General features: G+C 61.0%; 55 protein-coding genes. 25 read left to right on the top strand and 30 right to left on the bottom strand.

Annotation, left to right across the window (positions count from 1 at the left end):
- Positions 1-161 precede the first annotated feature (161 nt).
- The 5 genes from ACIQY3_RS02845 to ACIQY3_RS02825 form a co-directional block, all read right to left on the bottom strand.
- Entirely contained in the window at positions 162-1,100 is a 939-nt protein-coding gene (locus ACIQY3_RS02845; protein ID WP_403017039.1) for a quinoprotein relay system zinc metallohydrolase 1, read from the bottom strand.
- A gap of 16 nt (positions 1,101-1,116) precedes the next feature.
- Positions 1,117-1,878 (bottom strand): quinoprotein dehydrogenase-associated SoxYZ-like carrier, encoded by a 762-nt coding sequence (locus ACIQY3_RS02840; RefSeq protein ID WP_403017037.1) that lies wholly within the window; start codon positions 1,876-1,878, stop codon positions 1,117-1,119.
- Positions 1,878-2,753, bottom strand: a complete 876-nt coding sequence (locus ACIQY3_RS02835; protein ID WP_265044968.1) for an ABC transporter substrate-binding protein — start codon at positions 2,751-2,753, stop codon at positions 1,878-1,880. The genes ACIQY3_RS02840 and ACIQY3_RS02835 overlap by 1 nt, the downstream gene beginning before the upstream one ends.
- 3 nt (positions 2,754-2,756) lie before the next feature.
- Positions 2,757-3,218 (bottom strand): cytochrome c-550 PedF, encoded by a 462-nt coding sequence (gene pedF / locus ACIQY3_RS02830; RefSeq protein WP_403017035.1) that lies wholly within the window; start codon positions 3,216-3,218, stop codon positions 2,757-2,759.
- Positions 3,219-3,403: 185 nt separating this feature from the next.
- Complete coding sequence (locus tag ACIQY3_RS02825; protein WP_403017033.1) at positions 3,404-3,526, bottom strand: hypothetical protein; 123 nt, start codon at positions 3,524-3,526, stop codon at positions 3,404-3,406.
- Positions 3,527-3,683: 157 nt separating this feature from the next.
- Here ACIQY3_RS02825 and ACIQY3_RS02820 point away from each other — a divergent pair, with 157 nt between their 5' ends.
- The 6 genes from ACIQY3_RS02820 to ACIQY3_RS02795 all read left to right on the top strand — a co-directional run bounded on the left by ACIQY3_RS02820 (position 3,684) and on the right by ACIQY3_RS02795 (position 8,893).
- Complete coding sequence (locus tag ACIQY3_RS02820; protein ID WP_403017031.1) at positions 3,684-4,868, top strand: ABC transporter substrate-binding protein; 1,185 nt, start codon at positions 3,684-3,686, stop codon at positions 4,866-4,868.
- 41 nt (positions 4,869-4,909) lie between these two features.
- Positions 4,910-5,869, top strand: a complete 960-nt coding sequence (locus ACIQY3_RS02815; RefSeq protein ID WP_403017029.1) for a YVTN family beta-propeller repeat protein — start codon at positions 4,910-4,912, stop codon at positions 5,867-5,869.
- A complete protein-coding gene (locus tag ACIQY3_RS02810; RefSeq protein ID WP_403017027.1) occupies positions 5,866-6,597 on the top strand; it encodes an ABC transporter ATP-binding protein in 732 nt (243 codons plus the stop codon). Before ACIQY3_RS02815 ends, ACIQY3_RS02810 begins: the two co-directional genes overlap by 4 nt.
- Positions 6,594-7,385 carry an ABC transporter permease gene (locus tag ACIQY3_RS02805; protein WP_403017025.1) on the top strand — a complete coding sequence of 264 codons (792 nt, stop codon included), beginning with the start codon at positions 6,594-6,596 and terminating at the stop codon, positions 7,383-7,385. The genes ACIQY3_RS02810 and ACIQY3_RS02805 overlap by 4 nt, the downstream gene beginning before the upstream one ends.
- A gap of 227 nt (positions 7,386-7,612) precedes the next feature.
- Entirely contained in the window at positions 7,613-8,170 is a 558-nt protein-coding gene (locus tag ACIQY3_RS02800; protein WP_403017023.1) for a PQQ-dependent catabolism-associated CXXCW motif protein, read from the top strand.
- Positions 8,171-8,227: 57 nt separating this feature from the next.
- Positions 8,228-8,893 carry a response regulator transcription factor gene (locus ACIQY3_RS02795; RefSeq protein WP_054047333.1) on the top strand — a complete coding sequence of 222 codons (666 nt, stop codon included), beginning with the start codon at positions 8,228-8,230 and terminating at the stop codon, positions 8,891-8,893.
- Positions 8,894-9,039: 146 nt separating this feature from the next.
- On the opposite strand, the gene nahK is transcribed toward ACIQY3_RS02795, so the two are convergent.
- The 6 genes from nahK to ACIQY3_RS02765 all read right to left on the bottom strand — a co-directional run bounded on the left by nahK (position 9,040) and on the right by ACIQY3_RS02765 (position 17,024).
- On the bottom strand, positions 9,040-11,634 hold the full coding sequence (gene nahK / locus ACIQY3_RS02790) for a hybrid sensor histidine kinase/response regulator NahK/ErcS' (RefSeq protein WP_403017021.1): 2,595 nt from the start codon (positions 11,632-11,634) through the stop codon (positions 9,040-9,042).
- Positions 11,603-12,766 carry a nitric oxide-sensing protein NosP gene (gene nosP / locus ACIQY3_RS02785; RefSeq protein ID WP_290027385.1) on the bottom strand — a complete coding sequence of 388 codons (1,164 nt, stop codon included), beginning with the start codon at positions 12,764-12,766 and terminating at the stop codon, positions 11,603-11,605. The genes nahK and nosP overlap by 32 nt, the downstream gene beginning before the upstream one ends.
- Positions 12,767-13,025: 259 nt before the next feature.
- The gene (locus ACIQY3_RS02780) at positions 13,026-14,210 is read right to left on the bottom strand and encodes a porin (RefSeq protein ID WP_403017019.1); all 1,185 of its coding nucleotides are present in this window, start codon (positions 14,208-14,210) and stop codon (positions 13,026-13,028) included.
- Between the two features lie 209 nt (positions 14,211-14,419).
- Positions 14,420-15,226, bottom strand: coding sequence for a sulfite exporter TauE/SafE family protein (locus ACIQY3_RS02775; protein ID WP_403017017.1), 807 nt, complete (start codon positions 15,224-15,226; stop codon positions 14,420-14,422).
- A 9-nt stretch (positions 15,227-15,235) separates the two neighbouring features.
- Positions 15,236-16,480 carry an FAD/NAD(P)-binding oxidoreductase gene (locus tag ACIQY3_RS02770; protein WP_403017015.1) on the bottom strand — a complete coding sequence of 415 codons (1,245 nt, stop codon included), beginning with the start codon at positions 16,478-16,480 and terminating at the stop codon, positions 15,236-15,238.
- Between the two features lie 208 nt (positions 16,481-16,688).
- Positions 16,689-17,024, bottom strand: coding sequence for an ArsR/SmtB family transcription factor (locus ACIQY3_RS02765; RefSeq protein WP_403017013.1), 336 nt, complete (start codon positions 17,022-17,024; stop codon positions 16,689-16,691).
- Between the two features lie 104 nt (positions 17,025-17,128).
- Between ACIQY3_RS02765 and ACIQY3_RS02760 the strand changes: the two genes are divergently transcribed.
- The gene (locus tag ACIQY3_RS02760) at positions 17,129-17,992 is read left to right on the top strand and encodes an MBL fold metallo-hydrolase (protein ID WP_403017011.1); all 864 of its coding nucleotides are present in this window, start codon (positions 17,129-17,131) and stop codon (positions 17,990-17,992) included.
- Positions 17,993-18,097: 105 nt separating this feature from the next.
- Here ACIQY3_RS02760 and bkdR read toward each other — a convergent pair whose 3' ends face one another.
- A complete protein-coding gene (bkdR, locus tag ACIQY3_RS02755; RefSeq protein ID WP_092269679.1) occupies positions 18,098-18,586 on the bottom strand; it encodes a Bkd operon transcriptional regulator BkdR in 489 nt (162 codons plus the stop codon).
- Between the two features lie 186 nt (positions 18,587-18,772).
- On the opposite strand from bkdR, the gene ACIQY3_RS02750 reads away from it, so the two are divergent.
- From ACIQY3_RS02750 to ACIQY3_RS02730, 5 genes are all read left to right on the top strand, one after another.
- Positions 18,773-20,008, top strand: a complete 1,236-nt coding sequence (locus ACIQY3_RS02750; protein WP_403017009.1) for a 3-methyl-2-oxobutanoate dehydrogenase (2-methylpropanoyl-transferring) subunit alpha — start codon at positions 18,773-18,775, stop codon at positions 20,006-20,008.
- A 1-nt stretch (position 20,009) separates the two neighbouring features.
- Positions 20,010-21,068, top strand: a complete 1,059-nt coding sequence (locus ACIQY3_RS02745) for an alpha-ketoacid dehydrogenase subunit beta (protein WP_054054417.1) — start codon at positions 20,010-20,012, stop codon at positions 21,066-21,068.
- The gene (locus ACIQY3_RS02740) at positions 21,069-22,346 is read left to right on the top strand and encodes a dihydrolipoamide acetyltransferase family protein (RefSeq protein WP_403017007.1); all 1,278 of its coding nucleotides are present in this window, start codon (positions 21,069-21,071) and stop codon (positions 22,344-22,346) included. It abuts the gene before it with no gap.
- A 3-nt stretch (positions 22,347-22,349) separates the two neighbouring features.
- On the top strand, positions 22,350-23,732 hold the full coding sequence (gene lpdA / locus ACIQY3_RS02735; protein WP_403017004.1) for a dihydrolipoyl dehydrogenase: 1,383 nt from the start codon (positions 22,350-22,352) through the stop codon (positions 23,730-23,732).
- A 251-nt stretch (positions 23,733-23,983) separates the two neighbouring features.
- Entirely contained in the window at positions 23,984-25,003 is a 1,020-nt protein-coding gene (locus ACIQY3_RS02730) for a branched-chain amino acid aminotransferase (protein WP_054615175.1), read from the top strand.
- Between the two features lie 200 nt (positions 25,004-25,203).
- Here the strand turns inward: ACIQY3_RS02730 and ACIQY3_RS02725 are convergent, their stop codons facing one another.
- A complete protein-coding gene (locus ACIQY3_RS02725) occupies positions 25,204-26,046 on the bottom strand; it encodes a TIGR03915 family putative DNA repair protein (RefSeq protein ID WP_403017001.1) in 843 nt (280 codons plus the stop codon).
- Positions 26,043-27,263 (bottom strand): putative DNA modification/repair radical SAM protein, encoded by a 1,221-nt coding sequence (locus ACIQY3_RS02720; protein WP_403016999.1) that lies wholly within the window; start codon positions 27,261-27,263, stop codon positions 26,043-26,045. The genes ACIQY3_RS02725 and ACIQY3_RS02720 overlap by 4 nt, the downstream gene beginning before the upstream one ends.
- Before the next feature lie 158 nt (positions 27,264-27,421).
- Between ACIQY3_RS02720 and ACIQY3_RS02715 the strand changes: the two genes are divergently transcribed.
- Positions 27,422-27,763 (top strand): hypothetical protein, encoded by a 342-nt coding sequence (locus ACIQY3_RS02715; protein ID WP_403016997.1) that lies wholly within the window; start codon positions 27,422-27,424, stop codon positions 27,761-27,763.
- Here the strand turns inward: ACIQY3_RS02715 and ACIQY3_RS02710 are convergent.
- Positions 27,709-28,467 carry an ArsR/SmtB family transcription factor gene (locus ACIQY3_RS02710; protein ID WP_403016995.1) on the bottom strand — a complete coding sequence of 253 codons (759 nt, stop codon included), beginning with the start codon at positions 28,465-28,467 and terminating at the stop codon, positions 27,709-27,711. The genes ACIQY3_RS02715 and ACIQY3_RS02710 overlap by 55 nt on opposite strands.
- A gap of 82 nt (positions 28,468-28,549) precedes the next feature.
- On the opposite strand from ACIQY3_RS02710, the gene ACIQY3_RS02705 reads away from it, so the two are divergent.
- A complete protein-coding gene (locus ACIQY3_RS02705; protein ID WP_403016993.1) occupies positions 28,550-29,662 on the top strand; it encodes a cytochrome P450 in 1,113 nt (370 codons plus the stop codon).
- A 313-nt stretch (positions 29,663-29,975) separates the two neighbouring features.
- Positions 29,976-30,116 carry a hypothetical protein gene (locus ACIQY3_RS02700; RefSeq protein ID WP_403016991.1) on the top strand — a complete coding sequence of 47 codons (141 nt, stop codon included), beginning with the start codon at positions 29,976-29,978 and terminating at the stop codon, positions 30,114-30,116.
- Between the two features lie 140 nt (positions 30,117-30,256).
- Here ACIQY3_RS02700 and ACIQY3_RS02695 read toward each other — a convergent pair whose 3' ends face one another.
- A complete protein-coding gene (locus ACIQY3_RS02695) occupies positions 30,257-30,595 on the bottom strand; it encodes an FKBP-type peptidyl-prolyl cis-trans isomerase (protein ID WP_403016989.1) in 339 nt (112 codons plus the stop codon).
- A 173-nt stretch (positions 30,596-30,768) separates the two neighbouring features.
- On the opposite strand from ACIQY3_RS02695, the gene ACIQY3_RS02690 reads away from it, so the two are divergent.
- The gene (locus ACIQY3_RS02690; protein ID WP_403016988.1) at positions 30,769-31,842 is read left to right on the top strand and encodes a diguanylate cyclase domain-containing protein; all 1,074 of its coding nucleotides are present in this window, start codon (positions 30,769-30,771) and stop codon (positions 31,840-31,842) included.
- A gap of 28 nt (positions 31,843-31,870) precedes the next feature.
- On the opposite strand, the gene ACIQY3_RS02685 is transcribed toward ACIQY3_RS02690, so the two are convergent.
- Complete coding sequence (locus tag ACIQY3_RS02685; protein ID WP_403016986.1) at positions 31,871-32,179, bottom strand: RcnB family protein; 309 nt, start codon at positions 32,177-32,179, stop codon at positions 31,871-31,873.
- A gap of 150 nt (positions 32,180-32,329) precedes the next feature.
- On the opposite strand from ACIQY3_RS02685, the gene ACIQY3_RS02680 reads away from it, so the two are divergent.
- The 3 genes from ACIQY3_RS02680 (at position 32,330) to ACIQY3_RS02670 (ending at position 35,313) form a co-directional block, all read left to right on the top strand.
- On the top strand, positions 32,330-32,935 hold the full coding sequence (locus ACIQY3_RS02680; protein ID WP_403016984.1) for a DJ-1/PfpI family protein: 606 nt from the start codon (positions 32,330-32,332) through the stop codon (positions 32,933-32,935).
- Between the two features lie 287 nt (positions 32,936-33,222).
- On the top strand, positions 33,223-34,515 hold the full coding sequence (locus tag ACIQY3_RS02675; protein ID WP_403016982.1) for an MFS transporter: 1,293 nt from the start codon (positions 33,223-33,225) through the stop codon (positions 34,513-34,515).
- Positions 34,516-34,542: 27 nt separating this feature from the next.
- On the top strand, positions 34,543-35,313 hold the full coding sequence (locus ACIQY3_RS02670) for a substrate-binding domain-containing protein (protein ID WP_403016980.1): 771 nt from the start codon (positions 34,543-34,545) through the stop codon (positions 35,311-35,313).
- Here ACIQY3_RS02670 and ACIQY3_RS02665 read toward each other — a convergent pair.
- The gene (locus tag ACIQY3_RS02665; protein WP_403016978.1) at positions 35,303-36,217 is read right to left on the bottom strand and encodes a LysR family transcriptional regulator; all 915 of its coding nucleotides are present in this window, start codon (positions 36,215-36,217) and stop codon (positions 35,303-35,305) included. The two genes, ACIQY3_RS02670 and ACIQY3_RS02665, sit on opposite strands and share 11 nt — an antisense overlap.
- Before the next feature lie 271 nt (positions 36,218-36,488).
- Between ACIQY3_RS02665 and ACIQY3_RS02660 the strand changes: the two genes are divergently transcribed.
- Positions 36,489-38,300 carry a monovalent cation:proton antiporter-2 (CPA2) family protein gene (locus ACIQY3_RS02660; RefSeq protein WP_403016976.1) on the top strand — a complete coding sequence of 604 codons (1,812 nt, stop codon included), beginning with the start codon at positions 36,489-36,491 and terminating at the stop codon, positions 38,298-38,300.
- 188 nt (positions 38,301-38,488) lie between these two features.
- Here ACIQY3_RS02660 and hcnC read toward each other — a convergent pair whose 3' ends face one another.
- From hcnC to ACIQY3_RS02630, 6 genes are all read right to left on the bottom strand, one after another.
- A complete protein-coding gene (gene hcnC / locus ACIQY3_RS02655) occupies positions 38,489-39,748 on the bottom strand; it encodes a cyanide-forming glycine dehydrogenase subunit HcnC (protein WP_403016974.1) in 1,260 nt (419 codons plus the stop codon).
- On the bottom strand, positions 39,741-41,150 hold the full coding sequence (gene hcnB / locus ACIQY3_RS02650) for a cyanide-forming glycine dehydrogenase subunit HcnB (protein WP_403016972.1): 1,410 nt from the start codon (positions 41,148-41,150) through the stop codon (positions 39,741-39,743). The genes hcnC and hcnB overlap by 8 nt, the downstream gene beginning before the upstream one ends.
- Positions 41,147-41,461 carry a cyanide-forming glycine dehydrogenase subunit HcnA gene (hcnA, locus tag ACIQY3_RS02645; RefSeq protein WP_403016970.1) on the bottom strand — a complete coding sequence of 105 codons (315 nt, stop codon included), beginning with the start codon at positions 41,459-41,461 and terminating at the stop codon, positions 41,147-41,149. The genes hcnB and hcnA overlap by 4 nt, the downstream gene beginning before the upstream one ends.
- A gap of 243 nt (positions 41,462-41,704) precedes the next feature.
- Complete coding sequence (locus ACIQY3_RS02640; RefSeq protein WP_403016968.1) at positions 41,705-42,244, bottom strand: hypothetical protein; 540 nt, start codon at positions 42,242-42,244, stop codon at positions 41,705-41,707.
- Between the two features lie 301 nt (positions 42,245-42,545).
- On the bottom strand, positions 42,546-43,487 hold the full coding sequence (locus ACIQY3_RS02635; RefSeq protein ID WP_403016965.1) for a hypothetical protein: 942 nt from the start codon (positions 43,485-43,487) through the stop codon (positions 42,546-42,548).
- A gap of 199 nt (positions 43,488-43,686) precedes the next feature.
- Positions 43,687-43,989 (bottom strand): hypothetical protein, encoded by a 303-nt coding sequence (locus ACIQY3_RS02630; RefSeq protein ID WP_403017638.1) that lies wholly within the window; start codon positions 43,987-43,989, stop codon positions 43,687-43,689.
- A gap of 200 nt (positions 43,990-44,189) precedes the next feature.
- Between ACIQY3_RS02630 and ACIQY3_RS02625 the strand changes: the two genes are divergently transcribed.
- Positions 44,190-44,873 carry a response regulator transcription factor gene (locus ACIQY3_RS02625; RefSeq protein ID WP_054054468.1) on the top strand — a complete coding sequence of 228 codons (684 nt, stop codon included), beginning with the start codon at positions 44,190-44,192 and terminating at the stop codon, positions 44,871-44,873.
- Complete coding sequence (locus ACIQY3_RS02620) at positions 44,851-46,245, top strand: sensor histidine kinase (protein ID WP_403016961.1); 1,395 nt, start codon at positions 44,851-44,853, stop codon at positions 46,243-46,245. Before ACIQY3_RS02625 ends, ACIQY3_RS02620 begins: the two co-directional genes overlap by 23 nt.
- Before the next feature lie 397 nt (positions 46,246-46,642).
- Here the strand turns inward: ACIQY3_RS02620 and ACIQY3_RS02615 are convergent, their stop codons facing one another.
- From ACIQY3_RS02615 to ACIQY3_RS02605, 3 genes are read right to left on the bottom strand one after another with little or no spacing between them, the layout of a single operon-like run.
- Positions 46,643-47,053, bottom strand: coding sequence for an SRPBCC family protein (locus tag ACIQY3_RS02615; RefSeq protein ID WP_403016959.1), 411 nt, complete (start codon positions 47,051-47,053; stop codon positions 46,643-46,645).
- A 27-nt stretch (positions 47,054-47,080) separates the two neighbouring features.
- Positions 47,081-47,878: an SDR family NAD(P)-dependent oxidoreductase gene (locus tag ACIQY3_RS02610; RefSeq protein WP_403016957.1), complete on the bottom strand. Its 798-nt coding sequence runs from the start codon at positions 47,876-47,878 to the stop codon at positions 47,081-47,083.
- Between the two features lie 2 nt (positions 47,879-47,880).
- The gene (locus tag ACIQY3_RS02605) at positions 47,881-48,897 is read right to left on the bottom strand and encodes an aldo/keto reductase (RefSeq protein ID WP_403016955.1); all 1,017 of its coding nucleotides are present in this window, start codon (positions 48,895-48,897) and stop codon (positions 47,881-47,883) included.
- A gap of 117 nt (positions 48,898-49,014) precedes the next feature.
- On the opposite strand from ACIQY3_RS02605, the gene ACIQY3_RS02600 reads away from it, so the two are divergent.
- Positions 49,015-49,977 carry a LysR substrate-binding domain-containing protein gene (locus tag ACIQY3_RS02600; RefSeq protein ID WP_403016953.1) on the top strand — a complete coding sequence of 321 codons (963 nt, stop codon included), beginning with the start codon at positions 49,015-49,017 and terminating at the stop codon, positions 49,975-49,977.
- 175 nt (positions 49,978-50,152) lie between these two features.
- Here ACIQY3_RS02600 and ACIQY3_RS02595 read toward each other — a convergent pair whose 3' ends face one another.
- From ACIQY3_RS02595 to ACIQY3_RS02585, 3 genes are all read right to left on the bottom strand, one after another.
- On the bottom strand, positions 50,153-51,259 hold the full coding sequence (locus tag ACIQY3_RS02595; protein WP_403016951.1) for an NAD(P)/FAD-dependent oxidoreductase: 1,107 nt from the start codon (positions 51,257-51,259) through the stop codon (positions 50,153-50,155).
- A 16-nt stretch (positions 51,260-51,275) separates the two neighbouring features.
- Positions 51,276-52,580: an MFS transporter gene (locus tag ACIQY3_RS02590; RefSeq protein ID WP_403016949.1), complete on the bottom strand. Its 1,305-nt coding sequence runs from the start codon at positions 52,578-52,580 to the stop codon at positions 51,276-51,278.
- Positions 52,581-52,851: 271 nt separating this feature from the next.
- Positions 52,852-53,634, bottom strand: a complete 783-nt coding sequence (locus ACIQY3_RS02585) for an SDR family oxidoreductase (RefSeq protein ID WP_403016947.1) — start codon at positions 53,632-53,634, stop codon at positions 52,852-52,854.
- A gap of 155 nt (positions 53,635-53,789) precedes the next feature.
- Here ACIQY3_RS02585 and ACIQY3_RS02580 point away from each other — a divergent pair, with 155 nt between their 5' ends.
- Both ACIQY3_RS02580 and ACIQY3_RS02575 read left to right on the top strand, forming a co-directional pair.
- On the top strand, positions 53,790-54,956 hold the full coding sequence (locus ACIQY3_RS02580; protein WP_403016945.1) for an iron-containing alcohol dehydrogenase: 1,167 nt from the start codon (positions 53,790-53,792) through the stop codon (positions 54,954-54,956).
- Between the two features lie 13 nt (positions 54,957-54,969).
- Positions 54,970-55,284, top strand: a complete 315-nt coding sequence (locus ACIQY3_RS02575; RefSeq protein ID WP_054615203.1) for an NIPSNAP family protein — start codon at positions 54,970-54,972, stop codon at positions 55,282-55,284.
- The last annotated feature ends 113 nt before the right edge of the window (positions 55,285-55,397 follow it).

Below are 55,397 nucleotides of genomic sequence, written 5' to 3'. Positions count from 1 at the left end.
TTGAGATTGCTAGTTCCTTAGTACCGGGTCGATGTAGCGATCGCCATGAAACCCCTGTGGGAGCGGGCTTGCTCGCGAAGGCGGTGTGTCAGATGACAGTGATGTTGCCTGACACACCGCCTTCGCGAGCAAGCCCGCTCCCACAGGAGTTCTGTGTTGGGTCATTGGGTCGCGGTGGAATCGATGCGGGTCATTTGTGCGCGTTCGTAACGCGGGTACAGATGGCTGACACTGCGGATTAATTCATACCGACTCAGGCTGATCCCACCAAAACGCTCCGGTATAGGGCTGCGGATCATCTCCGTCATGTCGCTGCCATTCGCGGCACCGTCGCGCAGGAGTTGATCGAGCCAGGTCAGGTAGTCGCGCATCTGTTCGAAGGGTTTGGCATCCGTGGCCACCGGCCCGTGGCCCGGCACCACCAGCGTCCAGGGCAAGCCTTGCAGGGTGGCGATGTCCGCCAGCCACACCGCCAGCCCCGGGCTGTTCGGGGTGGTCAGGGCCCGTTGATAAAACACCAGGTCGCCGGCAAACAGCACGCCGGTGTGCTGGTCGAGAATAGCCAGATCCGCCCCCGTATGCCCACCCAGGCTTAGCAGGCGCAAATCGTGGTTCCCAAAACTGCGTACGCCGGGTGTCAGCGTCTCGCTGGGCAACACCACTTCGGTGCCGCGCATCCAGTCGCCCACCAGGCGATACATGTTCTCGGCCATGGCATCGCCCTGCTGATGCAACAGCTCGGTGGTGCCGGCCAGCGCACCAATCGGTACGTCGGTGAACGCCTGATTACCCAGTGCATGATCGGGGTGGTGATGGGTCAGCAGCACCTCAATCACCGGCTTATCAGTGACCGCCGAAATCGCCTTGCGCAGCGCTTCGCCGTAGCGTTTCGACGGTCCGGTGTCGATCACCACTACCCCGCGCTCGGTGACGATGAACCCGGTGTTGACGATGTTGCCGCCGTTGGCCTTGGCGAAATTGTCGGTACTGCCTTCCAGCAACCAGGTGTCGGCGGCGATCAGCCGAGGCTTGAGCGAGTATTCAAGCTCCGCCACGGCCGGCAGGCTCAAACCGATGAACAACAGCAGCATCCAACGCATGACGCGCTCCTTTGGGTCAGGGTATCGCCGCATCGAATTGATTGCCGCTGTTGTCGCGCAGCAAAAGGCGCGTCTGCCCTGGCCCTTCGATGTCGAAGGTCAGGTTGGGGTTTTCACTGACGGCGGGAAACAGTTCCAGGCGCGCCAGCAGTTGATCATTCTGATCCCGCAGTTCGGCGTGGTTGATAAAGAATTCCGGGATGCCGCTGACCATGCCGTTGTCCATCGGGTGCGCCACCTGCAAGCGCACGCGGCTGAATTCGCCACGGGGATAACGCCCGCCGAGCACTTCGCCGATGTGTTCTTCCCAACCCGGCTGGGTGCGCACCACGCTCGGTGCGGTGCAACCGCCGCCCGCCGCATCGATCAGGGTCGAACCGACATGCCACACCCCATCGCGAGTCAGCACCGCTGCGCGCAATGGCGTGGCCTGCTCGATGCGGATGCGGATCGACAGCCACGGCAACACCCGGTCCAGCGGTTGGAAATCGACGATTTTCGGCAGCGGGTTGAGTTCGGCCCAGGCGAGGATTTTCACCACCTCACCCTTGAACGCCCGCGCGTCGATTTCCAGCGGCACCTGGCGCGCGTCTTCGGCGAACGGCGGCGCCAGCAGCTTGACCCGCTCATCGAACACAAACGGTGCGTCGCCGAGCATTTGCCTGTGATAGAACGCCCACATCACCGACGGCACCGGATCTTTACCCGGATCGATCTCCACCGCGTGGGCGGCCATCGGCAGCCAACAGGCCAGCAGGCAACTCGCTCGCCAGTTCACTATTGATACATCTCCGGCACTTCGTATTGCAGGCCGTAACCGGCGTAAATCGCTTGCACTTTGCCCTCGCGGATCAACGCTTCGAGCGCCTCTTCCACTGCGTACGACAACTGCCGGTTGCTTTCATGCACCGCCATACCGATTTCCCAGCGTTGCTTGCCCATGTTCGGGTAGGCGTTTTCCGCCAGCGCCACTTGCGGGTCGTGGGCTTCATGCACTTGCCAATCGACTTCGCCGCGCATCGCCATCACCGCATCGACTTCACCGGCCTTCATCGCCGCAAAGGCCTGGGGCACGCCGGGATAGTGGTGGGTTTTGGCGGCGAGCATGCCGTTGAACACCGAGGTCAGGTAGAACGACGGTACGCTGTCGACTTCGACGCCAATCGGGTGCTGCTCAAACACCGCAACGCTGCCCACCGAGTCCAGGCGACGGCGGTCAAACGCGACTTGCCATTGCTCGTTCTGGTACGGGCCGAACATCACCACGTGATCGTTTTCCAGTTCACCGAGTTCGTTGCGCTTTTGTGAGTAATCGCGGTCGTAGGGCACGCGCATCATCAGGTCGGCCAGTTGCTGATTGTGCAATTGGCTGCTGCGCCAGATGTAATCCCGCAGGTCGTCGTCGAGCTTCTCCCCGGCCGGCGCCCAGATCAGTTTCAACTTAACGCCCAGCGCGGTGGCCAAGGCTTGCGCCAGATCGACATCAACGCCCCGAGCCTGACCGGCATCCTCGAAACTGTAGGGGGCGAAATCCTTGTAGACCGCGACTTTCAGTTCCCCGGCGGCGATCATTTGGTCATAGGTACGGACCTGCGCCTGCGCCACCTGGCAGCACAGCAACACAGCACTGATCAACACAGCGAGCAGGCGCATGGATTACTCCTCGACGTGCACGCTATCCAGGTAAGTACGCACCGCCCACAGGGCTTCCTGACTCAGGTAATCGGCCATCTTCGGCATGTAGACCCGGCCATCGCGCACCGCGCCGTGACGCACCCGTTCGACGAACCATTCATCACCGGCGTCGCCGACATCGAGCATGCGCAAGTCGGGGGCGATGCCGCCGGACTTGGCTTCCAGGCCATGGCAGGCCGCGCAGTTCTGGTTGTAGGCCGACGAGCCGATTTCCACCGCTTTATCGTGTTGCGGCGAGGTGCGATACGGGTTGACTGACGCCCAGCCATCGCCGTCCACCGGCACGCCGGCATCCTTGATCGGAGTCAGGCCCGGGGTTTCCACCGCTTGCGGCACCACGTTGCCATGGGCCCAGACCGGACCTGCGTTGATAAAACCGGCCAGCAGTCCGGCAACAAGCAAGGCGTTGCGTTTTGTTGTCATTGTTATGCCCTCAGGGTTGCACGCAAAACCTCTTGGAAGAGGCTATGGCACCCATCTTAGGAAGCGCTTCGCCGCAACCCCATGCTGCTTTGGTGGCCGCCGCCCAGTACCTTGGTAGTAGGGCTTGTGGCGCGTCGAGGCCTGGACCAGGGCGCAAAAACCACCGCGCCGCCGGGCCACAACGCCTAGTGTCCGGGTGTCGTAGGCATCACCTGCACCAGCGCGGGTCGTGGGCCATGAAGTTTGTCGACACCGATCAATGTCAGGATCAGCAACAACGGCAGGAGCAGCGCCTTGAGAATTCGCATGGTCGATCTCCTCTTCAGTGATGACCGTTCAAACCCATGCTAAAACCGCGCCGCAACGGATGGCTTACTACCTTGGTACTGCCTTAGCGGTACTTTCTGCATATTTCTTCTACTCCGCAGGCTTCCTATGCTGGCGCTACCCGTCATGGAGAGCCCTATGCGCCAGCTTGCCCCTTACGCCTTGATCTACCTGCTGGCGATTGCCTGCGCCGCCGCACTGGCGACCCAGAGTCAGGCTGCGGATGCGCCGTTGCAGGTGCAGATCGGCTACCTGGGCTATCGCCCGGATCCGGGGCCGCTGCTGTCGAATGTGATTCCCGAACCCGCCGATGCCGGGCTGCGCGGCGCCGAACTGGCGATCACCGACAGCAACAGCACCGGACGTTTTCTCAACCACAGCTACAGCCTGGTCAGCACCAGCGCCGAGACCCCGGATGCGCTGATCGAAGCGGCGAAAGCCCAGTACGATCAAGGCCTGCGCCTGTTTGTGGTGAACGCACCGGTGGAAACCCTGCGTCGGCTCAGCGCGGTGCTGACCGACAGTTTGCTGTTCAACGCTGGCAGCCCGGATGACAGCCTGCGCACCACCGACTGTTTGCCGAACGTGCTGCACAGCCTGCCGAGCCGGGCGATGCTCGCCGATGCGCTGGCGCAATTCCTGGTGGTGCGCAAATGGCAGCGGGCGCTGCTGATCGTCGGCCCGACCCCGGACGATCAAGCCTACGCCGCCGCCCTGCGCCGCGCCGCCAAACGCTTCGGCCTGAAACTGGTGGCGGAAAAAGCCTGGAGCTTCGACAACGATCAACGCCGCAGCGCCCAGGCCGACATGCCGCTGTTCACCCAGACCGCCGAGTACGACGTGGTGCTGGTGGCGGACGAGCGCGGCGACTTCGGCGAATACGTGCCTTACCAGACCTGGTACCCGCGTCCGGTCGCCGGCACTCAAGGTTTGACCCCGGTGGGCTGGCACAAGACCGTGGAAACCTACGGCGCTGCGCAACTGCAAAAACGCTTCGAAGCCATGGCCGGGCGCTGGATGAATGACCGGGATTTCGCCGCGTGGATGGCGGTGCGCAGCGTTGCCAGCGCCGTGAGCAAATTGCGCCAGGTCGATCCGATGGCGATCCGGGCGCTGGAGATCAGCGATCAATTGCCGCTGGACGGTTTCAAGGGCCGCAAGCTCAGTTATCGCCCATGGAACGGTCAGTTGCGCCAACCGATTCCCATCGTGCAACCGCGAGCGCTGGTCAGCACCTCGCCCCAGGACGGTTTCCTGCACCCGTTCAACGAAATGGACAGCCTAGGCTACGACAAGCCCGAAGTGACCTGCCGCTTTCCCTGATCCGACGTTCCACAAAAACCACAACAAAAAAGGAATCCGCCATGCGCCGTACCCTGCTCTCATGCGCCCTGCTGCTTGCCGCCGGGCACGCCGTGGCCAGCACTGCCTGGGTCTCCAACGAAAAAGACAACAGCCTGAGCCTGATCGACATGCAGACTTTGCAAGTTACCGACACCCTGCCCGTCGGCCAGCGCCCGCGCGGTCTGTTGCTGTCCCACGACAGCAAGTTGCTGTACATCTGCGCCAGTGATTCGGACCGGGTCCAGGTGATGGACGTGGCCACGCGCAAGATCATCAAGGAGTTGCCGTCGGGCAAAGACCCCGAGCAATTCGCCCTGCATCCCAACAACCGTTGGCTCTACGTCTCCAACGAAGACGATGCGCTGGTGACGGTGATCGACACCGAAACCTCCAAGGTGCTGAGCCAGATCAACGTCGGCGTCGAACCCGAAGGCATGGCCGTCAGCCCCGACGGCAAGTGGGCAGTGAACACCAGCGAAACCACGAACATGCTGCACTGGATCGACACCGGCACCCAGACGTTGGCCGATAGCACCTTGGTGGATCAGCGGCCGCGCTTCGTCGAGTTTTCGCCGGACGGCTCGCAGCTGTGGGCCTCGGCGGAAATCGGCGGCACCGTGACGATTCTCGACGTGGCGACGCGCAAGGTCCTCAAGACCGTGAACTTCCAGATCAAAGGCGTGCACCCGGACAAGGTGCAGCCCGTGGGGATCAAGCTCAGCGCCGACGGCAAGTACGGCTTTGTCGCCCTTGGCCCGGCGAACCATGTGGCGGTGGTGGATGCCAAGACCTTCGAAGTACTGGATTACCTGCTGGTCGGCCGGCGTGTCTGGCAGATGTCGTTCACCCCGGACCAGAAGCAATTGCTCGCCACCAACGGCGTCAGCGGCGATGTGTCGGTGATTGATGTCGACAGCCTCAAGGTCAGCAAATCGATCAAGGTCGGGCGCTATCCGTGGGGCGTGGTGGTGACCCCATGAACGCCCTGGAAGTCAGCGAGTTGAGTTTCGCTTATGGCGCGAAAGAGGCGCTGCGCCAGGTGAGTTTCAGCCTGGTGGCGGGACGGTTTGCGGCGTTGCTGGGGCCGAACGGTGCGGGTAAATCGACGCTGATTGCCCTGCTGACTCGGCTCTACGATGTGCAGCGTGGCGATATCCGGGTCGGCGGCTGCTCGTTGCGCGATGCCCCGCGTCCGGCGCTCAAGCAGTTGGGCGTGGTGTTTCAACAAAGCACGCTGGACCTGGACCTCAGTGTCGAGCAAAACCTGCGTTACCACGCCGCGCTGCACGGCATGTCCCGGCGCCAGACCGGCCTGCGGGTCGACGCCGAACTGGCCCGCCAGGCCTTGACCGAACGCCGTCGCGAAAAAGTCCGCGAACTGAATGGCGGCCACCGGCGCCGGGTAGAAATCGCCCGGGCGTTGCTGCACGAGCCGCGTTTGTTGCTGCTGGATGAAGCCAGCGTCGGCCTCGACCCGGCCAGTCGCCTGGCGCTCAATCAACACATCCGCAGCCTGTGCCGCGAGCAAGGCATCAGCGTGCTCTGGACCACGCATTTGCTGGATGAAGTGCAGGCCAGCGACGACTTGCTGATCCTGCATCAAGGCCGGCTGGTCGCCAGCGGCCAAGCCGACGCCCTGAGCCTGGAACACGGCGGCGACCTCGGTTCTGCCTTCGCCCGACTGACCACCGCAGGAGCCGCCCGATGAATGCGTATTGGCAGTGTTTCAGCGGCATCGTGTTGCGTGAATGGCTGCGTTTTGTGTTGCAACGCACGCGGTTTCTCAGTGCTTTGGTACGGCCATTGTTGTGGCTGCTGGTGTTCGCCGCCGGGTTTCGCGCCGCGCTGGGTATCGCGATCATCGAGCCTTACGACACCTACATTCCGTACGAGGTGTACATCATTCCGGGACTGGCCTGCATGATCCTGCTGTTCAACGGCATGCAGGGTTCGCTGTCGATGGTCTACGACCGGGAAATGGGCAGCATGCGCGTGCTGCTCACCAGTCCCCTGCCCCGGATTTTCCTGCTGTGCAGCAAGTTGTTGGCGACTTCGCTGATTTCGCTGTTGCAGGTGTATGCCTTCCTGGGGATTGCCTGGGTCTACGGCGTGCAGCCGCCGGCCATGGGTTTGCTGATCGCGTTGCCGGCGTTGCTGCTGGTGGCGTTGATGCTTAGCGCGCTGGGGTTGCTGCTGTCGAATGCAATCCGCCAGTTGGAGAACTTTGCCGGGGTGATGAATTTCGTGATCTTCCCGTTGTTTTTCCTGTCGTCGGCGCTGTATCCGCTGTGGAAAATGCGCGAGTCGAGTGAGTGGTTGTATTGGCTGTGTGCGTTGAATCCGTTTACCCACGCGGTGGAGTTGGTGCGGTTTGCGCTGTATGAACGGTTTAATCCGCTGGCACTGGCGGTGTGCCTGGGCTTGACGCTGGTTTTCGTGCTGCTCGCCGTGCTCACCTTCAACCCGCAGCACGCCGCTTTGCGCAAAGCCACCTGACCACACAAATCCCCCTGTGGGAGCGGGCTTGCTCGCGAATGCGGTGTGTCAGTTGACATCAATGCTGACTGATACACCGCATTCGCGAGCAAGCCCGCTCCCACAATTAGATCTCCATCAAATTTGGGGAAATTACTACTTTAGTACTGCTTTACCTGTCTATCGTCGCATTCCCTTCGCACCGGGACTGGCATGTAATGGGTTCATAACTATAAGGATTGAACCCCATGCCGCGTGCCCGACGTCGTCTGCTACGCCCTTGCCTCGCTGCCCTGTCGCTCAGCCTGTTGCTGAGCACCGCGCAGGCCGAAACCCCGCTGTTTTCCGCTGACGGCTACCGCATCGGCCTGTACCGCAGCCCGACGCCCAATCAGCTGCAAGGCGCGACCATCCTCGACACCCCCGCCCTGCAAACCCTGCTCAACCAGACCCCGCGCCCGGTGCTGATCGACGTCTACCGCCGCCAGTGGCTGCAAGGACGGTTCATCGAAGACCAGCCCCACGAAAACCTGCCCGGCAGCCATTGGCTGGCCAATACCGGCGACGGTGATCTGACGCCCGACTGGCAGGCGTACTTTGCGCGTAATCTGGACACACTCACCGACGGCGACCGCCAGCAACCGCTGGTCTTCTACTGCCGCTCCGATTGCTGGTTGAGCTGGAACGCGGTAAAACGCGCCACCGCCATGGGCTATAAGTCAGTGTATTGGTATCGCGATGGCCTGGATGCCTGGCAAGCGGCGAACCTGCCCGTTGCGCCGGCCCAGCCCGAGCCCTTCCCCTGACCTGGATACTTGCGTGTTGTTGCCCCACCCAAAATCACAATAATGAGGTGAAAGGCTATGTACAAAATTCTGATTGCCGATGATCACCCGCTGTTTCGCGAAGCCATTCATAACGTCATCAGCGACGGTTTCCCCGGCAGCGACGTGATGGAAACCGCCGACCTGGACAGCGCCCTGCTGCTGACCCAGGAACACGATGACCTGGACTTGATCCTGCTGGACCTGAACATGCCCGGCATGCACGGCCTCAACGGCCTGATCAACCTGCGCAACGAGGCGCCGACGATTCCGGTGGTGATCGTCTCCGCCGAACAGGACAAACAGATCGTGCTGCAAGCCATCACCTATGGGGCGGTGGGTTTCATCACCAAATCCTCGCCACGCCTGCAAATGACCGAGGCGATCCAGCAGATCCTCAACGGCAATGTGTACCTGCCGCCGGACATCATCCGCACGCAAAAACCCGGCACCCATCGCCGTATGAACGACAACCCGAGCTTCCCGCCGGAACTGCTCCAGGCCCTGACCCGCAAGCAGTTGTTGGTGCTGGAACGCATGACCAAGGGCGAGTCGAACAAACAGATCGCCTACACCCTGGAAATCGCCGAAACCACGGTCAAGGCGCATGTGTCGGCGATCTTGCGCAAACTCAATGTGCACAACCGGGTGCAGGCGATCTTGAGTGCCGGGGACATAGATTTCGGGTCTTATCTGCGGCGTTGAAGTTTGTCTGGAAGACCGCGTCGAGCCCTTCGCGAGCAAGCCCGCTCCCACATTTGATCTTCAGTAAACACAGAGTTTGTGTACAACGCAGATCCAATGTGGGAGCGGGCTTGCTCGCGAAGAGGCCGGCACAGGCATCAGAAGTCTCAAGGTCTACCGAGCAGATGACTCATCGCCGTCTTGAGCTTCATCGGCCGCACCGGTTTATGCATCAAGGTGTGCCCCAACTCGCGAATCTGCAACTTCAGCTCATTGCTGTAATTGGCGGTGATCATCATCGCCGGGATGACTGACCCACGCCGGGCATTGATCCGGGCCACGGCATCGACGCCGTTCTGATCATCGTCCAGGTGATAGTCGGCGATCAGCAAGTCGGCCTCTTCGTGATAGTTGTCCACTTGCCGCGCCAAATCCTGCTCCGACAACGCCGTCACTACCAGACAGCCCCAACCTTCCAGCAACGTGCGCATCCCCGCGCAAATCGCCGCGTCGTTGTCCAGCACCCACACCCGCGCACCGCGCAGACGTTCAAGCATCGGCTCGCTCATCAGCAAACTCGGCAACGCCTTTGGTGCGGTGGCGCTGAGAGGCACTTCGACGGAAAACATCGAACCCTTGCCCGGCCACGAGCGCACGTGAATCCGGTGCCCGAGGATCCCGGCGATTTTCTCGACAATCGCCAAGCCCAGGCCCAAGCCGCGATCCTGATCCGGGCGCTGCACATCGCCACGCTTGAACTCCTGGAAAATCTCCTCCAGCCGGTTTTCGGCAATGCCCATGCCGCTGTCCCAGACTTCAATCGACAAGCGCTGATGATGGCGTCGGCAACCGAGCACCACGCGACCGCTGTAGGTGTAACGAATCGCGTTGCTCAGCAGATTGCGCAGGATCCGCGCCAGCAACTGAATGTCGCTGCGCACCAGCGCCGAACACGGGATGAAATGCAGTTCCAGCCCTTCGCTGCGGGCCACTTGGGTGTATTCGGCAGCGAGATTTTCCAGCAACTCGCTGAGGGCAAATGGCGCGATATCAGCCTTGATCACCCCGGCATCGAGTTTGGAAATGTCCACCAGGGTGCCCAGCAGGTTTTCCACGTCTTCCAGGGAATTGCTGACGTTGCGCACCAAAATCGCGTTGGCCACCGGCTCCCGACGTTCCAGCAAAGCACTGGTAAACAGCCGCGCGGCGTTGAGTGGTTGCAGCAGGTCGTGGCTGACGGCGGCGAGAAACTTGGTCTTCGACAGATTGGCCTGCTCGGCTTCAAGCTTGGCTTCGTGTAAGCGTGATTCGGCGCGACGACGCTCATCGATTTCGCGCAGCAGTTGATCGTTGAGGGTGGTCAGCTCCGTGGTGCGTTCGCGCACCCGCAGCTCAAGGTTTTGATAGGCCTGGTGCAGCGCTTCGGCGGTGCGGCGGCGTTCGGTGATGTCGCGGATCAACACGAAAATCCCCACCACTTCCCCGGTGGCCAGGCGATTGGGCACGTAGGAGCGCAGCATGTAGCGCTCCTGATTATTGATGTTGGTTTCGGCGAACTCGAAAGTCACGCTCTCACCGGCCAAGGCCCGGGCGACGTAGGCTTCCAGCCGCTGGTAATGCTGCTCGCTGTGCACCTCGCGCAGGCTCTGCCCGAGCATCACGCCCCGGGGCCAGCAGTACCATTCTTCGTAGACTTTATTGGTGAATTCGTAGACCAGATCGGCGTTCAGGTAGGCGATCAGCGCCGGCACGTGGTCGGTGATCAGGCGAATCCAGCGTTCGCTTTCGCTGAGCGCTTCGGCGTGTTGGTAGCGTTCGGTGATGTCGGTAAAGGTGTTGACGAAGCCGCCGGTGGGCAGTGGATGGGTGCGGATTTCCAGGACCCGTCCATCGTAGAGGCGCTGTTCGCATTCCTGCACCGGCCGCCCGTTGCTGTCGCGGCTGGCCGGGGTCAGCAGGTTCAGTTCGCTGTCGGCGATCACTTCGGCGAACGGTCGATGAGCCGCCACTGGCGCGAGGCCGCTGAGCTCCAGAAAGCGCCGGTTCCACAGTTCCAGGATGCCGTCGGCGTTGACCATCGCTACGTCCTGGGACAGGTTGTCCACCGCCCGTTGCAGCAAATGGGATTTCTGCGCCACCGCTTGCTCGCGGCGCACGGTTTCGCTGAGTTTGACGTCGGTGATGTCGGTGAACAGGATCACCCGCCCGCCTTCCTGGGTCGGTCGTTCGCTGACTTGCAGCCAGCGGCCATTCTGCAGGCGATACAGCAGGTTCTGATCGGCATGGCCGCGGGGTTCTTCGGTGAACAACCCAGTCGCTGTCATCAGCCGCTTGACCTCGGCCAGGTGCATGCCGGCGATGATCCGCACCCGACTGTTGCCCCAGAACGCCTTGAAGCGGCTGTTGAACAGCACGATGCGCTGGTCCTCATCGAACAGCACGAAGGCATCGGAAATGCTCTCGATGGCATCGATCAAATGTTGGTGCGCCGTTTCCGCCCGCAGGCGTGCGTCGCTGAGCAAGTGATTGCCGGCCTTGAGTTCGGCCATGGCCTGGTTCAACGCGTCGGTGCGTTCGCGGACCTGCTCGGCCAGCACCACCGAATGCTGGAACGCCGCATACGGATCGTTACCGCGCGTAATGCCGGATTCGATGCGTTCGATCAGCGCGCCATTGATGCGCTGCAGTTTCTGATTGTCGCGCTGCAGGCTGGCGAGCTGCGCTTGAAGCTCAACGGTGTCCAGGGGAACGACCTCGGGCAATGGCGACCCCGGTGAAAGTCTGGTTGATGTGCATGCCATTGAACTGTTCTCCGTAGGTGTTGAAACCCATCACCCGATGCTCACGCAAAAACGCCCCGATCGGCTCCAGGCTGCCGCGATCTTCCAGTTCCAGACGCCGCAGAAAACAGTCGCAGCCGATGGTCAGCAACAAGTCGCCGAGGCGTTCCTCCAGGCCTTCGAACAGCGCTTGCAGGTTCGGCAGCATCGGGCCGGGGGTCATGGCGGTGAGGACGATGCCGTTTTCCACGGCGCAGTAGAAACTCAGGCTCAGGTCCGGGTGCACTTGCTGGATGGCGCGCACGTAGTACTGGTCGTTGATCCGCACCGCCAACGGGTGCGCGGCGAAGATCCGGTGATCGAGCTCGGCCACCGGTACACCGATGTGCCGGGCGTATTCCTCGGCGGCGGGTTCGGCGTTGAGTTCGAAAACCCGCCGCGACGCGCTGTCGGCCCCGGTGACCACCAGTTTCTCCGCCCGGGGCAGGATGTGGTGAGTGGTGAACACTTCGAAATCGAGCCAGGTGTTGACCAGTACCACCACCGCCGCGCCGCTGTGGAACTCGCCGCCGAAGTACACGTGGGTGTGGGTCAGGTAGTTATCGTCGCCGGCGGAACCGCCGAAATGCGGGATGTCGCCCAAGGCTGCACTTAACGCGGCGAGGACCATTTCCTCACGGCTGGACAGGCCATCGAGCAGGGTCAGGGCGAAACTGTTGCCCTTGATCGGCGCCAAGGTGTTGCTGCGGCAACCGCTCACCAGTCGTTCGACCATTTGCTGGGCATCGATCAGGCTGAAGCGTTCCATTTCGTCGATCAGTTCGATGGCGATGGAAAAGTGCCGATGATCGAAACCCACCGCCGTCACGCAATTGCGGCCGTAACCCTGCGGGGTGATTTCCCCGGCACTGGTGCAACCCACCAGGCGTATTCCGCCGAAGCTTTGCTGCAAGGCCTGGCCCAGCGCCTGCAAGTCGTACTCCGCGGAACAGAAAAACAGCACGAAACCTAGGTGCGGATGCAACAGCTGTCGCGCCAACTCCTGCGCCGCCTGCTGCGCGTCGGTGGCCTGGGACATGGCACTGACCACCCCTTCACTCTGGACCTGCTGCATCGTCGCCTCCCGCAGGTGCGCATGTATGAGGTGCGAGTGTACGAAGCCTGCGGGCCGGGACGTATGCTACTTGGGTAGCGGTCTTGGGATTCGATGGGATGAGAGCGTTGGAGCAGGTTCCCCCAAACACCACACATCCCTGTGGGAGCGGGCTTGCTCGCGAATGCGGTGGGTCAGTTGACATAAATGCTGACTGACACGACGCCTTCGCGAGCAAGCCCGCTCCCACAGGGGGTTTTGTGTGACGCAAGTTGCATCGTTACCAGGTCAACACCGCCCCTACCGCAAACGTATCGGTGTCTTCGTTCTGTGCACTGGTATCGTGCCCGTCGATGCTGAACTGGTTGTACTCGGCCACCAGTTTCAGGTTGTCATTCACGTCATGGAACAGCGCAATCCCGCGAGTCTTGTAGTCCGCGCCGCTACCCACCACGCCGTTGCCATCGTCATCGGTCTTGCCGTAGGACAGCGCCAAACGGTTCTTGCCCAGTTTGTAGGAGCCCTGCATCAGGTAACCGGTGCTGTCGACGTTGCGCAGCGTGGCTTCGCCGGCGTTGTTGGTGAAGAACGGGTTGATGCCCTTGGCCTGGAAGCCGGAACCGGTCAACGATAGCCCGCCCATTTTTGCCTGCACGCCGTAGCCGAGGCCTTTGGAGGTGACGGATTTGACCGTGGAGTCGGTGTTGTCGGAGGTCTGGTAGCTGCCGTTGACCCAGCTGTAGATCTTCGCCCCGGCGACATCGAACTGGTAGGTGATCTCGCTCTCGGTGCGCGGGTTTTCCTGGTAGGCCTTGCCCAGCGGGCTGCTGTCGTTGGTGTCTACCGGGTCCATGATCCCCACCGCCACGCGCAAGCCGTCCATCACCGGCGTTCTGTAAGTGATTTGCGACGTGGGAAACGGGTACGGATAACCGCTGCCGATATTGCCGAACGACACCCCGCCACCGTCCACCAGCCCCAGGCTGTCGCTGACCTGGCCGTAACCGGCGAGCAGTTCATCGAGCAGGATGTTGGAACGGGCAAACAGGCCGAAGTCTTTGCCGATCAGCACTTCGCCCCACTCCGGATTGGCCACGGTGCCGTAGAACTGCCGCACGTCGATGGCGGTGTCGGTGCCGTTGGTTTCGCTGTCGTTGATGGTGACCCAGAACGAAGCCCGGGCGCCGAGCTTTAAGTCATCGATCTGCTTGCCCATGTTGAAGCCCAGGTAGTTGGGCAGGAAGCCCATCTTGACCCGCGCCTGCCGACGGTCGAACTGATCGCCGGCGCGGTCGACCTTGCTGTTCACATAGAAGGCGTTGATGTAGCCGTCGGTGGAAAACGTGGTCTGGTCCTTGTCGTACAGCATGATCTCGGCTTCAGCCAATGAGCTCAGGCCAAGGGACGACAGGCCGGCGATGACGGCAGGCAAGATTCGATGCGTGAAGTTCTTATTGTTGTGCATGACGCGCTCCGCAACAGGGGACAAGTTGTCGGAGGCGATTATCGAAAGCTGACCGGCGGCGTCATACGCTGCCTTGGCGGCGGTTTTGAAGTGCTTTGGAAGGGCCGGGGATGCGCGGCAAATCCGGCGTAAGACCGGGCCGTGGCAAGGCCCGGAACTTTGGGTGTACGCCTGCGAGCGGTACTGGCGTGCGGAGGAACCGGTCCCGCTTAGACGCCCGCTCTAAACAGCATGTAAGCGGCGACCACGATGCAGACGCTGGCGAAGCCGACTTGCAGGGCGCGGGCCGGAACCCGGGCACACAACTGGCGGCCAATGATCATGCCGACGACGCTGGCGGCGATAAACGCCACGCCCAAACCGTCAATTCTGACGCCGGCATGGAACGCACCGATCACGCCGATGGCCGAAATCAAACTGATCACCATCAACGACGTGGCAACGATCCCGCGCATCTGCACATCGGTCAGTTGCTTGAACGCCGGGACGATCAGGAAACCCCCGCCCACACCGAGCAACCCCGAAACCACGCCGGTCACCGCGCCGAGGGCCGCCAGGGTCGCGGTGCATTTGGCGGTCCAGGAAAAGCGCCCGGTCTGTTGATCGAGCATGCAGTTCTTCTGGCCCCAGTTGGCGTGGCCGTGGTCGCTCGGGCCTTCGTCCTGACGTTCCCGGCGCAACATGCGCCAGGCCACCATGACCATCAGCAGGCTGAACAGGGTCATCAGAATTTTTTCCGGCAACTGATGGGCGAAGTAGATGCCTACCGGGGAAAACACCGCGCCGAGCAAGGCGATCAACAACGCCGCGCGATAACGCACCAGGCCATGGCGCAAGCCGTCGATGGCCCCGACCGCTGCCGCGCTGCCCACTGCAAACAACGCGACCGGCGCCGCTTGGGTCATGCTCCAGCCAAGCCCGAGCACCAACGCCGGCACCGCCAGAATCCCGCCTCCGGCCCCGGTCAGACCGAGGACCAGGCCCATCAGCACACCAAAAAAACTTGCCAGCAACATAGGGTTCTCTCAATCGACCTTGGACAACGCCGTCAGCCACTCGCGGCCCTTGAGCATGCCGTTCCAGTAGAACCACGGCAGCAGCGTCGCCTTGAGCCACCACGCGGAACGCCGGGGCACGGTCGGGTCGAGGGGAAAGGTCGGCAGCAACTTACCGGCATAGCCGAACTCGGCGAGGATCACTTTGCCCTTCTCCACCGTCAGCGGGCAGGAACCGTAGCCGTCGTACTTGAGCGGCAGCGCCAATTCCTTGCGCAGGGCCAGCAGGTTTTCCGCGACCACCACGATTTGCTTGCGCACGGCGGCAGCGGTTTTTGCGTTGCTGGTGGAGCAGATATCGCCCAGGCCGAAGACCTCGGGATAACGCACGTGCTGCAGCGTGTACATGTTGACTTCGCACCAACCGGCGGCGTCGGCCAAGGGGCTTTGGCGGATGAAATCCGGAGAAACCTGAGGGGGCACGACGTGCAGCAAGTCGAAGGTTTTTTCTTCAACCGTCACCGTGCCGTCAGCATCCTTGACCTCGAACCACGCGGTTTTCGCCGGGCCATCGACCTTGATCAGGTTGGAGGTGAAGGCCAGTCGGGCGTTGTATTTTTCGATGTACTTCATCAGCGGCGGCACGAAGGTCGGCACGCCGAACAGTGCAGCGCCGGCGAGGTTGAATTCGACGTCGATGCTGTTCAGCACGCCGTTTTTCAACCAGTGATCGCAGGACAGGTACAGAGCTTTTTGCGGCGCCCCGGCGCATTTGATCGGGATCGGTGGCTGGGTGAAGATCGCCTTGCCGCCACGCAGATTCTTGACCAGTTCCCAAGTGTAGGCTGCGTGTTGATAGCTGTAGTTGGAAGTCACGCCGTGCTGGCCGAGGGTCTCCTGCAAGCCTTCGATCTTCTCCCAGGCCAGGCGCAGGCCGGGGCAGACGATGAGGTTTTGATAGCCTACGGTGCGGCCGTCATTGAGGGTCAGGTACTTGTTGTCGGCGGCGATGTCAGTGACAGAGGCCTGCAACCACGTCGCTTGACGCGGCATGACGCTGGCCATCGAACGCACGGTGTCTTGCACCGCATAGGCGCCACCGCCGACCAGCGTCCAGGCCGGCTGATAGTAATGTTGGGCGTTGGGTTCGATCACGGTGATGTTCAACAACGGATCGCGCTTGAGCAGGCTGGCGACAACACCAATCCCGGCAGTCCCGCCGCCTATCACCACGATGTCTGCACTGATGGTTGGGCCCCAGTGTTGATCGTTCATAGGTTGTTCCCTTTTTACTGCTGCACGCATTTAGCCAGGTCAGGCACGCTCTGTGTAGCAGCTGCCGAGGAACGAGGCTGCGTTCGGCTGCGAAGCAGTCGTCAAACCTGAGCACGCGGTTTACCTGAAACATCGCGCCGCCTGATTTTACGACTGCTTCGCAGCCGAACGCAGCCTCGTTCCTCGGCAGCTGCTACAACGGGCATCGTCATGCCCAGCTTTTCAGTACCGCTCCGCAATACAGGCCGGACAGGGTTTTCATCACTTGAATCACTTCGTGGCTGGCCAGGCCATAGAAAATGTATTTGCCCTCGCGGCGGGTCGCGACCAGGCCTTCATCGCGCAGGATGCCCAGCTGTTGGGACAGTGTGGGCTGGCGCACGCCGGTCATGGTTTCCAGTTCGCCGACATTGCGTTCACCCTGGGTCAACTGGCAGAGAATCAGCAAGCGATCCTCATTAGCCAAAGCCTTGAGCAGCGCGCAAGCTTTGGAGGCCGATGCCCTTAGTTGGGCGACTTCACCTTCGGTCAGACTGGATTGCATTTGCAGGATGCCTTCGACGTCACTTAAGCTGCAGACATTATGTGTAAACATAAAGTGTTGCAACCGGTTACTGTCTTCCCACCCTTTTCACAGGTCCGTGTCCCATGCCCGCGCTGATTGAAGCCTTCCTCGACCCCGCCTCGTCGACCTACAGCTACGTCATCTACGAGCAAGACGGCGGACACTGCGCGATCGTCGACCCGGTGCTCGATTACGACCCCGCCGCCGGGCGCACCACCACTGTCCAGGCCGACCGCGTGATTGCTTTCGTTCGCGCCCATCAGTTGCAGGTGCAATGGCTGCTGGAAACCCACGCCCACGCCGATCACCTGTCCGCCGCGCCGTATTTGCGCCGGGAACTGGGCGGGAAGATTGCGATTGGGCAGTCGATCAGCAAGGTCCAGGGCGTGTTCAAGACCCTGTTCAATCTGGAGCCGGAATTTTGTGTGGACGGCTCGCAGTTCGATCACCTGTTCGCGCCGAACGAGTCGTTCATGATCGGCAACCTCAAGGCCACCGCCCTGCATGTGCCTGGCCATACCCCGGCGGACATGGCGTATCTGATCGATGGCGATGTGATTCTGGTGGGCGACACGCTGTTCATGCCGGATGTCGGCACGGCGCGTTGCGATTTCCCGGGGGGCAATGCGAACCAATTGTTTGCGTCGATCCAGAAGTTGCTGGCCTTCCCCGCTGGCGTGCGGCTTTACGTGTGCCACGACTACCCGCCTGAGGGGCGCGAGCCGCAATGCCAGACTACGGTGGGTGAGCAGCGCCAGAGCAACATTCATGTGCATGACGGTGTTGATGAAGCGGCGTTTGTGCAGATGCGCACCCAGCGTGATGCCGGGTTGGGCATGCCGAATCTGTTGCTGCCGGCGATTCAGGTGAATGTGCGGGCGGGGAATATGCCGCCGGCGGAGGACAACGGCGTGACCTACCTGAAAATCCCCCTGAATAAACTCTGACCCTTGTGGGAGCGGGCTTGCTCGCGAAGGGGCCGTGTCAGTCGACATTGAGGTTGCCTGACACGGCCCCTTCGCGAGCAAGCCCGCTCCCACAAGGGATCTTGCTTAGCTGCCGAGGGTCAACCCATTCGCCGGCAACGGCAGCGCGGTTTTGTAGCGCACTTGCTTCAGCGCAAAACTCGATCGAATGTTGGCAACGCCAGGCACCTTGGTCAGAAAATCCATCATAAACCGCTCCAACGACTGAATCGTCGGCACCAGCACCCGGATCAGATAATCCGGATCCCCCGCCATCAAGTAGCACTCCATCACTTCCGGGCGATCCGAAATCGCCTCTTCGAAATGCGCCAGCGCCTCTTCCACTTGCTTCTCCAGGCTGACATGGATGAACACATTCACATGCAGCCCCAGCAGGTCGGCGTCCAGCAGGGTCACTTGCTCGCGAATCAGCCCCAGTTCCTCCATCGCCTTGACCCGGTTAAAGCACGGGGTCGGCGACAGGTTGACCGAGCGGGCAAGGTCGGCGTTGGTGATGCGGGCGTTCTCCTGAAGGCTGTTGAGAATGCCGATATCGGTACGGTCCAGTTTGCGCATGAGACAAAACCACCTGTTATTTTTGTTTATGCAGATTTTTTATCCTCAAATGACCGCCAACGCAACGAAACACAGATAAATATTCTCCTGCGCCGGGCCTATGATGTTTGTAGGACAAGATTTCCATCACCCATGGAATGACGGTCAGCTCACTACAAGAAATTCACAAGATCGAGCGTAGAAGCCATGAACCAAGCGTACGAACCGCTGCGCCTGCACGTTCCCGAACCCTCGGGCCGTCCCGGCTGCAAAACCGACTTTTCCTACCTGCGTCTGACCGACGCCGGCACGGTGCGCAAACCCCCAATCGACGTTGAGCCGGCCGACACGGCTGATCTGGCCAAGGGCCTGATTCGCGTGCTCGATGACCAGGGCAACGCACTGGGTCCATGGGCCGAAGGCGTGCCGTCGGAGATCCTGCGTAAAGGCATGCGCGCCATGCTCAAGACGCGGATTTTCGACAACCGCATGGTGGTCGCCCAGCGTCAGAAAAAAATGTCGTTCTACATGCAGAGCCTTGGCGAAGAAGCCATCGGCAGCGCCCAGGCCCTGGCCTTGAACATCGACGACATGTGCTTCCCCACCTACCGTCAGCAAAGCATCCTGATGGCCCGGGAAGTGCCACTGGTGGACCTGATCTGCCAACTGCTGTCCAACGAGCGCGATCCGCTCAAGGGACGTCAGTTGCCAATCATGTACTCGGTACGCGATCACGGCTTCTTCACCATTTCCGGCAACCTCGCCACCCAATTCGTACAGGGTGTGGGCTGGGGCATGGCATCGGCGATCAAGGGCGACACCAAAATCGCCTCGGCCTGGATCGGCGACGGCGCCACCGCTGAATCCGACTTCCACACCGCCCTCACCTTCGCCCACGTTTACCGGGCGCCGGTGATCCTCAACGTGGTCAACAACCAGTGGGCGATTTCCACCTTCCAGGCGATTGCCGGTGGCGAAGCCACTACCTTTGCCGGTCGTGGCGTTGGCTGCGGGATTGCCTCCCTGCGGGTCGATGGCAACGATTTCGTCGCGGTCTACGCCGCCTCTGCCTGGGCCGCCGAACGGGCGCGCCGCAACCTCGGTCCGACCATGATCGAGTGGGTCACCTACCGCGCCGGCCCGCACTCCACCTCTGATGATCCTTCGAAATACCGTCCCGCCGACGACTGGAGCCACTTCCCGTTGGGCGATCCGATCGCGCGCCTCAAGCAGCACCTGATCAAGATCGGCCAGTGGTCCGAAGAGGAACACACCGCCGTCAGCGCCGAACTGGAAGCCGAAGTGATCGCCGCGCAGAAAGAAGCCGAGCAGTACGGCACCCTCGCCGGTGGCCAGACGCCAAGCGCCGCGACCATGTTCGAAGACGTCTACAAAGAGATGCCGGAGCACTTGAAGCGCCAGCGTCAAGAGTTGGGGATCTGACATGAACGACCACAACACCAGCATTGAATTGGAAACCGCCATGACCACGACCACCATGACCATGATCCAGGCCCTGCGCTCGGCCATGGACGTGATGCTTGAGCGCGACGACAACGTCGTCGTATTCGGCCAGGACGTGGGTTACTTCGGCGGCGTGTTCCGTTGCACCGAAGGCTTGCAAAGCAAGTACGGCACCTCCCGCGTCTTCGATGCGCCGATCTCCGAAAGCGGGATCGTCGGCGTTGCCGTGGGCATGGGCGCCTATGGCCTGCGCCCGGTGGCGGAGATTCAGTTCGCCGACTACGTGTACCCGGCCTCCGACCAGATCATTTCCGAAGCGGCCCGCCTGCGTTATCGCTCGGCCGGCGAGTTCACCGCGCCGATGACCCTGCGCATGCCTTGCGGCGGCGGCATCTACGGCGGCCAGACCCACAGCCAAAGTATCGAGGCCATGTTTACTCAGGTCTGCGGCTTGCGCACGGTCATGCCATCCAACCCGTACGACGCCAAGGGCTTGCTGATCGCCTCCATCGAAAACGATGACCCGGTGATCTTCCTCGAACCGAAACGCCTGTACAACGGCCCGTTCGATGGTCACCACGACCGCCCGGTAACCCCGTGGTCGAAACACCCTGCCGCACAAGTGCCGGACGGCTACTACACCGTGCCGCTGGACGTCGCCGCCATTGCCCGTCCGGGCAAGGAAGTGACGATCCTGACCTACGGCACCACGGTTTACGTATCGCAAGTTGCCGCTGAAGAAAGCGGTGTCGACGCGGAAGTCATCGACCTGCGCAGCCTGTGGCCGCTGGACCTGGAAACCATCGTCAAATCCGTAAAGAAAACCGGCCGCTGCGTGATCGTTCACGAAGCCACCCGCACCTGCGGTTTCGGCGCCGAACTGGTCGCGCTGGTGCAAGAGCATTGCTTCCACTACCTGGAAGCGCCAATCGAACGCGTCACCGGTTGGGACACCCCCTACCCGCACGCGCAAGAGTGGGCGTATTTCCCAGGGCCGTCCCGAGTGGGCGCGGCGTTGAAACGGGTTATGGAGGTCTGAATGGGCACGCACGTTATTAAAATGCCGGACATTGGCGAAGGCATTGCAGAAGTTGAATTGTCGGTGTGGCACGTCAAGGTTGGCGACATGGTCGTCGAAGATCAGGTGCTGGCCGATGTGATGACCGACAAGGCGATGGTCGACATCCCTTCCCCGGTGCACGGCAAGGTGATTGCGCTGGGCGGTCAGCCGGGCGAAGTCATGGCGGTTGGCAGCATTCTGATCAGCATTGAAGTCGAAGGCGCGGGCAACGTTAAAGAGTCCTCGCAGCCTGTTGCGGCGGTGAAAGAAGCACCGGTTGCGGCGCCTGCGAAAGTTGAAGCCGTCGCTGAAAGCAAACCCGCCGCTGCCGCAGCGCCGCGTGCTGCCGTGTGCCAAGGCCCGATGGTTGCCCGTGAAGCCGATGAACGTCCGCTGGCCTCCCCGGCCGTGCGCAAGCATGCGCTGGACCTCGGCATTCAGTTGCGCCTGGTGCGTGGCACCGGCCCGGCCGGTCGCGTGCTGCACGAAGACCTCGACGCTTATCTGGCCGCAGGTCAGTCGAATGCTTCGACGCCGGTGGCGGCTTACGCCCAGCGCACCGACGAACAGCAAATCCCGGTGATCGGCATGCGCCGCAAGATCGCCCAGCGCATGCAGGACGCGACCCAGCGCGCCGCCCACTTCAGTTATGTCGAGGAAATCGACGTCACCGCCGTGGAAGAACTGCGCGCCCACCTGAACGAAAAACACGGCGCGACTCGCGGCAAGCTGACTTTGCTGCCGTTCCTGGTTCGTGCGCTGGTGGTTGCCTTACGCGACTTCCCGCAGATCAACGCCCGTTACGACGACGAAGCCCAGGTCATCACCCGCCTCGGCGCGGTGCATGTTGGCGTCGCCACCCAAAGCGATATTGGCTTGATGGTGCCGGTGGTGCGTCACGCCGAAGCCCGCAGCTTGTGGGACAGCGCCCAGGAAATCTCGCGTTTGGCCACCGCTGCACGCAATGGCAAGGCCAGCCGCGATGAACTGTCCGGCTCGACCATCACCCTTACCAGCCTCGGCGCGTTGGGCGGCATTGTCAGCACGCCGGTGTTGAACCTGCCGGAAGTGGCGATCGTTGGCGTGAACAAAATCGTCGAACGTCCGATGGTGGTCAAAGGCCAGATCGTGATTCGCAAGATGATGAACCTCTCCAGCTCCTTCGATCACCGGGTGGTCGATGGCATGGACGCGGCGCAATTCATCCAGGCCATCCGTGGCCTGCTCGAACAACCCGCCACCTTGTTTGTGGAGTAAGAGATGCAAACTTTGAACACCACGCTGCTGATCATCGGTGGCGGTCCTGGCGGTTATGTGACGGCGATTCGTGCCGGTCAGTTGGGTATTTCGACCATTCTGGTGGAAGGCGAATCGTTGGGCGGCACCTGCCTGAACATCGGCTGCATTCCATCGAAGGCACTGATTCACGTTGCCGAGCAGTTTCACCAGACACAGCACCACAGCCAACATTCAGCCCTGGGCATCAGCGTTTCGGCGCCGACCCTCGACATCACCAAAAGCGTCGAGTGGAAGGACGGCATCGTTGATCGCCTGACCACCGGCGTTTCGGCGCTGCTGAAGAAACACAAGGTTCAGGTCATTCAAGGCTGGGCCAAGGTGATCGACGGCAAGACCGTTGAAGTCGGCGACACGCGGATTCAGTGCGAACACCTGGTGCTGGCCACCGGGTCGAAAAGCGTGAACCTGCCGATGCTGCCGATTGGTGGGCCGATCATTTCGTCCACCGAAGCCCTGGCGCCGAAGTCCGTGCCTAAACGGCTGATCGTGGTCGGTGGCGGTTACATCGGCCTGGAGCTGGGGATTGCCTATCGCAAGCTCGGCGCCGAGGTCAGTGTGGTCGAGGCTCAGGATCGGATCCTGCCAGCTTATGACGCCGAATTGACGCATCCGGTGCACGAAGCACTGAAACAACTTGGCGTGAAGCTTTACTTGAAGCACAGCGTTCAAGGCTTTGATTCCGCTAGCAATACGCTGCAAGTGCTTGAACCGAATGGCGACACCATTAACCTGGAAACCGATCAGGTACTGGTGGCTGTCGGTCGCAAGCCGAACACTCAGGGCTGGAACCTCGAAGCGCTGAATCTGGCGATGAACGGTTCGGCGATCAAGATCGACAACCGCTGCCAGACCAGCATGCGCAACGTGTACGCCATCGGCGACCTGAGCGGCGAACCGATGCTCGCGCACCGGGCCATGGCCCAGGGCGAGATGGTCGCGGAGCTGATCAGCGGCAAAACCCGCGAGTTCAATCCCACCGCCATCGCCGCCGTGTGCTTTACCGACCCGGAACTGGTGGTGGTCGGCAAGACTCCGGACGAAGCCAAGGCTGCCGGCCTGGACTGCATCGTTTCCAGCTTCCCGTTCGCGGCCAATGGCCGGGCGATGACCCTGGAATCGAAAACCGGCTTCGTGCGGGTGGTCGCTCGTCGGGACAATCACCTGATTGTGGGCTGGCAAGCGGTGGGTGTCGGCGTGTCGGAATTGTCGACTGCATTCGGCCAGAGCCTGGAAATGGGCGCCCGTCTGGAAGACATCGCCGGCACCATCCATGCGCATCCGACGCTGGGCGAAGCGGTGCAGGAAGCGGCGTTGCGTGCTTTGGGGCATGCGCTGCATCTGTAATTCCGGGAAATGATGGTGTAGGTGATGGCCTCTTCGCGAGCAGGCTCGCTCCCACATTTGATCTGTGTCGTACACAAATCCACTGTGGGAGCGGGCTTGCTCGCGAATTCTCAAGGGCGACATCATTTATCTGCCAATCACCCGATAGTCCGGGCTGCGAAACCACCCCGGAATGAAGTATTGTTGTCCCCATCCAAAAAACGTCAGAAGCCTTGAACCGTTTCGGCGGTTGTTAAGTGATAGAGGGTGTCATGGGTAACGAAAGCATCAATTGGGACAAGCTGGGTTTTGACTACATCAAGACCGACAAACGCTATCTGTCGTACTGGCGCAATGGCGAGTGGGACGCAGGCACCCTGACCGAAGATAACGTGCTGCACATCAGCGAAGGCTCGACTGCCCTTCACTATGGCCAGCAGTGCTTCGAAGGCATGAAGGCCTATCGTTGCAAAGACGGCTCGATCAACCTGTTCCGCCCGGACCAGAACGCCCTGCGCATGCAGCGCAGCTGCGCACGCCTGCTGATGCCGTTCGTGGAAACCGAGCAGTTCATCGAAGCCTGCAAAGCCGTGGTTCGCGCCAACGAGCGTTTCATCCCGCCTTACGGCACCGGCGGCGCGCTGTACCTGCGTCCGTTCGTGATCGGCGTGGGTGACAACATCGGCGTGCGTACCGCCCCCGAGTTCATCTTCTCGATTTTCTGCATTCCGGTCGGTGCCTACTTCAAGGGCGGCCTGACCCCGCACAACTTCCTGATCTCCAGCTACGACCGCGCGGCCCCACAAGGCACCGGCGCGGCCAAGGTCGGTGGCAACTACGCCGCCAGCCTGATGCCTGGCTCCCAGGCCAAGAAGGCGCATTTTGCCGACTGCATCTATCTGGACCCGATGACCCACACCAAAATCGAAGAAGTCGGTTCGGCCAACTTCTTCGGGATCACCCACGACAACAAGTTCGTCACCCCGAACTCGCCGTCGGTACTGCCGGGCATCACCCGTCTGTCGTTGATCGAGCTGGCAAAATCGCGTCTGGGCCTGGAAGTGGTCGAAGGCGACGTGTTGATCGACAAGCTGTCGGACTTCAAGGAAGCCGGCGCCTGCGGTACCGCTGCCGTGATCACCCCGATCGGTGGCATCAGCTACAACGATCACCTGCACGTGTTCCACAGCGAAACCGAAGTCGGCCCGGTCACCCAGAAGCTCTACAAAGAGCTGACCGGTGTACAGACCGGCGACATCGAAGCGCCAGCGGGCTGGATCGTCAAGGTTTGACCTGACGCCAGTTGCACAAAAGCCCTCCATTGCCTGGCAATGGGGGGCTTTTTCATGAGACCTGAAGGCAATAGAGATCCCCTGTGGGAGCGGGCTTGCTCGCGAAGAGGCCGGTACATCCAACATAGATGTGACTGATATGCCGCCTTCGCGAGCAAGCCCGCTCCCACACTAATCCCGGTCGAACACATATTCTGTGTTCACGCAGAACCATGTCTGTTGTCTCCCAGCGCAATCCGCTTACCGCCCCTTCCCTTGATCCCACTGGCCTGCCCATCCTGCTGCTTACCGGTACGCGCCTGAGTGATCAACCCCGGAATCAACGCACCTTCCGGCAGGTTTTTCCAGAATCGCGCCGGCAGATGCCCTTGCATCACCTTCGGGTTTAACCGCGCCGGGTTGAAGATATGGCTGTAGTAGGTCAGCCACATATCACCGTGGGGGTCGTCGACGTTTTGCGCCAGCCGTTGCCATTCAACCGGGCATTGGCGTTGGTGAATCAATTGTTCCCCGTCGTAGTAAACCCCGTCGCGAGGCGTGGCGATCAACCAGCGGTGGCGACCCATACGGCGGACGAAATGCTCGCTGGCACTGTGCAGGATGTCGTGGGCCGGTTCATGCCACGCGACATATTGCGGGCCTTCGGTGGCTAGAGGTCGCTCCACGAAACGCACGAACGCATGCAAATGATGGGCTTCGCGCTGCACTTGCTTGATCCGCCGTTGCAGTTCGCTACCGAGCTTATCGCCGGCCAGCATCGCCGTGCGGTCGCCATGACTGACCCGCCACAACACTTCATACAGCAGGCTCCAGCGCTGGTCGCCGCGATAACGTGCGGCGCTTTCAAGGATGCCCAGCAACGCCAACGGGATTCGCGCCTGGAACGGACCATTGCCATCGGGAGGCGCATCATCGCTGGCAAACAGATCCGCAACCCCCTCCGAAGCCCAACTCACCAGACTCGGATCAACCTCATGACTGAGCAACCACCGCGCCTGCTGGCGCCAGGTCTCGAACAGGTCGTCGCAATCCAGATTGATCATCCCCACAACCCCATTTGCTGCGGCTGCGGCCGATCGCGCAGTTGCTGATACAGCAAGTGGCTGGTGACTTCCGCCTGCTGCGGGTGGTAATCGCTGGTGATGAAGAACGGCTTGGCCTTGGCAAGCACGCAGCGCATGCGCGCCAGGTCTTCGTAGCGAATGCGCCGCTGCTGGCGCAGTTCCACCAGTCGCTCGGTGGTGCGCAGGCCAATCCCGGGAATGCGCGCGATCAATGAGGCCGCGGCGCGGTTGAGGTCCAGAGGAAACACCTCGCGATTCTCCAGAGCCCAGGCCAGCTTCGGGTCCATGTCCAATGCCAGATGCCCCGGCCCCTTGAACAATTCGCCAGCGGTGAATCCGTAGCTGCGCAATAGAAAATCGGCCTGGTACAAGCGGTGTTCGCGCATCAGCGGTGGCGCGGCGAGCGGCACGCTTTTCGGACTGTTGGGGATCGGGCTGAACGCCGAGTAATAGACCCGGCGCAGGCGATAGTTGCCATACAACGCCTGGGCGCTATGCAAAATGGTGCTGTCGTCCGTGTCATCGGCGCCGACGATCATCTGGGTGCTCTGCCCCGCCGGGGCGAACTTCGGCGCCCGAGGCTCATTGAGTACGGTTTGCTCGCCGGTGTAGATCGTCTGCATCGCCTGCTTGATCGAGCCGAGCTGCTTTTCCGGAGCCAGGGTTTGCAGGCTGGCATCCGTGGGCAGTTCGATATTGACACTGAGCCGATCGGCATAGCGCCCCGCCTCTTCGATCAATGCCGGATCGGCTTCGGGAATGGTCTTGAGGTGGATGTAGCCCCGGAACTCGTGGTCTTCACGCAGCAATTTGGCCACGCGGATCAACTGTTCCATGGTGTAGTCCGCGGAACGGATGATCCCGGAACTGAGAAACAACCCGCTGACACAGTTGCGCCGGTAGAAGTCCATGGTCAGCGTGACCACTTCTTCAGGCGTGAACCGCGCCCGGGGTACGTCGCTGGAACGGCGATTGACGCAGTATTGGCAGTCGTAGAGACAGAAATTGGTCAGCAGGATTTTCAGCAGCGACACGCAACGCCCGTCCGGCGTGTAGCTGTGGCAAATGCCCATGCCATCGGTGGAACCCAGGCCGCTCTTGCCCTCGGAGCTGCGCTTGGGCGCACCGCTGCTGGCGCAGGAGGCGTCGTACTTCGCCGCGTCGGCGAGAATGCTGAGCTTGTCGATGAGTTCCATGGTCAACGCCTGATACTGTTCAGATATACAGTATAGAGTCGCCCCTCAGGACACAACCCACCAGCGCACCTCTCATCGGACAGGATGAAATCGGCGCCCTTTTCAATTCGTCACTAAACTTGCCGCGAGCACTCGCAATCGACAGGTATCAGGAAACCATGGGCAAACTCTGGCGAAAGTATCTGGCCTTGCTGGACACCGACTTCACCACGCAGGTGTTCGATAACATCAAGAACCTGTTGGTCTGCGCATTACTGTTCGCGGCGGGCACTAATGCGTTGCACAGCGAGCACCATCCGTACATGGGGCTGCTCACCTCGAACGTCGCGGGCTGGGCGCTGATTACGGTGTCGGCGCTGCTGATGCTGCTCAGCGTCAGCGACGGTCTGCGGCGCCTGTCCCGACTGCCGTATCACACGGCATTCCAGGTGATTTTGTTTTTGATCTACCTGATTCTGGCAGTGCGGGTAGTGGAGTACGTCTGGGATTTTCGTGCGTAGGAAAGATCCGCCGGTAACACCAGCTCAAACCGTGCGCCCATCTCCTTGCGCCCCGCCGCCGTCAACGCCAATGCCCGACTGTCCAGGTCCTGGGTCACCCATTTGCGCTTGATCACCACCTGCAACAACGCCGCCCCCAGCGAACCGCCCAGGTGCGGCCGGCGCATGCTCCAATCCAGACACGGGCAAGCGAAGCGACGGCGCATCGTGCTCAAATCCTTGACCTCGATACCCAACCCTTCGAAAAACCCTTCGCCACTGTCGCTCAGCTGATAAACCTGCTCATCGGTTTCCAGCAACCACCCTGCTTCGATCATTCGGTCATGCAGCAACACCGCCAGGGTGCCGGCCATGTGGTCGTAGCAAGTGCGGGCGAATTGCAGGCGATCCGGCGTGCGCGGATTGAAGGTCGGCGCGGCGTTCTGGCCGATCACCATCAAGGCTTCCAGCGCCTGGGCCACGCGTTTGTCGGCGAGGCTGTAATAACGATGACGGCCCTGGACGTGCAGCCGCACCAGCGCCAGCTCCTTGAGTTTGGCCAGGTGTGCGCTGGCGGTGGATGCGCTGACCTCGGCAATCGTCGCCAGCTCGGTGCTGGTGCGGGCGTGGCCGTCCATCAGCGAACAGAGGATTTTCGTCCGGGCCGGCTCCGCAATCGCAGCCGCCACCTGAGAGACGCCGATGTCGTGTTGTTCAACGTTCATATTTCGCTCCCGGACGAATCAAGGCCCTTGTGAACTGGAGATAGTAGCAACACTTTCCCCACCACGAACAAGGCTGCGACCCATGGACCCGATCATCGCTGCGACTCATGCCGATCCTTATCCCTACTACGCACAACTGCGCGCCGAGGGCGGGCTGGTTTTTCATCAAGGGCTGAAACTGTGGGTGGCCAGCAGTGCCGCTGCGGTCGCGGCGGTGTTGGCGCATCCGGATTGCCACGTGCGTCCTTCGGCTGAACCGGTACCGAAGACGATTGCTGAAGGTCTGGCCGGTGAGGTATTTGGTCGACTGATGCGGATGAATGAAGGTGAGCGGCAACGTTGTCCCCGCTCAGCCATTGAGCCGGGACTGGCGCTGGTTGATGTGCATGAAGTGCAGTCGCTGGTCAGAGCGCGGTTGATCACCCCGGACGCCGAGGGTTTGTCCAAGGCAATGTTTCGCGGGCCGGTTTGTGTGGTGGCGGCGTTGTTGGGGTTTTCACCGGCTCAGGCTCGGTTCGCCAGCGAATTGACCGCCGACTTTGTGGCTTGTCTGTCGCCGCTGAGCAATCCCGTTCAACTGGATGCTGCCCACGCGGCGGCTGAACAATTGCGCGGTTATTTCATTGAGTTGCTGGAGGATCCGGATGCACAAAGTCCACTGCTGCTTGGCATTCGGCAGCGATTCGCGTCTTCGGACAATGAAATGCTGATCGCCAACCTGATCGGGTTGTGCTCGCAAACCTATGAAGCTACGGCCGGGCTGATTGGCAATGCGCTGGTGGCGTTGATTCGCAACCCGTCATTGCAACGTGATTTACCCTCCACTGACAACCTGATCGCAGAAACCCAGCGCTTCAATCCATCGGTACAAAACACCCGCCGCTTTGTCGCAGCGCCTTGCGAAATCGACGGCGTGAGCCTGAAGCCCGGCGACATCATCCTGGTGCTGCTGGCCTCGGCCAATCGCGATCCGCAGATCAACGACAGCCCCGACGCGTTTATCCTCGACCGTCCGAATCGTCGCAGTTTTACCTTCGGTAGCGGCCGCCATCAATGTCCGGGGCAGCTTTTGGCGTTGAGCATCGCCAGCGCAACGTTGACGCAGATACTTGCGCTGAAACCTGCGTTGGACGGTTTGACCTGGCAGTACCGCGCTTCCCTCAATGGCAGGATTCCACTGTTCAGCGAGGTGTAAAACACCTGATCGACCGCGTTATCGTTCTTCGCGAGCAAGCCCGCTCCCACAGGAAAATGCATTCTAAATGTGGGAGCCGGCTTGCTCGCGAAGACGGCCTGGCAAACGACACATCATCGCCAGACTGACGGGATCGTTCCTACGCTCCGCGTGGGAATGCAGCCAGGGACGCTCCGCGTCCCAAAGGGCGAACGCGGAGCGTCCGGTGAGGCATTCCCACGCAGAGCGTGGGAACGATCGCCACACCGAGTCAGTCGCGGCTTCGGCGATCACCGCGCGTGGTCACATTGCCCGCAGACACGGTGAGATGGATATGGAAGTCGTGATGCCGGCGTTAGATGCGGCTAAGGAAAAATTCCCCGCGCTTGGAGCGACTGTGGCAGACACGCTTGATGATATTGAGATGTTCACCAGACTTGCTGAATCAAAATCATGTTCCAGCCCAATTCAGTGACGGGATCGTTCCCACGCTCCGCGTGGGAATGCAGCCAGGGACGCTCCGCGTCCCAAAGGGCGAACGCGGAGCGTCCGGTGAGGCATTCCCACGCAGAGCGTGGGAACGATCGCCAGCCAGCAAAAACTACGGTCAATCCATCAATCATCCCGCGTCAAAACCTCCAGCAATTCAATCTCAAAGATCAGATTCGAATTCGGCGGAATCGACCCCATCGTGCGCTCGCCATACGCCAGGTGCGCCGGTACCAGCAGCTTGCGCTTGCCGCCCACCTGCATGCCCATGATCCCCTGGTCCCAGCCTTTGATGACCCGGCCAGTCCCGATCACGCACTGAAAAGGCTTGCCTCGGCTGTAGGAAGAATCGAACTCGGTGCCGTCCTCCAGCCATCCGCGATATTGCGTGGTGATCAGCGCGCCTTTGACCGCTGCTTTGCCGTCCCCCTGTTCAAGGTCGATTACCTGAAGCTCATCATTCATTACATGCACTCGTCTGTTCATTCCCTCGCAAGGGCTCTTGGGCGTCGTTTTCCCAGAATTGCGAGCAATTGGCAACCGTTCGGCGCGGTTTGGATCTGTTTACGCTCGTCAGCGTGAACTAAGATAAGCAGCATCACCCCCACGGTTGAACCCGCCATGACGGCCATCCCTGAATGAGTTTCCTCTGGATCAGCGCTGCCATTGGCTCAGTGATGCTTACCCTGCTGGTCGCGCTGCTCTGTCGGCAGTATTCCCTGCAACAGCAGTTGACCGAATGCCGTGCACTGATCGCCAATCTGTCCAAGGGACAAAACATTCATCTGGACGGCGACGCCGAGCGCTTCAAGCGCAGCCAGTATTTCGCGCGCATCGGCACTTGGGACTGGGATGTGGACACCGACAAGCTCTACTGGTCGGAGGCGATCTACGGCATGTTCGGGTTCAAGATCGGCGAGGTTACGCCCTCCTACGCCTTGTTCTGTTCCTGCGTGCACCCGGACGACCGGGCCAAGGTCCGCGCCGGTGAGATGCGCTGCCTGGAAACCGGCGAGAACCATGACGAGGAATACCGCGTGGTCTGGCCCGACGGCACCATCCGCTGGTTGCGCGAAACCGGCAATGTGGTGAAAAACGACCACGACACCACGATCAAAATGATGGGCGTAGTGCGCGACATCAGCGAAGAAAAAGCCTCCGCCAGTTACCTGCAACACCTGGCCCACTACGACCCGCTGACCGGCCTGCCCAATCGCATTGTTTTGGAAGAACGCCTGGCCGAAGCGCTTGAACAGGCGCGGATCAGCGCGACACGAGTAGCGCTGGTGTTTGTCGATCTCAACGGTTTCAAGGCGATCAACGATCATTACGGCCATGCGGCGGGCGACCGGGTGCTGGTCACCACCGCGACCCGCCTCAAGAAAATCCTGCGTTCAACCGACACCGTCGCCCGGATTGGCGGCGACGAATTCGTGGTTATCCTGCAAGGCCTGCCTCCGGGCATCAACTTGCAGGACGAAGCCCGCAGCATCTGTCAGAACATTTTCGTCGAACTCTCACCGCCGGTAACGATTGGCAACGATCAGCGGCACATTGGCACCAGCCTTGGGGTCGCGGTGTTCCCGGATCATGCGCCGAGCATGGATCGGCTGATTCATATTGCGGATCTGGCGATGTATGAGGCGAAGCGGAGTGGGAATAATCAGTATCGGTTGGGGACCACCAGTCCGGCGCGTGCTCATAGCGAATAACTCCGAACACGCGCCAGGGTTGCGCGGCTTACCGCTCCACCGGCGTGACATCCACAATCGTCCCGCTGGTAATCAACACCATCATGTATTTGTCATTGATCTGCACCCACTGCGCATCAGACGCCGGCGCCTTCAGGCCTTTCGCCTTCCAGTTCTTCACGGCTTTTTCACTGCGCTGATAAACCTCCGGCGCACGGTCGCCTTTCACCAGACTACGGGAGTTGTTGGCGCCGGGCTGGACGGTTTTTTGCGCCGTTTCGGCGGCTTGGACGATAGGACTGATAGCGGTAATACCTGCGACAAGGGCGAGGCTGGCGATAAGGGTTTTGCTGTTCATCGGTGAACCTCTTGGGATGTCGTGACTACTGAGTTCCGACTGCGCGAGTGGCGAATCATTCCTTACTGTAGCGATGATTCTGCGGGCCACTGTATCGGGGACTGTGCATCGGCTCGGCGTAAGCTGCGAAAAAAGCCATCGGGATTCGCCATGCACATCGCCATTCTGACCTTCGACGGTTTCAACGAACTGGATTCGCTGATCGCCTACGGCATGCTCAGCCGGATTTCTCTGCTGGGGGACCAGGACTGGCGGGTGAGCATTGCCTCGCCGACGCCCCGAGTGACGTCGATGAACGGTTTGACCATCGATTCGCATATCAATCTGCAGCACGCCTGCGAAGCCGATGCGGTGCTGTTCGGCAGCGGCAGGAAGACTAGCGACGTGGCCAGTGACCCGGCGATCATGGATCAACTCAGATTCGACCCGACCCGACAACTGCTGGGAGCGCAATGCTCTGGCACGTTCCTGTTGGCCAGACTCGGTCTGCTCGGTGATGCACCGGCGTGCACCGATACCACCAGCAAGCCGTGGGTGCAGGCGGCTGGTGTGAATGTCGTGAATCAGGCGTTTTATGCCAACGGCAACATTGCCACGGCGGGTGGCTGTTTTTCGTCGCAGTATCTGTCGGCGTGGTTTTTGGCGCGGCTCAAGGGCGCTGAAGCGGCGCGGGAAGTGCTGCACTACTTCGCGCCGGTGAGTGAGAAGGATGAGTATGTGGCTCGGGGGATGGCGCATATCGAAGGGTACATCTGACGGGAGGGTTGTCTGTTCGGACGCCTTCGCGAGCAAGCCCGCTCCCACATTTGTTCGCGGTCGTTCGCTAATTCTGTGTTTGCTGAAGACCCCTGAGGGAGCGAGCCTGCTCGCGAAAGCGGTGTGTCTGGCGACCACAACCCCAGGCACATTGATCCACCCCGCGCATCAATGCATGCCAACTATGCAATTAACATATCGATGCCCCTGCTCCACTATCCGCCCCAATAAGAACCGTGCGCCGCCCCCACGCGGCGCACGTCATAAAAGCGGTGGAGTACAGGTCAATGACAGCAGCAATCCCTTCCGGTCGTTCCCGGGCCGGTGCGATTTTCCGGGTCACGTCGGGCAATTTCCTCGAACAGTTCGATTTCTTCCTTTTCGGTTTCTATGCCACGCAGATCGCGGCGGTGTTCTTCCCGGCCAGCAGCGAATTCGCCTCGCTGATGATGACCTTCGCCGTGTTCGGTGCCGGTTTCCTGATGCGTCCGCTCGGCGCCGTGGTGCTGGGTGCCTACATCGATGACGTGGGCCGGCGCAAAGGGCTAATCGTCACGCTGTCGATCATGGCCAGTGGCACGATTTTGATTGTGCTGGTGCCCGGATATGAAAGCATTGGGCTGTTCGCGCCGGCCATCGTGTTGATCGGTCGTTTGCTGCAAGGCTTCTCTGCGGGTGCGGAAATGGGCGGTGTCTCGGTGTACCTCTCGGAGATCGCCACGCCAGGCAACAAGGGCTTTTTCACCAGTTGGCAGTCCGCCAGCCAGCAAGTGGCGATCATCGTCGCGGCAGCACTGGGTTATGGGCTGAACCAATGGATGGCGCCGGCCATGATTGCCGACTGGGGCTGGCGGATTCCGTTTTTCGTGGGCTGCATGATCGTGCCGTTCATCTTCTTCCTGCGCCGCAACCTGGAAGAAACCGAAGAGTTCGCCGCGCGCAAACACCGCCCGAGCATGGGCGATGTGTTCCGCACACTCGCGCAGAACTGGGTGATCGTGTTCGCAGGGATGATGATGGTCGCCCTGACTACTACCGCGTTTTACCTGATCACCGTGTACGCACCGACCTTCGGTAAAACCGTGTTGCACTTGAGCACGTCCGATGCGTTGCTGGTGACGCTGCTGGTCGGTGTTTCCAACTTCTTCTGGCTGCCGTTGGGCGGCGCGTTGTCCGATCGCATCGGGCGGCGTCCGGTGCTGATCGCCATGGCTTTACTGACCATGGCCACGGCCTATCCGGCGCTGACGTATCTAGTGAACGCGCCGAGTTTCATCAACATGCTGCTGGTGTTGCTGTGGCTGTCGTTCATCTATGGCTTGTACAACGGCGCGATGATCGCCGCGCTCACCGAAATCATGCCGGTGGAAGTGCGAGTCGCGGGGTTCTCGCTGGCGTACAGCCTGGCCACCGCCGTGTTTGGTGGTTTCACCCCGGCGATGTCGACCATGCTGATCCAGTACACCGGCGACAAGGCTGCGCCCGGTTACTGGATGAGTTTTGCCGCGCTTTGTGCGCTGTGCTCGACGCTTTTTCTCTATCGCCGCGCTTCCGGGCGCCTGCAACCGGCCGTGTCGTGACCGACCTTTGACTGCGAGAACCATTCGATGAAAAAGCTTTTTAACTATGCAGCACTGTTCCTCGTCGCGAGCCTGAGCGCCGTCGTCCAGGCTGAAGAAATTCGCGTGATGACTTCCGGCGGGTTTACCGCAGCCTACAAAATCCTCGGCCCTGAATTCGCCAAGTCCACCGGCAATACGCTGGACACGGCCCTCGGCCCGTCCATGGGCAAGGCGCCGGAAGCGATCCCCAATCGCCTGGCTCGCGGTGAACAGGCCGACGTGGTGATCATGGTCGGCTACGCGCTGGACGACTTGATCAAGCAAGGCAAAGTCGACCCCGCTTCACGGGTGGAACTGGCGGATTCACGCATCGGCCTGGTGGTGCGAGCAGGCGCGGCGAAACCGGACATCAGTTCGGTGGAGGGCCTGAAAAAGACCCTGCTTGATGCGCAATCGGTGGCCTATTCCGACAGCGCCAGCGGTGTGTACATCGAGGAACAGTTGTTCAAGAAACTGGGTATCGAAGACCAGCTCAAGCCGAAGTCGAAGATGATCCCGAAAATCCCCGTGGGCTCGGTGGTTGCCACCGGTGATTACCAACTGGGCTTCCAGCAGGTCAGCGAGTTGCTGCCGGTGCCGGGGGTGAGTTTTGTGGCGAAGATTCCCGAGTCGCTGCAGTCGGTGACCCGTTTCGCCGCTGGCATTCCGGTGGGCGCACAACACCCGGCGCAGGCCAAGGCATTGCTGGATTACCTGGCCTCCCCGGCGGTTCAGCCGCAAGTGCAAGCCACCGGGCTGGATTCGGTCAGCCGCTGATCGTCGGTGGCTGGACTTTCATTTCCACCACCAGCCGTTCCAGTTCCAGAGCCGCCGGGGTCAAGGTTCGACCCCGGCGCTTGATCAGGCCGACACTGCGCATCACCTGGGGATCGGTCAGCGGCACCCGGGTCAAAATCGGATGATCCTCCGCCGGCATTGCCATCAACGGCACCGCCGCCACGCCCAGCCCTGCTTCCACCAGACCGATCATCGTCGTGACGTGACGGGTTTCGCAGATGCTCGGCCGTTGCGGCACTACGCCGGCCAGTGCTTGATCCAGCAAAAAGCGATTGCCCGAGGTTTTGTCGAGGGAAATGTAGTCCTGCTGGTAAAACTCGTCCCAGGTCACGCTGCTGCGGCCGGCTAATGGGTGATCGCGCCGACAGGCCACCACGTAGCCTTCCTGCACCAAAGGTTCGAAATCGACCTCGGCTTCGAGGGTGCCCATGAAACTCAAGCCGAAATCCGCCTCGCCGTTGACCACCGCGCTGAGTACATCGTGAGCGCTGGAATCGAGGACCTTGACCTTGATTCGGGGAAATTGCCGGTGGTAATGGGCGATCACCCGCGGCATGAAGTAGTACGCCGCCGACGGCACGCAGGCAACGGTGACGTGGCCGAGCCGGGTCGAGGCGACTTCGCTGATGCCGAGCAGCGCTACGTCCAGATCGTCCAGCAGGCGTTCGACGCTGGGAATGAAACCGCGCCCGACCTGGGTCAGGCTGACTTTGCGGGTGGTGCGTTCAAAGAGTTTTACACCGAGGGCGTCTTCGAGCTTTTCGATGCGTCGGCTCAAGGCTGGCTGGGAAATGCGCACCGTGTCGGCAGCCTTGCGAAAACTGCCCTGCTCGACCACAGCGCGGAAGGCTTGCAGGTCATTCAGGTCGAAGTTGATGGCCATGAGAGGCGCTCTGGGGCAGGTTGATTGATCAGCTTATCCTATTAGTCTGGATAATTGATGTTGCCAGTGAGGACGCCTTCGCGAGCAAGCCCGCTCCCACATGAGGCTCTGCCGGGCACAGATGATGTGTACGGCACAGATCCAATGTGGGAGCGGGCTTGCTCGCGAAGGCGGTGTGTCAGGCAACTTGATTTCATCTGCAAGGCTGACGCACGCAGCCTCAGCATTTATCCTTGTCACCCCCGCCGTACCGAGTCTATGGAGTTTTGCCATGCCCCATGAAGGCAATCTGTTGCAAGCCGCTGTCGTGTTTCTGTTCGCGGCGGTGCTCACCGTGCCTTTGGCCAAACGCCTGCAACTGGGCGCGGTGCTGGGTTATTTGTTTGCCGGGGTGATCATCGGGCCGTCGGTGCTGGGGTTGATCGGCAATCCGCAGAGTGTCAGCCATATCTCCGAGCTGGGCGTGGTGTTGCTGCTGTTTATCATTGGTCTGGAGTTGTCGCCGCGACGTTTGTGGGTGATGCGCAAATCGGTGTTTGGCGTTGGTCTGGCACAAGTGCTGCTGACCGGGTCGGTGATTGGCGTGCTGGCGTTGTTTGTGTTCGGCCAGTCGCTGAACAGTGCGATTGTGCTGGGCCTGGGCCTGGCGTTGTCGTCTACCGCGTTTGGCCTGCAAAGCCTCGCCGAGCGCAAGGAACTGACCAGTCCTCACGGGCGGCTGGCGTTCGCAATCCTGCTGTTCCAGGACATCGCCGCCATCCCGTTGATCGCCATGGTGCCGCTGCTGGCCGGCGGTGATCACACCACCAGTGCGGCGCAAGATCTGAATCACGGCTTGCGGGTGTTGGGCAGTATTGCGGTGGTGGTGATCGGCGGGCGCTATCTGCTGCGGCCGGTGTTCCGGGTGGTGGCCAGGACCGGTCTGCCGGAAGTGTCCACTGCCACGGCGTTGCTGGTGGTGATCGGCACTGCGTGGTTGATGGATCTGGTCGGCGTGTCCATGGCGTTGGGCGCGTTCCTCGCCGGGTTGCTGCTGGCGGACTCCGAATACCGTCATGAACTGGAAGCGCAGATCGAACCGTTCAAGGGTTTGCTGCTGGGGCTGTTCTTCATCAGCGTCGGCATGGGCGCCAACTTGAGTCTGCTGCTGAGCGCACCGATCACGGTGCTGGGGCTGACCCTGCTGCTGATCGCCATCAAGTTGCCGCTGCTGTTTGTCGTCGGACGGCTGGCCGGTGGTTTGGGCAAGGTCAGCGCGATTCGCCTTGGCATCGTGCTCGCGGCCGGCGGTGAATTTGCGTTTGTGGTGTTCAAGATCGGGCGCGATCAGGGCTTGTTCGAGCCGCGCCTGTACGACCTGCTGGTACTGACGATTACCTTGTCCATGGCCGTCACGCCGCTGCTGTTGCTGCTGTGCGCGCGGCTGTATACGCCGAAAGTGCAACCGGTGGTGGTGCCGGAGAAATTCCGCGAAATCGACACCGACGCCCCGCGGGTGGTGATTGCCGGCATGGGCCGGATGGGCCAGATCGTTTCGCGGATTCTGCGCGCGCAGAACATCAAGTTCGTGGCGCTGGATACGTCGGTGGAAACCATCGAACTGTCCCGCAGCTTCGGCGGTATGCCGGTGTTCTACGGTGACCCGATGCGCCCGGAAATCCTCAGTGCGGCGAAGGTCGAGCAGGCGGAATATTTCGTGATCGCCACCGACGACCCGGACACCAATATCAAGACCGCCGAAGTGGTACACCGCTTGTACCCGCACATCAAAATCATCGCCCGGGCGCGCAACCGCCAGCACGTTCACCGCTTGGTCGACCTCGGCGCCGAGGCGATTCGGGAAACTTACTATTCCAGCCTGGAAATGAGTCGGCGCACGCTGGTTGGCCTCGGGCTGACCCAGGCCCAGGCGGATGCGCGGATCAAACGCTTCAAGCATCACGATGAACAGGTGCTGGAAGCGCAGCACGCGGTGTATGACGATGCGGCGAAAGTGCTGCAAACCGCGCAGGAAGCCCGGGCGGAATTGGCCAAGTTGTTTGAGTCGGATCAGTTGGAAGAGCAGGCCTCGGGTAAGGTTTGAGGCCTTTCGCGGCAGTGAGGTCGCCTTCGCGAGCAGGCTCGCTCCCACAGGGGGCTGGGTTGAACACGAAATAAGTGTACGACACAGATCCAATGTGGGAGCGGGCTTGCTCGCGAAAGCGGTGTGTCAGTCAACGATGATGTTGACTGACACGGCCTCTTCGCGAGCAAGCCCGCTCCCACAAGGGGTCAGGCGGTTTCCAGTGCTTTCACCTCAACCGCGCCTTTCACTTCAAACCGATCCGCCAGGAACGGTGTGATGTCCAGCGGCAGCGGCTCGTGGTTCACCAGTTTATCCAGCAGCACCCCGGTAATCGCCGACGTCAGGATGCCGGTGCGGAAATGCCCGCAGGCATTCAGATACCCTTCCACCCCTTTCATCGGTCCGAGAATCGGCAGTTCATCCGGCGAACCCGGACGCAAACCGGCCCAGGTGCGTTTCAGATTCACGTCCGCCAGTTCCGGAATGCAACGCACCGCGCCTTGCACCAGCCCGGCGATTTCCGGGTAGGTGGTGGTGACGTCGAAGCCTTTGTCTTCGGTGGTGCTGCCGATCAGGATTTCGCCGTTGTCCTTCTGCGCCACGTAGCAATCGCTGGTGGTCAGGCAACCGCGCAGGATCTTCGGCATGCGTTCGGTCAACAGGATCTGGCCCTTCACCGGGTTCACCGGGATGCGAATGCCGGTGGCCTGCTCGCTCAGGTCCGCCGCCCAGGCACCGGCCGCATTGATCAGAGTGTCGCAATGAAACACCCCGGCCTCGGCGGTTTGCACGCCAGTCACCCGCGAACCGTGGTGCAACACCCCGGTGACGTTGGTGTTGAAATACATGTCCACGCCGTTCTGCCGCGCGCCCTCTGTATAGGCATCGGCCAGGCGGAACGGGCTGACCTGGTGATCGCAAAGAAACTCCAGCGCCCCCCTCGCCTCGTGGCTGACGGCCGGCTCGGCTTCGCGCAGGGTGGCCTGGTCGAGCCAGCGCACCTGATCCGCCAGGTGCGGAATGCAGGCGACGATATGCTCGGCGTAGAGCCGGTCTTCGTCGTCGTAGATCACGAATTTCAGCCCGGTCTTCTCGAACTTGAAATCCATCCCGTGATTGTCCTGCAACTCCTTGTGCAACGCCGGGTACATCGCGTTGGACTGCAAGGCGAAATCAAAGAACGACTGCGGCAGGATGTGCGGCGTGCTGGAGTCCACCACCACCGCCGAACCGTGGGCTTCGCGCTTGCGATTGGCCGACATCATCCGAAAGAAAATCACCCCGCAACCCAACCCCACCGATTCGCCGATGGCCCACAAACCGCCGGCCGAGGCCCGGGTCGCATTGCCCGGACGCTTGAAGTCTATCAGCGCCACCTTGAGGTTTTTACGCTTGGACAATTGATAGGCGCAGGACGCCCCGATCACACCGCCGCCGGCGATGACCACGTCATAGAACTTACTCATGATGGACGGCCTCCGTGGCGGCGTTGTGGAAGGCTGAAAACGGTATCGGATCGATGGGAAAACGCGGTCGCAACCAGCCCACATCCTGGCGCCCGGTGGCCTCACGCAACCGGTCGCTGCAATAACCGACGCACATCCGGCCCTGACAATCGCCCATGCTGACCCGGGTGCGCATTTTCAGGCTGGCCATGTCTTGCACGCCTTGCTCCAGCGCCCGGTCGATGTCGGCGCGGGTTGCGTGTTCGCAACGACAGATTACGGTGTCAGCAGCGGGCAATGCGGTCTGCCCGGCACCACGTTCGGTGTAGCGATCCACCGCCGCTCGGAAGCGCACGATCGACTTGAGTTTCGACAGGTAGCGGTCACGCCTGACCAGTGCCAGTTCCGTGTCCAGTACGTCCCGTTGCAACAGGATCGACAGCGCCGCGATCCGCCCCGCCAGCATTGCCGCTTCGCCACCGCGAATCCCGCCCATGTCTCCGGCCAGATGCACGTGGGGTTCGTTGCTTTGCTGCCAGATATTGGCGCTGGCCCGCAGGTAACCGTCGTCACTGAAGCCGTGGTTCAGGCCCATTTGCTGGCTGAGTTGAGTGCGCGGGATAAAGCCGTAGCCGACCGACAGGGTCTGCGCGGCAATCGTTTCGGCGCGGTTCAGGTCCGGCTCCCAGGTGCGGGAATACGGCGCCACGGTGACGGTTTTCAACTCGCCGTCGCCCTGGGCCGCGACCACGCCCCAGCCGTAATGCATGGGAATACCATGCAACTTCAGGAACGCCAACATGCTCAAGCCGTCGAGAAACAGCTGCGGCTTGTTCAGCAGCGCCAGGCTTTCCCGAGCGATCTTGCCGAACGCGCAGGCCTCGTAAACCCCGACGACGGTGACGCCAGAGGCGTGCAGCTGACACGCCACCAGCGGCAACAACGGACCGGTGCCGGTAATGACCACCGGCCCCTGGGGCTTGACCACGCCACTCTTGATTTGCAGTTGCAGGCCACCCAGCAGAATCACACCGGGCAAGGTCCAGCCGGGAAACGGCACGCTGCGCTCATGGCAACCGGCCGCCAGCAGCAGTTGCGGATACTCGATTTCGTGCAAGCGCTCGTCGCCATCCAGCACCACCAGTGCGCGCGTACCCTCGGCACCGACTACGCGGTGATTGAGTCGCACATCAATCAGGCCCGACTGCTCCTGGAATTCACCGTGCAATCGGCTCAGGATTTCCGAGTAGCGCGGCCCCAGGTAATCGAGCTGAACGCCATCGCGCAACGGCCCGCGATAGACCACACCGCCGAGTCGCGAGGCTTCTTCCAGCAAGGTGCAACGCACGCCATGCCGGGCCAGTTCAATGGCCGCGGCCATGCCCGCCGGACCGCCGCCGACGATCACCGGATGCAGGCTCATAAAACCTCCTGCTCGACGATGCGATTGACCTGGGTTTCGACGATCATGCCGTCACGCGCGAGGGTCTGGCAGGCGCGACGCTTGTGCCGGCCATTGATTTTCACCAGGCAGCACTGGCACACACCCATGCCGCAATAGGCGCCGCTGATTTGATCGTGATCGTTACGAGCTACCTGGCGCAGACCAAGGGATTGAATGACTGTGAGGACGGTTTCGCCGATGGCGGCGCTGACCGGTTGGCCGTTGATGTGCAAAGTCATATCCGCCCTGACCAGCGGCTGGATATCGAAGGTTCTGTCTAAGCGTTGCATTGCGATGTTCTTCCGTGAAAGGTTCAGGTGGGTTCGTCAGCTCCATGCTGCACTACACCTTGCTGGCCAACTGAATACACAACAACGAGGAGGTCTGCATCAGTACTTCGACAACGCAACAGCTGCGCATAAAAGCACTGTAGTCGGTGTCGCAGCGGGGGCTTGGAGCTTTTACGTTAAGCGATATTTCAGAATGAAATATTGATCCACGCCGGTGAAAACGCCCCCGCTCCAGTCCGGGCCTCAGTTGGAAAACACGAACTGTCCCTTGATTTTTTTCGGGCCGATAAATGCCAGGTCGGGGAACAACAGTGTCTTCAGGTAAGCCACGAAAAACACCATACCCAGGGTGATTGCGGCGCCGATCAACGTCGATGCAGGGTCCTCGGCAAAGTCTTTGAACAATCGTGGAAACTGGCTGAGGGAAAGGATCACGTAGACGGTGTAGAACTGCGCCTGATTCTTGTAGAAGCCGTAGGCGAACCACAGTGGAACGAGCCCGGCAAACAGGGTGAAAAACACCGTCGCCTTGGGCCCGATCATCGACCCCAGGAAGAACCCCGCCACTGCACCCAACACGGCTTGGGCGAGCGTGAGGCCAAGCAGTATCTTGATCTTGCCCTGATGTTGCGCGTTACGCGCCGGGTCCGGGTGCGAGCCGATCCAGTAGGCCAGCACGCGGTCCTTGATCGCCCCGCCGGAGAACGCCTTGAACGTCTCGGTCCTGGAGCGCCCGGCGTCGAGCATCGCCACGATTTGCTGTTTGATTTCCTTCTTGTTCAACCTGATTCTCCCTGACACAACACAGATAAATGTGGGAGCGGGCTTGCTCGCGAATGCGGTGTGCCAGTCAACATCAATGCTGAATGTCCGACCGCATTCGCGAGCAAGCCCGCTCCCACAAAACAGATAAATCGCGTTACATATTGCCCCAGAAAGCAAAACGCCGCTTCTACCAGAGGCAGAAGCGGCAGAGGCATGAGCCTCAGAGGGATCAGTGCATGAACAGTGCGATCAAAATGATGATCGGGATTGGCACGCCAAGAAAGAACAGAAGTAGTGAGCGCATGATGATTCTCCCGGGTTAGCGAACTGGTGGCAGAGTGGTGGTTGTCACGTAGGCATCCGATTCCAGATACACCACGGCATCCCGACGACGACCGCCATAAGTCGCGGCAAGGCTGGCGAAGAACGCACCGGCCAGCAGCGCGATAAACATCCACAAAGCGGTCCAGGCAGCGACTTTGGCGGCGGTATCAGCGGCTTGTTGAGCGGCAACCTTGGCGTCGGCAATGGCTTTCTGGGTGCGAGCGTAGACTTCGTCCACACGACGTTCGGCGTCAGCCTGGGTCAGGTTGGTGCGCTGGGCGACCAGTTGGGCGAGGTAGGTCCGGTCTTCGGCGGCCAGTTGACCGTTGTTGCTCAGGCTGCGCACAAAGATGCGGGTCACGGTGCCACGGGCGGCGTCATCGCTGACAGCGGCCGGACGATCGTCGCGGAACAGGCTATCGACGAAGTAACCGTACTGGTCACTGTTGGTATTCGCGGCAGCAGTGCCCGCGGCTTGGGTCATGGCACTCGCAGCGCCACCGGCGACACTCGCCCCGGCCTGCACACCACCACTGACGATGCTGCTGACCGAGCCGACCACCAAGGTCGCGGTCACCAGGGTCGCTACGCACCAGGCCAGGAAGCCATGGGCCGTGTCACGGAAATAGACTTCATCGCCGTGCATGTTGGCCCACTTCACCCGCAGGCGACCGGCGATGTAACCACCGAGTCCCGAAGCGACGATTTGCGTGACTGCCAGCCAGATGATCGTTGAAATGCCCAGGCCCTTGGCGCTGACGCCCTCGTTGGCCCATGGTGAGACAGCCGAAAAGCCCAGACCGAAGCCGAGCAGTACCAGAATCAGCGACAACGCCGCTGCGGCAGCAGCCCCGGCGAAGATCGCGCCCCAGGACACGCCCGAGAGCGTGCTTGACTCTTCTGCGGCAGGATAAAAACCCTCTGAGGATCTATTCATTATTGTTCAGCTCCAGGCATGAAAGATGGTGTTACAACTCTTCGAGAGAGGAATTGCAGACACCGTGCCAGTCACCAACTTTAAATAAATCGTTTTATATCAACAGGTTAAAAATCCTAAAAATCTGAGGACCATGCATTTTGCAATAGCTGCTTAATATCAGCGGGTTTTATGCATTGGGCTCATGCCCTCATTGGGGCTACTTGCGCTTGTAGCTTTTATTACCACTCGGAGTCAGGCAATACACGCCGCCTCGAGGACCGGTGCAGAACGAACTCGTGCCGCATGCGCAACCGTCGCTGCTCTGCAAAAGCGATTGGGGACGCGCCTGGCTTTGGCCGCCATACATCGCTGAACAACTCTTCTTCGAAGCGCTGATAGAGCCGTCATTACACAAAAACAGCTCGCCATCGCAGCGATCAATGCCGCCCTTCTTCCCTGAACATGGGGTATTGCCGGCCCAGGTGGCGCAGCTGATCACGCTCAGCAACAGCACCAACATCGGCATCCAGCCACGACGAATCAACGTGCGCACAGTGCAACTCCTGTCAAAGTCATGGCCCGATGATATCAACCTTCCACGCAAATAAACGCCGCTCGCGCAAGGTTCCTCAAGCAACATGAAAGTTAATTTAATAAGCCGCGCGCATTTCTTGGCAAAATGCCCTCATTCTGTAACGAACTGAATAGCAGGCCCGCCCTATGACCCGCATCTTGACCATCGAAGACGACGCCGTGACCGCCCGCGAGATCGTGGCTGAATTGAGCAGCCACGGTCTGGACGTGGATTGGGTCGACAATGGCCGCGAAGGCTTGGCGCGGGCGGTCAGTGGCGACTACGACCTGATCACCCTCGACCGCATGCTTCCGGAGCTCGATGGCCTGGCCATCGTCACCACGCTGCGGACCATGGGCGTGGCCACGCCGATCCTGATGATCAGCGCCCTCTCCGACGTCGACGAGCGTGTGCGCGGCCTGCGTGCCGGCGGTGACGATTACCTGACCAAGCCGTTCGCCACCGATGAAATGGCGGCGCGGGTCGAAGTGTTGCTGCGCCGGCAGAACACGGTCAGCGCACAAGCCACCACGTTGCGGGTGGCGGACCTGGAGTTGAACCTGATCAGCCACGAAGCCAGCCGCGACGGTGAACTGCTGACGCTGTTGCCCACCGAATATAAATTGCTGGAATTCCTGATGCGCAACACCGGGCAAATCCTCTCGCGGATGATGATTTTCGAGGAGGTCTGGGGCTATCACTTCGACCCCGGCACCAACCTGATCGACGTGCACATCGGCCGCCTGCGCAAGAAGATCGACCCACCCGGCAACGTCCCACTAATCCGGACTGTGCGAGGCTCGGGGTATGTCATTGCTGAACCCCTCTAAAGGCTGGCGCTCTTCCAGCAGCCGCTTGCTGGCGCTCTACAGTTCACTGTTCGTGGCCTGGAGCGGGATTCTGATGGGGGTCATGTATTACGAGGTGTCCGGCTACCTGGACAACCTGGCCAAGCACTCGTTGATGCAGCGCCAGCATCTGTTCTCGCGCTTTCAGGGCGAGCAACTGGTGGACGCTCTCGCCGCCAGCATGACCTTCGACATCCGCGGCATCGACGCCTATGGCCTGTTCGACGCCCAGCATCGCTACCTCAGCGGAGCGCTACGGGAAATCCCGGCGGAGCTGCCGCTGGACGGCCGGATTCACATGCTCGGCAACTGCGCCGAGTCCGACGACCCGACCCTGCCTGCCGACAGCTGCGACGCCGTGGCCACGCCAACCCTCGACGGCCGCTGGCTGGTGCTGGTGCGGGACAACGGTTCGTTGTTCGCCGTAACCCAGATCATCCTCCACGCGTTGTTCTGGGGCGTGTCCCTGACCATCCTGCCCGGCATCGCCGGTTGGCATCTGTTACGCCGCCGTCCGTTGCGACGCATCCGCGCCATCCAGGCCAGCGCCGAAGCCATCGTCGCCGGTGACCTGACCCACCGCCTGCCCCTGTCCAATCGCCGCGACGAATTGGACATGCTCGCTGCCATCGTCAACGCCATGCTCGAACGCATCGAGCGCTTGATGAACGAAGTCAAAGGTGTGTGCGACAACATCGCCCACGACCTGCGCACCCCGCTGACTCGCCTGCGGGCGCAGCTCTACAGGATTCAGCAACAGGCCGACGACGGTTCGCCCCTGTCGCAACAACTGGATTCGGTGCTAGCCGAGGCAGATACGTTGATGGCGCGGTTTCGCGGTCTGCTGCGAATTTCCGAGCTGGAGGATCGCCAGCGGCGTTCCGGTTTTGTGCAGCTCGATCCCGTGCCATTGCTGCGGGAACTGCATGACTTTTATCTACCCTTGGCGGAAGAAGGCGAACTGACGTTCCAACTGCAACTCCCTGAGTCCCTGCCGACCTTGAATGGCGACCGGGCGCTGCTGTTCGAAGCCGTTGCGAACCTGCTCAGCAACTCGATCAAATTCACCCCGCCCGGTGGCCAGGTGATTTTGCGCGGGATTAATCAGGGCGGACATACAAGGATCGAAGTGCTCGACTCCGGGCCGGGTATTCCGCCATCGGAACGGGAAGCCGTGTTCCAGCGATTTTATCGGGCTGAGGGTGGGAATCAGCAGAGTGGCTTCGGACTGGGACTGTCGATCGTCGCGGCGATTGTCAGCCTGCACGGCTTCACCCTGGAAGTCGGCACCAGCGACAACGGCGGCGCGCGGTTGGCCCTGGATTGCCGGCAAAACCTGATCCCGCAAACCTGACAGACACAACGAAAATCCCCGGTGGGAGCGGGCTTGCTCGCGAAGGTGTCGGGTCAGTCGACATCTTTATCGCCTGACATTCCGCTTTCGCGAGCAAGCCCGCTCCCACAGGAGACCTGCTGCGAACGCAAATTTTGTGCATGGCGGTGATCTATTGTGGGAGCGAGCCTGCTCGCGAAGGCGATTTACTATTCAGCCTTGATGGTGACTGACACACCGCATTCGCGAGCAGGCTCACTCCCACAGGGGATCTGCGGTGTTCGCTAAATTTGTGGGAGCCCCCAATCTACTGTGGGAGCGGGCTTGCTCGCGAAAGCGGTGTGCCAGGCGATAAAGGTGTCGACTGACACAATGCGTTCGCGAGCAAGCCCGCTCCCACAGGGGTTGGTGGTGGGGTTTAGGCCGGGTAGTTGGCCCGCAGGGCTTCGAGGCCGCCCTGGTAGATGCCGTTGAACAGCGCTTCGACTTCTTCATCGGTCACGCCTTTGGCGGTGAACCGACCGGACCAGGTGACGCGAGCACCCTGCCCTTGTGCTTCAACACGCAACGTCGCCAGGTAATCGGTGGCCGGGAACGGGGCTTGTTCGATCGAATAGCTGTAGGTTTTGCCCCCGTTGTCGAACGCTTGCAGGCGCTCAACCACCACGGCCCCATCCGCGGTTTGCAGGCTGCGCACACGGCCGCCTTCGCTCAGTTCGCTTTTCACAATGAACGGCAGCCAGTCCGGCAGCGAGTCAAAACCGCCGATCAATTGCCAGACCTGATCGGCCGAAGCCGGGATGTCGATAGTTGCTGATGCAGTTGCCATAAATGAGCTTCTCTCTTTGAATTCAGTTCAGATTGCCATGCTGTCGACGACGCCGCCATCTACCCGCAATGCCGCGCCGGTAGTGGCCGAGGACAGTGGCGAGGCGATGTAAGCCACCAGGTTGGCGACTTCTTCGACGTCGGCCACACGCTGGATGATCGAGCTCGGGCGGGCCTTGCGTACGAAGACGTCGGCTTCTTCCCGGGCGCTGCGGCCAGACTCGGCGGTGGCGTCCTTGAGCATTTGTTCCAGGCCGTCGGTGAAGGTCGGGCCGGGCAGGATCGCGTTGACCGTCACGCCAGTGCCAGCCAGGCGTTTGGCCAGACCGTGGGACACAGCCAGGTTGGCGCTTTTGGTCACGCCATAGTTGATCATGTCGGCCGGGATCGCCACCCCGGATTCCGAGGACAGGAAGATCACCCGGCCCCAACCATTCTTGACCATCTCGGGTGTGTAATGCCGGGACAACCGCACGCCGGAGATCACGTTGACTTCATAGAAGCGCGTCCACTCGCTGTCCGGCGCGTCGAAGAAATCCACGTCGTCGAAGATCCCGAGGTTGTTCACCAGGATGTCCGCCCGGGGTTCGGCGGCGAACAATTGCTCGGCGCCTTCAGCGCTGCCGAGGTCGGCGGTCAGGCCACGCAATTGCGCACCCGGCACGCTGTCGCGAATGCTCGCCAGCGCCTGCTCAACCTTGGCCGAGTCGCGGCCGATCACCACCACCGTGGCGCCGCACTCGGCCAGCGCCTTGCTGATGCCCAGGCCAATGCCGGCGGTGCTGCCGCTGACGATGGCGAGTTTTCCAGTCAGATCGATTTTCATGCTCAACCTCCAATGATTGGCAGTGGTGCGCGTTTGGAAACCAGTTTCGCGTCACGCAATGCCTGCCAGAACGCCGCAGGAATGACCTCCGACAACGCGGCCACATCTTCCGCGATGCGGTCAGGACGGCTCGAACCCGGAATCACTGCCGCTACCGCCGGGTTGGCCAGGGAGAATTGCAATGCCGCCGCTTTGATACTCACGCCATGGGCCGCTGCAATCCGCTTGATCTGCTCGACTTTGTTGATGATCGCCGGGCTCGCCTTTTGATATTCGAAGTGCGTACCGCCGGCCAGGATGCCCGAGCTGTAAGGGCCGCCAACCACGATCTCGACGTTCTGCGCCAGGGCCGACTCCATCAAGCGTTGCAAGGCACGGTCATGATCGAGCAGCGTGTAGCGACCGGCCAACAGGAAACCGTCCGGCTGGGCTTCGGTGAGGTCCAGGGTCAGTTCGCACGGCTCGACCTTGTTTACGCCCAAACCCCAGCCCTTGATCACGCCTTCTTCGCGCAAACGGGTCAACACTTTGAACGCGCCGGTGCGGGCCTGGTTGAAGTATTCCAGCCATTGATCGCCGTAGAAATCCTGGGCGATGTCGTGAATCCAGACGATGTCCAAACGGTCTGTTTGCAGGCGCTTCAGACTGTCTTCGATCGAACGCATCGTCGCGTCGGCGCTGTAGTCGTTGACGATTTTGTTCGGACGGCCGTGTTCGAATACGCCAGCCTTTTCGCCGAGATCACGGGCGGCGGTGTCTTCGATTTCATCGAGGATCACCCGGCCAACCTTGCTGCTGAGCACGTAGTCGTCGCGGTTGTATTGGGCCAACGCGGTGCCGAGGCGGATTTCCGACAGGCCCGAACCGTAGAACGGCGCGGTGTCGAAGTAACGCACGCCGGCATCCCAGGCGGCGTGCACGGTGGCCATCGCCTCTTCTTCCGGGATAGCGCGGAACATGTTGCCCAATGGGGCGGTGCCGAAACCCAGGGTGCCGGGCAGTTTGTCTTTCAAGCTCATGGGTGATTCCTCTTGAGTGTCGAGGTCAGCTTTGGTGACCGTTGAGCCGATCGTAGATTGCAGCGGTCGGACCGTCCAAGACATAATGCGCAGTACTTGAGTCCCCAGAGGTCTGACATGATCGACATCCGCCAATTGCGCTACTTCGTCGCCGTCGCAGAGGAAGAACACGTCGGTCGCGCCGCCGAACGCCTGCACATTTCCCAGTCGCCCCTGAGCCGGCAGATCGCCCAGCTCGAAGAACGCCTGGGACTGACCCTGTTCGAGCGTAGCCAACAACGCATCCGCCTGACCCGCGACGGCCAGACCTTCCTGGCCGAAACCCGCGCCTTATTGACCCACGCCAATCGTCTGGAATCGTTGGGCAAGCGCCTCGGTCGCGGTGAAGAAGGCGGCTTGTGCATCGGCTATATCGAAAACGCCATGCATGCCGGCGTGCTGCCTAATGCCCTGCGCGTGTTGCGGGTGGACCGGCCGAATGTGCACGTCGCGCTCTATAACTTGAGCTCCGCTGAACAATTGGAAGGCCTTCGCCAGCGTAGTCTGGATATCGCCCTCGTGAGTGAGCCGCCCGTCGCCGACGACCCGGACCTGTTAGGTTTTCAGGTGCTGGATGACCCCATGCTGCTGGCCTTGCCTGAAGATCATCCGCTGGTTCAGCAGGCGGTACTGACTCCGGAAGATCTGGCCAATCAGGAATGGATTGGCGTGCAACACCACCACAATCTCACCGGCCGCGAAAACTTCGTCAGCGCCTGCATACGCGCCGGCTTCACCCCGGACATCCGCATGGAAGCCACCGGCCCCTTCACTGCATTGGCCCTGGTGGCCTCGGGACTGGGCATCGCCATGATTCAAAAAGGCCTGAGCCGCAATGCACCGCCCGGCGTGGTACTGCGGGAAGTGCCGTGGATTTGCTACACCCGACCGCTGTGGGCGGCGTGGCACCGGGTTAATTTGCGGCCGTTGGTGGAGACGTTCAGGAAGGTTCTGACTGAACCGGATTCATCGCAGCAACCACCATCTCCTGTGGGAGCGGGCTTGCTCGCGAAGGCGTCGAGTCAGGCAACATCTGCGTGAACTGACACCCCGCATTCGCGAGCAAGCCCGCTCCCACAGGGGGCATTGCGGTGTTTGGTGGAATGATCGTTCCCTCGCTCCGCGTGGGAATGCAGCCCGGGACGCTCCGCGTCCCTTTCCAGAGCTGGAACGCGGAGCGTCCCTTGAGGCATTCCCACGCAGAGCGTGGGAACGATCAGGCCAGCAGCCGATTCACCACCCGCTCAGCCAACGCCAGGCAACTGGTCAACCCCGGTGATTCAATGCCGAACAGGTTCACCAACCCCGGCACACCGTGCTCCGCCGGGCCGCTGATGATGAAGTCTGCGGCCGGTTCCGTCGGGCCAGTGATCTTCGGCCGGATGCCGCTGTAGGCCGGTTGCAGACTGTCATCCGGTAACCCCGGCCAGTACCGACGGATCGCCTGGTAAAACCCATCCGCCCGACGCGGATCGACGCGGTAGTCGATGTGATCGACCCATTCCACATCCGGGCCGAAACGCGCCTGGCCACCCAGATCCAGCGTCATGTGCACACCCAAACCAGCACTTTCCGGTGCCGGATACACCAAGTGCCGAAACGGCGCCCGACCGCTAAAGCTGAAGTAACTGCCCTTGCACAAACGCGCTTGTGGAACGTGCTGCTGTGGCAAGCCGCTGATCCGGCTCGCCACCTCAGGCGCGGACAACCCGGCGCAATTGATCAACTCGCGGCAGGTCAACGTCATCGGTTGCGCACCGCCCATTTGCAGTTCGAAACCTTGCTCGATACAACGGGCCGCCAGCAGTGGCGTATGAAACGCAACCGACGCGCCCGACGCTTCCGCGTCCCCTTGCAGCGCCATCATCAGGCCATGGGAATCGACAATGCCAGTGGACGGCGACCAGAGCGCGGCGACGCAGGACAAGTCAGGTTCCAACTCCCGCGCCTGTTCGGCATCGAACCATTGCAAGTCATCGACCCCGTTGCGCAAACCCTGCGCCAGCAACCGCTGCAACGCTGCTCGCTGATCCTCATCGGTGGCAACAATCAACTTGCCCAGCCGCTGATACTCAACGCCGCGCTCATCGCAAAAGGCATACAAGCGCCGCTTGCCCTCAACACACAGTTGCGCCTTGAGGCTGCCACTCGGGTAATAAATCCCCGCATGAATCACCTCGGAATTGCGCGAACTGATGCCCACGCCAATCCCCTCGCCCGCCTCGACCACAATCACTTCGCGCCCGCTCAAGGCCAACGCCCGAGCCACCGCCAGGCCGACCACACCGGCCCCGACCACCACGCATTCGATATCGACGCTCACCTGCCCTCCGCTCATTTCACGCCAGACCCCGTTCTCGATAATCGATCAGGCTGGAGAAAATCGCCAGCAGCACGGCCATGACCACGAAGAAGATCAGCACCAGGAAATACGAGCCGGTGAACTGCACGATCAGACCAATCAGGATCGGCACGATCACCCCGGCCATGTTGCCGCAGAAGTTCATGGTGCCGGCCAGCACGCCGGTTTTCGAGGTGCCTCCGAGGATCGACGGAATGCACCAGTACATGCCGCACCAGCGAATGAAAAACATCGCCACGCAGAGCAAGCCGATCGCTTTGCTCGCCTCGTTCGCATAGGCCACCGCCAGCATGCACAGCGCCGCCACCAGTGCCGAACCGCTGAACATGCTGCGCATCACCAGGTTGGGCGAGGCGCCGCTGGATTTCCATTTATCGCCCAGATAACCGCCCACCAATTCGCCAACAAAGCCGCACATGAAGATCAAGAATGTCGCGCCGCCCATGCTCGAAATGTTCAGGCCGTGGGTCTGGTGCAGGTAGCTCGGCATCCAGGTCAGCAAGCCGTAGAACACGCTGAGGATGCAGCAGTAACCGGCGAACATCGCCAGCACCGAGCGGTCCTTGAGCAATTCCTTGAGAGGAATGCTGGTGACCGCGCCGGGTTGGCTGGTCTGGCGATTGCCTTCAGTGATGTGCGCCAGTTCCGCAGCGTTGACGCCGGGGTGTTCGCTGGGGTGGTTGCGGATGTATTTCCAGGCCAGTACACCGGCGAGCATGGTGCCGACACCGGCGATCACAAACGCAATGCGCCACGAGTCGAACCAGCCGATCAGGCCCGCTATGATGATCGCGCCAAACGCACTGCCCAGCGGTGCACCACCGTCCACCAGTACGGCGCCGCGCCCGCGTTCGTTAGGGGTCAGCCAGGCACCGTTGAGCTTGGCCCCGGCGGGCATGATCGGCGATTCGGCGATGCCCAGGCCCATGCGCGTGATCAGCAGGAGAATCCAGTTGTGCGCGCCGGCGGCCAAGGCCTGGAATGCCCCCCAGGCCACGGTCGCAATGACGATCACACGGCGCGTCTGGAAGCGATCCAGCAGCATCCCGCCGGGAATCTGCATCAACGCGTAGGACCAGAAAAACGCGCTGAGCATCAAGCCTTCCAGTGCGGGCGGGATCTGGAATTCACTGGAAATCAGCGGCAACGCCACCGACAGTGAGGCGCGGTCGATGTAGTTGATTGCGGTCAGCAGCAACATGATCAGGAAGATGCGCCAGCGCACGCTGGTGGGACGTTCGGCGGCGGACAGGGAAAGGGTTTCGGCACTCGGGTTGTTCATGAGGGGCGCTCTTTATTGTTGTGGATGCAAGCGGCCCAATACCTGTCTGTGAAAATGCAAAACCTGTGGGAGCGGGCTTGCTCGCGAAAGCGGAGTGTCAGTCGCCATAGATGTGCCTGACACACCGCTTTCGCGAGCAAGCCCGCTCCCACAGGGGGATCTTCTTCACTGACAGGCATTCGGCAAGCAGCCCCACTCTAATCACGCGCCCTCAGGGTGAATAATGATGGGATCTGATTGGGGGATCACCAAACGTCATCCCCCGAAAAGATCAGAACGTGCCGGGGTAGCTGCCGCCGTCCAGCAACAGGTTTTGCCCGGTGAGAAAACCGGCCTGGGCGCTGCAGATGAACGCGCAATAGGCACCGAACTCATCGGGCTGGCCGAAGCGCTGGGCCGGCACGTGTTTGCGCCGTTGTTCGCTGATGCTTTCGACACTGGTGCCGTTGGCGTCAGCCGCAGCGCTGAGGGTTTTGTGCAAGCGCTCGGTTTCGAACGGCCCCGGCAGCAGGTTATTGATCGTCACATTGTTGCCGGCCAGCTTCGACTGACGTGCGAGCCCGGCGATAAAACCGGTGAGGCCGCTGCGAGCGCCGTTGGACAAACCCAGCACATCGATCGGCGCCTTCACCGCGCCGGAGGTGATATTGACGATGCGCCCGAAACCGCGCTCGGCCATGTCATCGACGCAGGCCTTGATCAGCTCGATGGGCGTCAGCATGTTGGCGTCCAGCGCCTTGAGCCAGTCTTCGCGCTGCCAGTCGCGGAAGTCACCGGGTGGCGGGCCGCCGGCGTTGTTGACCAGAATGTCCACCTGCGGACACGCCGCCAGCACTTGTTCGCGCACTGCCGGTTCGCTGATGTCCCCGGCCACGGTGCGCACTTCGACGCCCAGGCTGCGCAATTCTGTAGCGGCGACCTGTAAGGCGTCTTCGCCGCGCGCGTTGATCACCAGGTTGACGCCCTCCTTCGCCAAGGCCCGCGCGCACGCCAGGCCCAAGCCTTTGCTGGCGGCGCAGACGATGGCCCAGCGGCCTGAAATTCCCAAATCCATGACGATGCTCCTGACAGTTGGAAAACCCTACGTTACCACTGCTGCCCGATACCTCAGGGGATGACAAAGGGTGATCAGCGGATCAGACCTTTTCATTATCAGCCGCCCGCCCCGCTTATTACTGTCTCCCGTCCAATAAGAAACCGGAGACACCCATGAACCCGTTCCAGTTTTATTTCCCCACGACCTTGAAGAGCGGCAACGGCCTGGTGCGTCAGGCCGGCGTATTGCTCAAGTCGCATGTTCGAAAAAAGCTGCTGGTGGTCACCGATCAGGGGCTGATCGCATCCGGGGTGATGGAAAGCTTTTTCGCCTCGTTGGCAGAAAGTGCCATCGACTATGAAGTGTTCTCGGGCGTCGAACCCAACCCCACCACCGACGTGCTGGAACGCGCCGTGGCCTTCCTGAAAAGCCACGAGTGCGATGCCGTGATCGGCGTCGGTGGAGGCAGCAGCATCGACACCGCCAAGGGTGTGGCGGCCATGGCCACCAACCCCGGCAACATCCTCGACTACGAAGGCTACGACAAACTGCTGCACCCGCCGCTGCCGATTTTCGCCATCCCGACCACCTCCGGCACCGGCAGCGAATGCACCGCGTCCACGGTGTTCACCAACACCAAGACCCTGTTCAAGACCGTGATCATCAGCCCCGCGCTGTTTCCGAAACTGGCGATTCTTGACGCCGAACTGACCCTCAAGTTGCCACCGTCGATCACCGCCGCCACCGGCATGGACGCCCTGACCCACGCCATCGAATCCTACGTGTCGAAGCAGGCCAACCCGGTGAGCCAGGCCCTGGCCCTGCAAGCGATCAAGATGATTTGCACGCACCTGCCCAAGGCATTCTTCACCGGCTCCGACCTGCACGCGCGGGAGCAGATGCTGCTCGGTTCGTTCCTCGCCGGCGTCGCGTTCGCCCAGTCGAAACTCGGCAACGTGCATGCGATCTCCCACACCTTCGGCGGCGTGTTCAACATCCCCCACGGCATCGCCAACGCGACGCTGCTGCCCTACGTCATCGAATACAACCTGGCGGCCTGCCCGGAGCTGTTCCGCGAGATCGCCATCGCCATGGGCGAGGACGTCGATGGCCTGAGTCCTGCCCAAGCGGGCCGCAAAGTGGTCGGGCACGTCATGGCGCTGAACCAGGCCATCGGCATCCCCGCCAACATCAAGGACCTGGGCGTGGACCTCGACTACATGGCGCAGATGGTCAGCGACTCCATGCGCAGCGGCAACGTGCTGGTCAACCCGCGCCTGACCACCGCCGCCGACATCGAACGGATCATCAACAACGCCTACCACGGCACTCATTCCTGAAGAGACCAACCCCATGTTTTACGAAATGCGCACCTACACGATCCAGATCGGAAAAATGCAGACCTACCTCAAGCACTTCGAGGAAAACGGCCTGCCGGTGATCTCCCGTTACGCCAAGTTAGTGGGCTGGTGGTACACGGAAATCGGCGAGTTGAACCAGGTAATTCATATCTGGGCTTATGAAAGCCTGGATGAGCGGATCAAGAAGCGTGCGGCGCTTTATCAGGATGCGGATTGGCTGGAAGGGTTTGTGCCGATTGCGTTTCCGATGCTGGAAAAAATGGAATCGAAACTGCTGATCGCGGCGGATTTTTCACCGATCAAATAATCCCTGACCAACCACAATTTCCCCCTGTGGGAGCGGGGGGGGGGGGGGGGGGGGGGGGGGGGGGGGGGGGGGGGGCGGGGTGGGCGAGCGGAGCGGGGGCGGGGAGGCACCGC

The sequence above is a fragment of the Pseudomonas sp. NPDC096950 genome (assembly GCF_044762525.1).
GTDB lineage: Bacteria > Pseudomonadota > Gammaproteobacteria > Pseudomonadales > Pseudomonadaceae > Aquipseudomonas.
Note: the sequence above shows the minus strand (reverse complement) of the source record. Positions and strands in the feature narration are given on the sequence as shown.

Excerpts from the sequence above, each read along its gene's own strand:
- hcnB (WP_403016972.1), bottom strand. The coding sequence starts at position 41,150 with ATGAGCCTGCATCCGGTGATCGTCGGCGGCGGTCCGGCGGGCATGGCC.
- ACIQY3_RS02725 (WP_403017001.1), bottom strand. The coding sequence starts at position 26,046 with ATGATCAATCTGGATTGCGACGACCTGTTCGAGACCTGGCGCCAGCAG.
- ACIQY3_RS02580 (WP_403016945.1), top strand. The coding sequence starts at position 53,790 with ATGAACCCGTTCCAGTTTTATTTCCCCACGACCTTGAAGAGCGGCAAC.
- ACIQY3_RS02770 (WP_403017015.1), bottom strand. The coding sequence starts at position 16,480 with ATGAACGATCAACACTGGGGCCCAACCATCAGTGCAGACATCGTGGTG.
- ACIQY3_RS02575 (WP_054615203.1), top strand. The coding sequence starts at position 54,970 with ATGTTTTACGAAATGCGCACCTACACGATCCAGATCGGAAAAATGCAG.
- ACIQY3_RS02665 (WP_403016978.1), bottom strand. The coding sequence starts at position 36,217 with ATGGCCATCAACTTCGACCTGAATGACCTGCAAGCCTTCCGCGCTGTG.
- ACIQY3_RS02760 (WP_403017011.1), top strand. The coding sequence starts at position 17,129 with ATGCCCGCGCTGATTGAAGCCTTCCTCGACCCCGCCTCGTCGACCTAC.
- lpdA (WP_403017004.1), top strand. The coding sequence starts at position 22,350 with ATGCAAACTTTGAACACCACGCTGCTGATCATCGGTGGCGGTCCTGGC.
- ACIQY3_RS02795 (WP_054047333.1), top strand. The coding sequence starts at position 8,228 with ATGTACAAAATTCTGATTGCCGATGATCACCCGCTGTTTCGCGAAGCC.
- ACIQY3_RS02710 (WP_403016995.1), bottom strand. The coding sequence starts at position 28,467 with ATGAACGTTGAACAACACGACATCGGCGTCTCTCAGGTGGCGGCTGCG.
- ACIQY3_RS02765 (WP_403017013.1), bottom strand. The coding sequence starts at position 17,024 with ATGCAATCCAGTCTGACCGAAGGTGAAGTCGCCCAACTAAGGGCATCG.
- ACIQY3_RS02630 (WP_403017638.1), bottom strand. The coding sequence starts at position 43,989 with ATGTTGGTGCTGTTGCTGAGCGTGATCAGCTGCGCCACCTGGGCCGGC.
- ACIQY3_RS02780 (WP_403017019.1), bottom strand. The coding sequence starts at position 14,210 with ATGCACAACAATAAGAACTTCACGCATCGAATCTTGCCTGCCGTCATC.
- ACIQY3_RS02745 (WP_054054417.1), top strand. The coding sequence starts at position 20,010 with ATGAACGACCACAACACCAGCATTGAATTGGAAACCGCCATGACCACG.
- ACIQY3_RS02715 (WP_403016997.1), top strand. The coding sequence starts at position 27,422 with ATGGGCAAACTCTGGCGAAAGTATCTGGCCTTGCTGGACACCGACTTC.
- ACIQY3_RS02845 (WP_403017039.1), bottom strand. The coding sequence starts at position 1,100 with ATGCGTTGGATGCTGCTGTTGTTCATCGGTTTGAGCCTGCCGGCCGTG.
- ACIQY3_RS02730 (WP_054615175.1), top strand. The coding sequence starts at position 23,984 with ATGGGTAACGAAAGCATCAATTGGGACAAGCTGGGTTTTGACTACATC.
- ACIQY3_RS02660 (WP_403016976.1), top strand. The coding sequence starts at position 36,489 with ATGCCCCATGAAGGCAATCTGTTGCAAGCCGCTGTCGTGTTTCTGTTC.
- ACIQY3_RS02720 (WP_403016999.1), bottom strand. The coding sequence starts at position 27,263 with ATGGAACTCATCGACAAGCTCAGCATTCTCGCCGACGCGGCGAAGTAC.
- ACIQY3_RS02750 (WP_403017009.1), top strand. The coding sequence starts at position 18,773 with ATGAACCAAGCGTACGAACCGCTGCGCCTGCACGTTCCCGAACCCTCG.
- ACIQY3_RS02775 (WP_403017017.1), bottom strand. The coding sequence starts at position 15,226 with ATGTTGCTGGCAAGTTTTTTTGGTGTGCTGATGGGCCTGGTCCTCGGT.
- ACIQY3_RS02685 (WP_403016986.1), bottom strand. The coding sequence starts at position 32,179 with ATGAACAGCAAAACCCTTATCGCCAGCCTCGCCCTTGTCGCAGGTATT.
- ACIQY3_RS02680 (WP_403016984.1), top strand. The coding sequence starts at position 32,330 with ATGCACATCGCCATTCTGACCTTCGACGGTTTCAACGAACTGGATTCG.
- hcnC (WP_403016974.1), bottom strand. The coding sequence starts at position 39,748 with ATGAGTAAGTTCTATGACGTGGTCATCGCCGGCGGCGGTGTGATCGGG.
- ACIQY3_RS02625 (WP_054054468.1), top strand. The coding sequence starts at position 44,190 with ATGACCCGCATCTTGACCATCGAAGACGACGCCGTGACCGCCCGCGAG.
- ACIQY3_RS02695 (WP_403016989.1), bottom strand. The coding sequence starts at position 30,595 with ATGAATGATGAGCTTCAGGTAATCGACCTTGAACAGGGGGACGGCAAA.
- nosP (WP_290027385.1), bottom strand. The coding sequence starts at position 12,766 with ATGCAGCAGGTCCAGAGTGAAGGGGTGGTCAGTGCCATGTCCCAGGCC.
- ACIQY3_RS02605 (WP_403016955.1), bottom strand. The coding sequence starts at position 48,897 with ATGAGCTTGAAAGACAAACTGCCCGGCACCCTGGGTTTCGGCACCGCC.
- ACIQY3_RS02620 (WP_403016961.1), top strand. The coding sequence starts at position 44,851 with ATGTCATTGCTGAACCCCTCTAAAGGCTGGCGCTCTTCCAGCAGCCGC.
- ACIQY3_RS02585 (WP_403016947.1), bottom strand. The coding sequence starts at position 53,634 with ATGGATTTGGGAATTTCAGGCCGCTGGGCCATCGTCTGCGCCGCCAGC.
- ACIQY3_RS02835 (WP_265044968.1), bottom strand. The coding sequence starts at position 2,753 with ATGCGCCTGCTCGCTGTGTTGATCAGTGCTGTGTTGCTGTGCTGCCAG.
- ACIQY3_RS02805 (WP_403017025.1), top strand. The coding sequence starts at position 6,594 with ATGAATGCGTATTGGCAGTGTTTCAGCGGCATCGTGTTGCGTGAATGG.
- ACIQY3_RS02670 (WP_403016980.1), top strand. The coding sequence starts at position 34,543 with ATGAAAAAGCTTTTTAACTATGCAGCACTGTTCCTCGTCGCGAGCCTG.
- ACIQY3_RS02690 (WP_403016988.1), top strand. The coding sequence starts at position 30,769 with ATGAGTTTCCTCTGGATCAGCGCTGCCATTGGCTCAGTGATGCTTACC.
- ACIQY3_RS02615 (WP_403016959.1), bottom strand. The coding sequence starts at position 47,053 with ATGGCAACTGCATCAGCAACTATCGACATCCCGGCTTCGGCCGATCAG.
- ACIQY3_RS02705 (WP_403016993.1), top strand. The coding sequence starts at position 28,550 with ATGGACCCGATCATCGCTGCGACTCATGCCGATCCTTATCCCTACTAC.
- ACIQY3_RS02815 (WP_403017029.1), top strand. The coding sequence starts at position 4,910 with ATGCGCCGTACCCTGCTCTCATGCGCCCTGCTGCTTGCCGCCGGGCAC.
- bkdR (WP_092269679.1), bottom strand. The coding sequence starts at position 18,586 with ATGCGCAAACTGGACCGTACCGATATCGGCATTCTCAACAGCCTTCAG.
- ACIQY3_RS02675 (WP_403016982.1), top strand. The coding sequence starts at position 33,223 with ATGACAGCAGCAATCCCTTCCGGTCGTTCCCGGGCCGGTGCGATTTTC.
- ACIQY3_RS02600 (WP_403016953.1), top strand. The coding sequence starts at position 49,015 with ATGATCGACATCCGCCAATTGCGCTACTTCGTCGCCGTCGCAGAGGAA.
- ACIQY3_RS02590 (WP_403016949.1), bottom strand. The coding sequence starts at position 52,580 with ATGAACAACCCGAGTGCCGAAACCCTTTCCCTGTCCGCCGCCGAACGT.
- ACIQY3_RS02740 (WP_403017007.1), top strand. The coding sequence starts at position 21,069 with ATGGGCACGCACGTTATTAAAATGCCGGACATTGGCGAAGGCATTGCA.
- ACIQY3_RS02800 (WP_403017023.1), top strand. The coding sequence starts at position 7,613 with ATGCCGCGTGCCCGACGTCGTCTGCTACGCCCTTGCCTCGCTGCCCTG.
- ACIQY3_RS02825 (WP_403017033.1), bottom strand. The coding sequence starts at position 3,526 with ATGCGAATTCTCAAGGCGCTGCTCCTGCCGTTGTTGCTGATCCTGACA.
- pedF (WP_403017035.1), bottom strand. The coding sequence starts at position 3,218 with ATGACAACAAAACGCAACGCCTTGCTTGTTGCCGGACTGCTGGCCGGT.
- hcnA (WP_403016970.1), bottom strand. The coding sequence starts at position 41,461 with ATGCAACGCTTAGACAGAACCTTCGATATCCAGCCGCTGGTCAGGGCG.
- ACIQY3_RS02635 (WP_403016965.1), bottom strand. The coding sequence starts at position 43,487 with ATGAATAGATCCTCAGAGGGTTTTTATCCTGCCGCAGAAGAGTCAAGC.
- ACIQY3_RS02820 (WP_403017031.1), top strand. The coding sequence starts at position 3,684 with ATGCGCCAGCTTGCCCCTTACGCCTTGATCTACCTGCTGGCGATTGCC.
- ACIQY3_RS02810 (WP_403017027.1), top strand. The coding sequence starts at position 5,866 with ATGAACGCCCTGGAAGTCAGCGAGTTGAGTTTCGCTTATGGCGCGAAA.
- ACIQY3_RS02610 (WP_403016957.1), bottom strand. The coding sequence starts at position 47,878 with ATGAAAATCGATCTGACTGGAAAACTCGCCATCGTCAGCGGCAGCACC.
- ACIQY3_RS02700 (WP_403016991.1), top strand. The coding sequence starts at position 29,976 with ATGGAAGTCGTGATGCCGGCGTTAGATGCGGCTAAGGAAAAATTCCCC.